Raw genomic sequence first — 57,671 nt, 5'->3', positions numbered from 1 at the left:
TTCTTATAACCTTCTACGACACGCTTAAATTGCCCTGCACCATAATTTTGCCCTACAAAAGCGCCCAGTGCCACAGCAAAACCACCTGCTGTCATCCAAGAAATAGCTTCAATCTGTGAACCAACCTTCTGAACCGCAATAGGCGTTGCACCATAATCCGCAATTAGGCGCGCTATAAACATCGATATGAAAGTAAACAGCCCACTCTGGATTGCTGGTGGCATGCCCATAGCCACAATCGTTTCAATACTCTTAATATTTGGTTTTTTTATAAATGTAAAATGATGAAATAAACTGTGCTTAAATTTGATATAATAAACAAATTGCAGAAAAACAACAAATTGAGCAAAAATAGTGGCAACCGCTGCGCCTACAACTCCAAAAGCTGGTATTGGACCAAAACCCAGAATTAAAATAGGATCTAATATAATATTAATAATCAAACCCGTTGCATTGACTTTAAAAGGTGATTTGCTATCTCCACGGCCATTAAATATACCTGTAAAGACTTGATTTGAAAAAGAGAACACCATGCCTAATGCAATAATCATCAGATAGGCTTTACTCATAAGTTCCACTTCAGCATCCCTTGTGTTAAAGAAATCAATTAAGCTTTCCTTAAACAAAATAAGGACAACTGTATACAAAATGCCGATTATAAAGATCACTTGAAAACCTGATCTTGCATAATTTTCAGCCGCATCTTCATTATTTGCACCAGATGCCTGAGCTACTTTTACTTCCGTTCCCGTTTTGGAAATCAGTATAAATGCAAACGAAAACCATACATAAAAACCTGCAATGCCAACTGCAGCCACAGCTTTCGATCCTAGAAAACCAATCCAAATCATATCCGTCATGTTATAGGCCATTTGCATAAAGCTAGTGCCCATGATTGGAATGGCCATTTTTAGCAAATTTGTAATAATTGATCCTTCAATTAAGTTGATCCGATCGTTGCCCTTGTTCATAAAAGTGCCCTCATCTCATCACTAAAATTCTATTCGAATTATTATAGCATGTTCTAATTATTTCGGGCAACTCAATATTTTTTTCACACTCTGACGCTAAAAACACCACATGATCCGTGATAATAAATGTTTCATGTAACCACAAAGAGCAGGCTGAACATTACTGCTCTTTGCTGAACGAAGACTAATGATATTAACAAAACAGGGCAACCTATTTCTAGGCTACCCTCTCATCAAACCACACATGCAATGTTATATTTCAAAATAAATATTGAGTTAAAGTATCAAAAGTCAACAGTTAAGCAATCCTCTAACCCTATTTAGAATTTTAGTGAAATCTTAAAAACGCTTGATAGGCTTTATAATATGCATTCAGTGCATTTGTCACGTCATTCTTCGCAGAAATCAAATTTTTTTCAGCTTTTGATACATCAATTTGTGTGACAAGACCTAGCTCAAATTTCACATTCGCTGTTTTTTGACTATTCTCAGCTAACGTTAAACTATTTTGTGCAATTTTATAATCCAAAAGCAAACTTTGCAAATTGTCAAAATCTGTATATACTTTGTACTGAATTGTTTTTTTCCTTTTATCGGTGTCCAACGTGTTCTCTTCAATATTTGAATCAAAGTTTTTATATGCGCTTACACTACTCGTGTAAACTCGCTCAACTTTTTTTTGTTGCTCATACTTTTCGATGTCTTCCCTATAGCTCGCTAGAGTGGCGTCATTCTCAACATTTTTCTTAATAATTGTATTTAAATCCAACGTTTCAAGCGCTAAATAATTGCCTGTTAGAATAGAATTTATATTGGTCGTATTGGGAATATACTTGACCACTAATTCATTTGTAATTAAATAATTAAAATCCATTAACGTTAAATTTTTATTGCGAATCGCATTTTCTAAATCTTTGTTTACAGTATCAATTTCAATCTCATAAGGTAACACATCATTTTCTGTAATCTTACCCAATTGGAGTTCCAAAGACTTTTGTTCAAATTCTTTTTGATCAATTACTTTCAAATTTTCATAGACAGTTATTTGATTTTCTTTTGTCACTAAATTTACATAATAATCAATCACACTTTGTTCTAACTCAAAAATTTTGTCTTCATAACTTCTTTTTAAACTATTCAACTTATTTTGAGCAATCACAGGATCCACATAAACCGCAGTTGCTCTATCATTTATTTTATTTTCATCATCATAAATAAAACCATCTAATCGACTTGACTCATTCTTAACCTCAATTATAATTTCTTTTTGTATTTCAATTTGCTTTGCAATGCTGTCAAGTTCACGATTATTTTTAATCATCATTTGAACCGCATCTTCATATGAAATTGAGATAGGCCCTTTGGACTCTTCATCTGCAAATATCGGTAACGATCCAACTTGAAAAACAAGCAAAATCGTCAATGCAATGTAAAGATACTTCTTCATTTATACGTCCTCCACTTTATAATTTCAAACCATTCGCTGTAAACATCTCAATTTTCTGACTCAATAAAAGCATTTCATTTTTTAAAGACATCGCTTTAATTTCAGATTGAAAAACTTTAATTTCATATGAAAGTCTATCTGTGTCTACAACTTGCCCTAGCGCCTCCATTTTTTTGAGTTTTGACAAATAGTTCTCGTCATACTTTATCTGCGTTTGGGCAACATTTAATTCTTCTTTTAACCGATAAAATTCACTCAAATATGTTCTCAAATTTGTGTAAACGCTTTCTTTTGAAGTTACTTGAAGGGCTTGACCTTCTTCATATCGTCTTTTAAAATCTAATAAATCTGATTTTAAAATAAAGACTTCATATTGCTCAACATATTTCTTTTCATTTTCAAGTGCTTCCATCTGGCGATTAGCTGCAATCACATCCTTATTGGCGCTAAGAGCTGTTTCATAGTATTGACCAAACTGAGTTTCATCAAAATCACTTAATGTAAAAACCGGGACCGGAAAACTGTAAATTTGGTCGAATTCCAAACCCGCCTGAGACATAATGTTCAACCTAAGGGTATGCGCTTGAAGCTCATTTTTGCGATATGTGTATTTTAAATTATCGAGTTCAACACGTGCCGTTTCTGCAGCCACCTCACTAATTGTCCCAAGTTCCTTCTTCTTCAAAATACCTTCATATGTCTTTTTTGTCTTTTGTACCATTTTGTCATATAATTTAACTTGTTCATTGAGAACACTTAAACTAGACAGCATTGTGTCCACTGAATAACTTAATGTCGTTTCCAATTTTTCCCTGCCCACCTCTAAAGAGAGTAACTGAGCTTTCAAATTTTCGGGTTGAACCAAATTGGGGTATGCAAATTCATAATAATGGCCTTTTCTTTGATCCTTCATTCCAGAGGGTCTGTCCACCAAATAAGGCATATAATCAAAACGGTCCACATTTTCTCCCAAATCTGAAATATTTTTTTTGAGATCACGAACATCTTTCACATTATTTATAAAGAGCTCTCTTAATTCCACAAGTCCAATCTCTATTGGAATTTTTTTTGACTCATCCGTCGCATCTGCTTGAACACTTGCCTCTTGTGTATCTTCAGCAAAGGTCGAAAGAGGTACCACTGTCATAAGCATTACCCCTAGAAGCATTATACTTACCATTTTTTTTACGATTTTTATGTTCATAATTATTTTTTCATACCTCCTTACAACTATCCTGTGTTCATTATAACCTTTTATAAATATAAATCACTAGCTTTTAGAATTAATTAATCTTTTTTTATCCATATTTTAAGAAACTTTTAACACATTAATCATTAATCTCAATATTTAGATAGTGAAAGCCCTCTCGTATCATTCAAGGGGGCTTTTCTCTAATGTACCTTTTAAACTCAAGTAATTCTGCTTTAATCTTGAAGAATCTCTACACGCGTTGAAATATTTTCAATCCTAATTTCATTCATATCTTGAAAAGGATAAACTTGTTGCACTGTTGTATACTGGCTTATTTTGCTTCTGTCTTTTGAATCAATGTAAATCCGAACTTGATTTCTTGAAGCTGTTATCTGATCTACTTCATAACCATCTACATCAAATGTCAGCATAGAAAGTGAATTAGCATTAATATTAGTTGTAAAATTAATCGAAATGATACCTGAGGATCTAGAATAAGTCACATAATCAACGCGATTGCCATTTTGCGTAATTTGCTCAATCCCCGCACCTATATATTCTGTTAGCGCAATGTAACCTTTGTTTGCGTTAAAAGTCTCTCCATATGCAGTTTTAGTATTCTGACCAGAAGCTCTTAAAAAAATACCTTTATAATCATTGACGTCTGGGTTTAATGTAGCTGTGATAATACTTTTACCCTCTTTTTCTGTAACAAAGTAATCTTCCATCGTATAATGAATGTTATTTCTTGCAATATCAAAATCCGACACATCTACATCTACAACTTTATCAGATAATAAAATTTCACATTGATCATCTCCTATATATCTAAAAGAGATCACTTCAATACTGCTTTTTTCTTGTAAGTCCACTAGATTCTCATTTGATTCTGTTTCATTTCCAATTTTATCTTTTACTTTTGCTACAATTAAATCTGATGTCTCTGCCTTATCATCGCTATCTGATACAATGTCCATCCCATCATAGGCTTTTGTTGCAACTATAAGTTGGACTGTCTTTTCATCAATTAAACTGATATCAATCGCCGATGTTTTGATTTTATCTAAATAAGTGCCATTGATCCGATAATTAGATTTATCTAGCACTGAGTATTCTCCCGAGGTATTCATCGGTTTATCAAAAGTTATAATAACATATTGTTCAGTACTTCCAATATAAAATACTTTAGCCGTCCAGTTTGCTGGGGTTGGTTTTTCCATATCTTTAATTGTAAAGCTATGTCCAGAATCCAAAAGAGGGTTTCCATAATAGTCATAGATATTACTGAAACTGAGCTTATAGGATCCGTTTAATTTATTAGCAAATTTCAAAGTAACTGTTGCCGCTTTAGAATCATATAAAACTTGAGAAATATCTGCTTTTTTCCCATTAGAATCAAGTAAAATATAATTTGATTTTACATAAATTTCACTACCCGTATTTCTTAACGTTTCACTAAAAGAAATTTCAATTGTCTTTTCATCTCTTACGTTAGGCTCGCCTTCAACCGTAGGTTTTGTAGTATCTGCGCCCATGTTTACAACAATTTTTTGAGAGGTGTTCTTATTTCCAAAGAAATCAGAAATCGTATCATTTAACACGAACACTTCATTATCACCTGCCGTAAATGGTTTATTAGAAAAATTCAGAGTCATTTCTCTACCGTTAATATTTTCATCTTTAAGATTATTGTCTATTGTGTATGCCGCACTATCATGATAATAAAAAGCAGTTTGTCCATTTAAAAGTTGAATATTCTCACTCCAAATTAAAACGACTTCCTTTGGGCTCACCACACGATAACTTACAAGTGTTGGTGATGTTGTGTCTGATTTATACTGAGCGACTAATTCAGTTGCAAATAAATTGAAACCTGCGAAATCTTTTAGACTTGTTTTTGCGACTACTTTTACATTGTCCACTATTTTAGTATTACACTTAATAATTGCCACCTTATTGTTCTCAGTCAACTTAACACTATTGATGTTGATCTTGCCATCATTTAGTAAAAAGTCCGAGATACTAAGTTCCGGAATCGTGTCCTCGTCAATCCTAGGCGCTATATCTTCATCACTTTGTATGGGTTCATTAAATGTAACTTTCACATAATAATCACCAATGATTTCTGCTGACCGCATTTGAGGTAACGTACTATCCAAAAATTTTACACCCATTATTTTTTTTTCTTTGAGGATCGTACCATCAGTCGCTTTAATATCAGCTAGAGTGATATCCATCACCTTATTCTGGCTAATCGGTAGATTGGGAATTATTCTAAGTCCCATACCATCCTCTAAAACCTCAATTTTATCGGCTTTTAAGAAAAAATTAGTTTCTTGTTTTAAAGTTACGCGTTCACTTTCAATATTGTGTTGCAAATCTAGTTTTTTATTAAATAGGACTTCAATTTCAGTTAAGCCAATGGACTTATAACTCAGAACTTCCAATGCATCCGTGTTCACCACCGAAGTACCAGCTTCTCCCTGAAATAAGGATTCTGGCAATTTACCAAGTTTTAATCCCAGTGGCACTGTTTCCTGATTAGCAGGAATCTTTAAGGCTCCCCACATACCGTCAAAAGCTTCTCCACGTCTGATTGCGGCATTATTTTGAGCCGTAAATTGAATTCCTATCGTATTCATATCCAATATTACAGTTTCCCATGAGTAAGCATACCCTAAAGCATTCATGAGCATTGCACTCCACTCTTGCTTAGAAACCGAACTGTTGGGCTTAAAAGTACCCTCTGGATAGCCGCTGATCCATTTGTTGATCTTAGCAAACGTCACATAAGATGCATACCAGTCTTTTGAATTTACATCCGTAAAATTCTGTATGTAAATAGACTTAGACGCCTCCGTTTTCTTTCCATACATTTCTGATAATAAAACACAAGCTTGTGCCCTAGTCAAATTTTGATTCACCATCAAATCGCCATTATCCCCCACAATAAAACCATATTTATGAAGCAACTCCGCTGAAGACTCATTTTCAGCATAACCTGTAATTCCAGACAGTGAAAGTGATATTAAAAGCACCGCCAGTGCAAATGATAATTTTCTTTTCATAAAACCAACCTCCTCAAAACATACATTTTATATTAACAAAATAAATAGTGCTTACTTTTCTCATTATATCAAAAAAAAAATTGTGCAAATGTTAAGGTTATATTTCAAATCCAAATCCACGGAACGATCCTCTTCTTAAAAGTAAAATCAATTTTCTTTTTAAAACACATCTCAAAACTAAAATTTGAAAAGATTTATGACCCCATTACTAAGTGAAAAAATAATGATCCCTGCCACAAAATTTCCAATCAAAATAGCCGGAAAAGCCCACTTAAACCGGATATCCAATAAAACAGCTGCCAATGATCCCGTCCAAACGCCTGTTCCTGGAAGCGGAATCGCAACAAATAAAAATAAACCCCATACGCCATATTTTTGTATCCTATGGCTCTTATTAAGTGTTTTTGTCTCAATGTGTACTGTTAGTCGGTTAAAAAATGCCGTCTTCTTCAATAGATTTAAAATGGGTCTAATACCAAACAATATAAAGGGAACAGGAATCATACTCCCAATTAAACTGATTAAAAGGGCGTGCCAAGGATTCATGCCCATTGACAACCCAAGTGGAATCGCCCCTTTAATTTCTATTATAGGCAACGCTGCTGTAAACATCACCTTAAATTCATTTGTCAATACTGCTTTTATAATCTCAAACATCCCTTAATCTCCTTGGCAATACAACGTGCCTTTTGCAGGTTATTTAAACAATCTTTTGGAAAACAGCCTCGAAACACTCATTTTATCCTCTTTAGTTAAAATAAATCCCCAAATCAAGGTCAAGTAGATCAACATAAATCCAAAGCCATAAGATAGAAAAGTGACAAAAAAATTATCAAAAGGATTATGACCTAACAAGTATTTTATAGGCAAATAAGAACCTATCCCCATTAAAATGACTTTGAATCCGCTCATTGCCACTAGACTAACACCAAACTGCTTTTTAAACCACCACATTCTTATAATATTGCCGACCAAATAAATTAATACACTTATATAGGCAATGCCAATGATACCATATCTACCAACAAGTAATATATCCAATAAACCATTAATTGTCAGCATCGCCATTCCTATGCGCCACTCAATTTTTTCAAGCCCTACCATCGCATTTAGAAAAGTTAAAGGACCAAAAAAAGCATTGATCAACTGCGCAAAGGCAAGTGCATATAAAACTTTATCTCCAACTAAAAACTCCGGACCAAATAACGCCAAAACTTCATGTCCAAGTAACAATAACCCTCCAAAAACAGCCGTATTAATGACTAAAATCCATCGATTGACTTCAAAATAAGTCTGTTTTAAATTTACAAAATCTTTTTCTGAATAATACCGTGCCAAAACAGGTGCCATCATAGATCCCCCTGTTATGAACATAAAGTTACCAATATAAGCGAGCTTGTCAACGATACTGTATATGCCTACATCGGCTTCTGTCAACTGATATCCAATCACATAAGCATCTATTCTACCCATTAAAAACTCAATCAAACCCACTAACACAAGTGGCATTGAAATCACGATTAATTGCCTATATAATCTTTTGTTCTCGAATTTCAAACCTATGAGAATTTTTCTACGGACAAGAATCCCCATAAGATAGATAACATTAATCGACCACGCAAAATAATTTGAATAGATCAGAGTCTGCAGTGTTGCTTGGTCAAAAAGAAGCACTCTTATAAAAAAAAAGAGCACTAATCCAACAGGCATCAATATGTTTTTACTGAAAAAGAAATGCTTAATCCCGCCAACTGTTCTAAAAATACCTTCGCTCATCTGCACAAAAGCTATTGGAAATATCAATGGCAAAAATAACTTTAAAGCATTCTCCAAATGAACATTATTTAACATCACCACAGAGACAAAATTTGAACTCAGAAAGAGGAATAAACCTACCAAAATGCTCATCCCCAGCAAGAAGTAGATTGCAAACGAAACTAACTCTTTTTCTTTTTGAACATCTTTAAGTCCAGGTATAATAGCTGTTAACCCATGATCCATTCCGAGTTTTACCGCTATAGCCAAAAACATAATTAATGTACTAATATAAACATACGTGCCATATCCCGACGCACCGATATATTTTGCTGCCAGAAAATTAAATATAAACATAAAAAACGCATCGATGATTTTTCCAACGAAAAGAATCCCGGATCGCGTTGTAATTGATTTGACTTGACTCATATAATCTCCAATACCCTCTAAAATTTTGTATTTTATGATTTGTAAAGTTCTTGATACGCACGCATCATTTCATCAATTGTAAAATGTGACTTATAGAATTTATAACCTTCATTTCCAAATTGATTTCGCAAAGCTTCACTGTCAATCAACGATATTATATTTTTTACAGCTTCTTCCACACGGCCGAGTTCGTATAGGTATCCCGTGACATTGGGGAGCACTAATTCACTATTCCCAGTGACATTTGAAGCTACAATAGGCGTTTTAGTACTCATCGTTTCAATTAAAGTATAAGGTAATCCCTCATAACGTGCAGAAGTTAAAAAAATGTCAAACCACAGATTAAATGTTTCGATCGATCGTTGATGACCCAAAAATAATACTCTGTCTGCAATATGCAAAGATTCTACCAAAGACTGCATCTCTTCAAGATATTCCCCTTCACCTACCCAAACAAAAGTCACATACGGTCTCTGACGGCATACTTGCTCAGCAATTTTTACAAATTCATGTGGATTTTTTTGAGTATAGAGCCTTGCCACAGTTCCAACAATCAAATGGCTTGTTGGAATTTTCCACTTTTGGTTCATTAACGCATGGTCCATTTTGATGTTAAACACAGAAATATCTTCAACACAATTATAAACCACTTGACACTTTGTCGCTTTAGAAATACCATTTATGACAGCAAATGCTTTTTCACATTCAGAAACATTAATCGTTCTAGTCGTGGCAATACGGGCAAGTATTTTCTCAGCATATAAATAAATAAGATGCTTGCCTCTTGTTATGGTTTGATTTTGAACAGCATAGGCATGTGGTGTATACAATATTTTTTTAATTCCAAGAAATTTAGAAACCAATCTACCTACAACACCTGCTTTAGAACTATGACAGTGTACAATATCAGGTTGAATATACTTTATCATTTTATAGACCTTAAAAAAAGCCAACATATCTAATTTAGGATGAATTTCTCTAATCAATTCGGGGACTTCATAAAAAGTGACCTGATCTTGAAAATCTTTTTTGACATCATAAAAACGATAGTCCAACCGACTTTGGCTGTGAATCACAGTTAATTCAATTTGTGAATAATCCAAATGTTTAATCACATCAACTATATGTCGCCCAACACCATCCATGATTGTTTCTGATATAATTACAATTTTAGTTTTCATAATTCAATCTTCCCAATCTCTTTACAACAATATAAGCGACCAAAATGCCCAACATAACGCCGATCATATCAATACCAACATCTCTCACATTCCCAGTTCTACCGACTATCAAAAGTTGATGTGCTTCATCAAAACTCGCATAGACCAATCCAAATGCCATCGTCTTTATATTTGTAAACCTAAGCGTATTATTTAAAGAAAATGCATAAACCAAACTCAGGCTCAATCCGAAGAATTCAAAAACATGTGCAGCCTTTCTCAAAAGAATCATACACATTTCGTTTTGATTGTAATAGTTCATTTCTTCAAAAGCACTCATTTCGTCAGTCTTAATATCGTTCCCCACAGTGTTTTTTTCGATGGCAATCATCACGTGTCCCGTTAAAACCCAAGACTTAGCCACATCAAGATGTGACATTGCAAATATTAAAAGCATCCAAAGCAAAACCATCAGCCATCTTATTTTTTTAGAACTTAAAAAAGTTTTCATTAAATCTCCTAAATCCTTTACTGTTATTCTCGTTCTCTATTCTTTTAAAAATGCTTGATTGACTTCATCAGGTGTTTTAAAAGTAGGAACCATTGCTTTAATTGCAGGAACTATCGGCAACATCTCCTCAAGTGTCTCTTTAAGTCTATCCAACCCCTTAAGGAGTTCATCTAATGTAATATCCATTGGTTTTGCCACAAATATTTTTTCATTCTCTGTTGAAACAAGTCCCTCTTCTGACATGAGCAGTTCTTCATAAAGTTTTTCTCCTGGTCTTAAACCCGAATACGTTACTTTGATATCTACATCAGGTTCAAAACCTGATAGACGAATTAGATCTCTTGCCAATGTATCAATCTTTACAGGATCGCCCATATCTAAAACAAATATCTCACCACCCATGGCAAATCCACCAGCTTGAATAACAAGCTGCGCAGCTTCTGGAATCGTCATGAAATACCTTATAATATCCGGATGTGTTACTGTGACTGGTCCGCCTTCCTTAATCTGCTTTTTGAAAATCGGAATAACACTCCCATTGCTCCCTAGAACATTGCCAAATCTCACGGCAACAAACTCGGTTTTATGCTTTTGGCTTGCAAACGCTTGGACAACCATCTCACATAATCGTTTACTCGCCCCCATAACATTGGTTGGATTTACAGCTTTATCCGTAGAGATCAATACAAATTTCTCTGACTCAAATTCAAAAGCAGACTTTGCAACATTGTAGGTTCCAAACACATTATTTTTAATTGCCTCTTCTGGGCTATCTTCCATTAAAGGAACATGCTTATGAGCTGCTGCATGAAAGACCACTTGAGGTCTAAATCTTTCGAACAATGATTTTATACGTTTTTCATCCCTTACTGAAGCAATAAAAACTTCAAGCGCTAAGTTGGGAAACGTTCTTTTGAGTTCAAGTTGTATATCATAAGCATTATTTTCGTATATATCCACTATAATGAGCCTATCAGGTTTATATTTAGCAATCTGTCGACAGAGCTCTGATCCGATTGATCCACCACCACCTGTGACCATGACCCTTTTTCCTTCAAGATATTTAGAAATTTGGCGATTGTTGAGCTGTACTTGTTCGCGCCCAAGTAAATCCTCAATCTCAACTGGCCTGATACTTGAATAAGCAATAGTGCCATCAATAATATCGTGTACTTTGGGTAAAATACTGATTTTAACCCCTGTATCTTTAACCAAATTCAAAATTTCTTTTTTGACGACTTCCGAGGCACTTGGCATAGCAAGAACGAGCATATTAATGTCCTCTTTTGCCAATGTTTTTAGAAGTTCCTGTTTATTGCCATAAACAAAGAGACCATGCATGCGCTGTCCTTTTTTGGAGACATCATCATCCATAAAGCCTACCACAGCATATTCGTTGTTTGCCCTTGCATTGAGCTCTTTGAGAACCATAACCCCCGCTTGACCTGCACCATATATAAGGACGCGTTTTTGATGCTGATGCCTGATAATTTCTTTAGGGCTCACATGAAAAAACAATCTATATGAAAATCGAGTCCCTCCGATAAAGATCACATCAAAAATGAATGATAGCAGCAAAATACTTCTAGGTATAAGCACTTTACTGAGTTCAGGGTGTCTGCTGATTAAAAAAAGGCCCCCCATGACAACACCCGTTCCAACAGCAGCAGCAATAATCACATCTATCATTTCTGTAATGCCTGCAAACCGCCAAATTTTACTATACATTTTCATTAGTATCAAGATAATCAACTTCGCAACTACCATCAAAATAATGCCATCGACAAGATGATACCTTAATTCTGTAGGAATCTGCTTAATACCGTCAAACTTTATCATGTAAGCCCATAAAAAGGACATAAAAAAACTTATTATATCCAAAAATACCAATACCCAAACCTTGTAAATTCTTTTATTCATTTATCTGCCTCTCAAAGGATTAATTCTATCAACCTATTATAACATACCGGAATAATTTCTGTTACTTGATTTCTAAATTCCTGTTGTTCCATTTCATTTGTTGTTCTGTGTATTCCATTGTTTCGTTGCGTACTACGCAACGAAACAATGGAACAATCTATGGAATACACAAGCGGCAAAAGCGGACAGAAAGAAAAGGAAAGGATCAATACGCAAAACGGTAGAGCTTTGGCCATCGCCTGCTCTACCGTTAATCATTATAGTTAATCCTTTTTATATCTAACATTTCACCCTTTGTTGTGTTACTGAATGGTAACTTCCACCCAATCTGAAGGCGTTTTCAATTCTTTTCCTGAAATATCTTTAAGGTACTCATCATCATGCTTAGGATTGTAACGCATATAAACCTTCATGCCCGATGAAGCCGTTGGCAATGTCCCATAGTAGTAATTTTCATAAAAACGAATCTTTGAGGTGCCTTTATAAGCATCCCCAGCACCGCGTTCTGGATTGCCATGGCCTTCTCCTTTAAGTGTTGTTTCAGCAACAACAGTTCCGCCACCATTGACAATTCTAATATCAAATAGACATCCAAACACACTGCCATCAATCAATCCCTCGTAAAAAACATTAAAGTAATGACTGTCATACGAAGCACTTGAAAGCGTTGGTGTATTAACAACTAAAGGCGTTATTGTACCCGAATTAATCGTCACGCGATCGCGCGCACATGTGGTCACCTCTGCCACAATATAAATTTCATAATTCGCCACAATTGATGGTGGATTTACAATTTCATACCCTAAATCCATGTGATTCATATTAAACTTTGTTTTTACCCTTTTAACAGTCAATTCATTGCTAGAATTAATTGCACTAAAATCACTTGCATAATAAGCTTTAATTTTATAATTATCAGCAGTCTGGTAATCTGTTTCTACACCTGGAATTATATTTATTCCAATATAATCAGAAGTAGAAGATACAAACACATCTTTAATCTTGGCTTCCGCACTTTGAACTTCTTCATGATTGAAACTTTCTAGTGCATTTGGCACTTGTGCTTTATCCGTAATACCAGTTCCTGTATAACTTAATGCCAACTCTGACACTTGAATATCAGAAGCCAACCCTGAAACACTGAGCACTACCGCATCATAATGTTTAATTGCATCTTCAAGGACGTCTACACCAGTGAGTGTTACAGAATTTCCCAAATAAGTGAGCTGAAAATCTGCCACCGCCGCTGTACTTGAACCATCCAGTTTACCAGAAGTGTAAACATATACTTTATTTTTCGCATTATTGATAAAAATATCTGCCACTGTTGGCGGATACTCATCCAGCTCATCTACAATTGGAGTTTCAATTTCTATGATCGTCGGCTCTTCTGATACCGTAATACCCTCTTCTAATACAATGGCAACAAGTGCCTTTTTATCATTTGGTTTAGACTCTGTTGTGACCGTATGAACCTCTGCATCGTTAATATCCAAATAACCATTATACGATGTCCATACAACGTCGTCTCCACTTCCAGTATGTCCGTGAATAACTGCCGTTTTATCTGGCTTTATATCCGCATTATAAGGATCTGCTATAAGATATGCTCTTACAGTGGACGTTGGTACGGCTTTCAATTTCATACTCACCGTAATATACCCCGCATTATTAATCGTCACTAGGGGATACCCCGTATCAAATCGATCATCTATAAATTGAGTCGTTCTAATTTCCCATACAGCTTTTAAAGTCATATTTTTATGGACAGGTTTTGAGAAATCATATTTGACATCATCTAAATACCATCCTTTGAAGGTATAACCCGTTTGGGTTGGTGTGGACGGCTCAGCGGCCAGCTGACCGTGAATAACCTCTTGCTTAGGGATACTGGTCGTATTCCCCTTGTCTATATCAAAGTATACCGTATACATTGTGGTAATTTCCTTAGATACAGTGGTGGAAATGCTCTTAGAAGTAATAATATTATCACTGACAAGTGGATCAGAAAGTGAAGGATCTTTTACCACGTATACCGCAATAATGCCACTCCCTGTGGTGTTCGATGCATTCAATTGATTTTCAGTCACCATTACTTTTCCTGTATTGGAAATTATAGAACCATTTTGAGCCACTGAAACCACTTCAGGGAAGTTAGAGACCCAAATGACATTTGCATTTACCATACTTGATGTTGTATATTGAACCGTTGCCGTTACCGTAATCATTTGTGCTGTGGTCATTTGAACGCTTGCTTCTGAAAGCGTTAAAACCGCCAAAGGTGCTTGGTCATTTTTATTATCCTCTTTGGAATCACTCGAATCCTTTGAATCATTCGAATTATTCGATGATGAGCCTCCTGTGGCTCCACCAACTGATCCTCCAGCTTGCGTATTATCCGTATTTGTGCCAGATTCCACTTTATTACCATTCACGGTAACTTCTTTTGCCTGATCACCTACAGTCATTTTTTCTACATTCGCATCAATACGACTGCTGTTTGCACTGACAGATGCTGCCTTTATTGTGCCTTTACCCGCAATATCAAATCCAACAGCACCCGCATTGACATTTAATTGTTGAATAGTCGATTTTTCAGGCAAGTTGATTCTAAAACCTTGTGTCAAAGCCTCTACAGTATTAAAATTTCCCACCAGTTCAACTTCTAATCCCTTTAATGTTTCTGCATCTAGGACCACCCGATTAAAGCCCTCTGCTGCCAATTCATCTTCTACCAAAATCGCACCAGAGGCCAAATAAGTGACATTGACACGTGTCGTACCTGATGCGACGATTCTAATTTTATTATTTGCCTTTTTGACAACTAAAGCACCTAATACACTGATGTTATTAAAGTGAATTGAATTCTCGCCACCACCTTTTACGATGATGTCTCCTTCAATCGTTACATTATTTAACGTAACATCGCCATCTCCCACGCTTTCCGCTATGTAGAGATCCCCTTTAATCAACATGTCTTCCAGCGTTACATCAGCTGATGTAATGGTGACGTTCCCATAAGTCACTTCTTTTTCACCTTTATAGGCGCCTTTAGCATTAAAAATTTCGCCGAATACTTTGCTGAGCATTGCCACCGATTCGCTACGTGTTATGCTTTGCGTTGCTCTAAAAGTGCCATCTGGGTAACCTGTAAGATAGTTCTGATCAACTAAAGCCCCAATCGCCTCTTTCGACCATGTACTGATTTCATCATAATCCTTAAAATGTGTTATTGAAGCTGATTTAGATGCCGCATTTTTCGATAAAATCTTTTTTACAATAACCGCAGCTTCTTCTCTTTTTATGGGCTTATTAGGATAGAAGGACCCATCCTCATACCCAGATACCAGCCCGTTGCTTGCTGCATTTTTAATGGTTTGGTAAAACCAATCTGAAGGTGTGACATCTTTAAATACCACTGCATTCTCTGTGGGTGTCAATCCAATGACGTTATTGAGCAATGTGCAAAACTCAGCACGTGTGATGGCTGCATTGGGTTTATAAACATTTCCTGCATAACCCGAAACGAGACCTTCCCCAACCCATTCTCTCATAATAATTTCTGACCAATGACCAGTCAAATCATCTTGAATTGCCACGTCGGCATAAACTGGTGTAAGCATTGTCGTTATCATGAGTGCCACGATCAACACCATTGACAATATTTTCTTCATATTTTCTTTTCTCCTTTTTTGGTATTTAGACCCAAATTTCATAATTCTATAACCCCCTTATTCCCAAGCGTTACGTCCACATGCATTGTGTCATCCTATGCTATGATATCAAACAAGCTTTAAAACAACAACGATTCTAGCCGTGTGTTTTTGTGCGATTTTGTGCGATTTTGTGCGCTTTTGTGCCACGTGTTTCCGCTTGTGTTTCCTTTTGGGTTTCCTTTTGGGTTTCCTCTTGTACCACGTACACCACGAAACACAAAACGAAATACACCACGAAATACAATGTAACAAACTTAATCGTCGGAACCGCCAAAAGGTGCATAACCTGAATCTCTTTCGACTATACTTCCTGGGTCAGCCCCAAACGGGATGTAATCACCAGTGGAGTAAGCGGTTTGACCATCTACAGTGCTTGTTGTATAAGAATCTCCTGTGGATCGAACTCTGTGCATATCTGTGTATTTATCGTAGATTGGTTCCCTATAAGAATCATTTGAACCTGATTCGCCTCGGTTATAAGTCCCGCTCCCTATATGAGCATGATCCACATGCGAAAACGAATCTGTATCCTCACCGTTAACGGGCATTCTGTTCGCATTTCCAGAGCGTGAATAAGGTGCATGTCTTCCTATTTGAGACGAAGTCTCTCTTTGATTTGCAATGCGTTCTTCTGGTTTTAGAGGTTTATACTCGCTATCAAAAAAACTGTAGATGATATAAATCAGATCCAATGGAATACACAAAACTTTGATCGCTAGAACATTTAAAAACCGGGTTCGAGCTCTTAAGAACAATATGACAAATGGGATAGCAATCATAATATAGAGGATTGCATTATGGTAAAATTTACTTTGAAAAAGCCAATTTACAATGTCATAACGGCTCATGCGTTCACTGAAGGCTTTATAGCCCATGAGTTCAGATATCCATACACTTTCCCAGACAAGTATCACCCAAGGACTTGCACTTAATTTATAGTCATAACAATATTCAACGAGCGTTTTTCTAAAATGAGCAGCGCACGTCAGAATGAAAAAAAATGCGTAAAATGCTATTTTCACACCAATAAATAATGCTGCCAATCCTATAATGATATAGATTAATGTAGACCACATAATAGAACCTCCTCGCCAAAACTCAGCTAAGAACTCGGCGTTTTTAATTTTCTTTTAGCTTTTTTTGTTTTTCTACTATCAAAGTCTAGAGTATCAAACGAGGTTTAAAACAACAACGATTCTAGCTGTGTGTTTTTGCGCGATTTTGTGCGCTTTTTATTTGTTTATTGTGTGATTTTTTTGTATACTATTACTGTTGCAATTTCTTTTTCCGTGCTCCAACACGGTGAAAATACTTACACAAATTCGAAGGATAGTCAGAGTGTCTAAAGTCAAAAATTGAGCAACCTTCTACCCTATGATGCCTTTTACCAGAAGTACACAATACAGCATAGGATCGAAGGTTTATTCGAAATTGACTTTTGACACTCTAACCAAGGATGGTTCTCTCATGAAATTTAAAAAAGCTCCTCATATTTTTGTGATCTTGATTTGCATTATCCTGTTTGCATGTTTGTTGACTTATTGGGTGCCCTCTGGGCAATACGAACGCTTAAAAGATATTGACACAGGTCAAACCCGTGTCATTCCAAACAGTTTTCATTATACTGAAATACCACCTGTTCCCCTTTGGAAAATACCTTCTCACATTTTCAACACGCTTGTCAGCACAAATGTCGCTCAAATGATTTTCTTTGTACTCATCATCGGGGGTGCTTTTGAGATCTTTTTGATCAGCGAATGTATAGAAGTCATCAGTTACCGGATGATTGCTTCACTTAAGACAAAACGGTTTCTTGTGATTCCGCTTTTTCTTACTTTTTTCTCAATTATTGGATTTTCAATGGGTTTGACCACGGCCTCGATTATTTTTGTCCCTATAGGGCTTACACTTTCAAAATTGCTTTCTTTTGATGATTTAACAGGGATATCCATGATCATGATGGGGACAAATCTCGGTTTCGCCGCAGGGATTTTCAATCCTTTTTCAGTGGGCATTGCGCAAACAATAGCGGAACTTCCACTGTTTTCAGGAAGTTCCCTTAGAATATTTCTCTGGCTTGTCTTATTGTTTACCACATCCTTCATGCTTATAAAACACGCTAAAAAAGTGAGCCCTGCTCTGCAGACAACTCACTCATTTGGCGCTGTAAATAATGCTTTACTCAATGCTCATGGTGTCAACAGTATTAAAGCTGTTGGCACGGGTGAAGATATTCAAAGCATTCGAAATATTCAAAGTGCTAGTCATGAGCTCAGTCTCCACCAAAAAAGGACACTCTTTGGATTTTGTCTTTTATGGGGGATGATCATGATCGGCGTAACGAAATGGCAATGGGGTATACCACAAATTGCCACTGCTTTTATGATCTTTGGGGTTGTCATTGGCCTCTTAATGGGCTATGACAGCACAAAGATCAGCGAATGCTATGTAACGGGTTTTAAGAAAATGACTAAAGGCATTATGATCATCGGTCTCGCTGCCACGACAAGAACCGTCCTCACAGAAGGACAGATCTTAGACACGCTTGCACATGCGCTCATTGAAAACATCCAGTTTCTGCCCCAATGGATTCAACTCTTAGGCGTATTCTATTCAAATTGTCTTTTAAATTTATTAATCACCTCAGGATCTGGACAAGCTGCACTGGTCATGCCCATCCTAACGCCCCTTTCCGATGTGCTGGGATTGACACGTCAAGCCGTAGTGCTCGCTTTTCAACTCGGGGATGGCCTCACCAATATTACCTCTCCCCTCTCCACAACACTAATGGGCGTTTTAGCCGTTTCCAACATTCAATACAATCGTTGGCTTAAGTTTTATATGCCTTTCCTTAGTGTCTATATCCTAATTGGTACCTTTTTCATTATTTTTGCTGGTTTAATCGGCTACTAACTATAGGCAACCACAGTTATTATTATATGTTAAATATTTCCAACAGCTTTGCCAGTAGATCTTCTTTTAATAAGTGTTGCCTCTAAAGAAACATGAAGCGCCTTTTCCATATCGCCTTCTTCTGTATCACTTTTTTCCATAATGCGAAGTGCCATACTCACTGCAGCTTCTCCGAGCGCCTTCTTAGGGACTTCAAATGTCGTCAGCTGATACGCTTCAAATTTGCTAAAAGGTAAATTATCATGCCCCATCACTGAAATATCCTCAGGCACTCTAAACCGATACTTTTTAAGCGTATCAATAACGCCAATTGCCATAAGATCACTGGCACACCAAATCGCCGTGGGTAAATTATTAGTTTTGATAAGCGTCTCCATCAAAATGCAACCCGCAGAATACGTATCTGAACTTTCCCCTTCTAAGTAGACTACTGGCTCAAGATTATTTTTGATCATCGCTTTTTCATAGCCCTCTTTTTTTTGCATAATCGTTTTGTTCATCGGGTGATATAAAAACAAAAAAATTTTTTGATGTCCCAAATGGTACAAATAATCAACTGCCAATGCCGCACTTTTTGAATAATTTAAATGCACACAATGTTCTTCCTCTGAATCTACTTTACCACCTATAAAAATAAGCGGCACAGTTTGATCACAAATTTGTTTGATGTCTTCAATATCACTTGAAATAGGTGAAATAATCAATACACCCACTCTATTCTCACACATAATTCTACAATATTGTCGCTCAAGATCTTTATTACGAGCAGAAACCCCCAATAAAACCGAATGATTTTTGTGTGCAGCCGCTTCAGAAATTGATTGAAAAGCCTCATTATAAGCAGTATCCGCTCCCAATGAGGGCACAATCATGCCAATGTTATGTGCTGTGTTTTTAGAAGACAAATGCCTTGCAGAAGCATTTGGCATATAACCAATCTCATTTGCAACAGAGATCACCTTTTTTTTTAAAGCACTTGATATATCTGGCGCATCTTTCAACGCTTTTGAAACAGCCACATGCGACACCCCGACTAACTTTGCAATGTCTTTTATTGTAGGCTTCTTATGATCAGACTGCTTTGTAGACATTTATAAATCACTTCCTCAGGATAGGGTGATATTATTATACCATAACGAACAAGAATATTGACAAGAAAAACGGAAATATGCTATAGTTTACTTAAACGTTAAAGCTGTTGCTATTCTACTGTTTTTTGCGAATAATTTTTCTTCTTCATGGAGGTTACATATGAAAAATCAACCTTTTCATCTTGTGCTCAGATTGATCTTTGACGAGTTTGATATTGAAAACGATTATATTGCAGCACGCCTTGATCGCTGCCCCAGTCGCATTAGACACTGGAAATCCGATTCCTATCCAAGCCGGAAACTGCTATCACCTCTAATATCTGAAATAAATAACTGTATCTCAAATAATGCCACTGATATCCAAAGGACTACTTTTAAAACCACATTGCTCACCACTTTAAAAGAAAACAAGCACGACCTCGCAAGCAACATTAAAAATCATGCCGCTTCAGAAGATGATATCTCCAAAATAGTAGAATATACCCTACGATCACTTTATCCACAGCGCTCTCCACAGTGATCTTCGTTACGTTGTGTACCACGTACGCAACGTAACACGCAACGAACGTAACACCAGCGACCGTCAAATTCATCTCACAGCTTCTCTAAAAGCATTTCAAACTCATCAAGATATGCTTTTGTTGTTTTCCACGAAAGCTCATATGTAAATTCAAACCTTTGAATTAAGCCATCTCGAACGACATCACTTGCACCTTCTTGCTGAAATTCAACTACTGCTTCTCTCAATCTATCCACTGCATTTTTAAAATTAGCTCTCTTGGTTTCTAACTTACTCATATATGACGACACCTTCTTTCTTAATGTTATCCAAAAATTCATCGTTCAAATCTGCGTTTACAAATACGACATCTATTTTCTTAAGCGTACGAATATCCTCTATAGCTTCACGTAACAACATTTGATCCATAAGTGATAAACTTTTTCCGAAAATTGCAATGTCATAGTCGCTGGTGTCTAAATGATCTCCCCTTGCAGCGTAAGAGCGTAAGAGCGTACCACGTACAGGAGGAAACAAACTTAAGTTTGTTTCCTCCTGTACGTGGTACACAGCGAAACGCGCAGCGAAACGGCTTCGCATCACGGTTCTACGCAAAGTTCTTCATACCCTGCCCTTTTTTTTATGACGATCATTTTGGACACTTCAATGAGTTCCGGCGCTTTCAAATTTTGAAACTGCTTCAAACGTCTCTCTGAAATCACTTCAGACGACAACGATCTTTGATAATTCGCCTTGTTAAAAAATGAAATATCCAATCCTTTATACCTTTGTTTTAATCGGTCTGCAATCAGCATGCCCTCTGGATCAAAATCACCACTATAATGAAGCAAATGCCCCAGATCCACAAGATAATCCAGGACCACATAAACCAGCTTGTTAATTTGTCCACTTGTACAAATCGCTGCCAAATCAGGCTGCAAGCGAATCGCCGAAAAGAATGTCGATGGATTCTCAAAGCAATAGACATCCTGCGTTTTACCGTTAATATAGGCTACCTTTTTAAGGTTAAGTTCCGTCACATAAAGGGGTTCACCCCGTTCTGAGAAACAACCCCACCCCAAAGGTGCATCGTTTAAATCAAAAGCTTCTAACCCAAAGGTCAAAACCATCCGTGGCTTTTCATCAGTCCTCAAATTAAAAGCTTCAAAAAGAGCATCTATTTCTGATAGTGTTTTAGGTTCTCTCATCCCTAATTGGGTCATCGCAAAATAGATAAAAAGTTTTCTAAGTGGCATGCCTCTATCCAGCGCATGGGGATTACCAGTTGCAAGACCTGCAGCCATTGGGATACCCAACCCCTCCTCGTGAAGCGCGCAATATTTCAACAATGCCTCTAAGTTAGACACCAATATTTTTAAATCATAATCATTTCGATCCGAATACAATTCATTGATATACTTATAAGCTCTATCCTCTGAACAACTATAGGCCTTTTCCAGCCACTCTAAAAGTGCACGATTCGAAACCGTGCTCAAAATTTCCAGCATAAAGTTCTGCTTAAGGGTATACAATTGGTTAAACTCTTCCTTTTTACTTTGAATATCGGTCTTAAAATAAGAGGATAAAAGAACCTCTAGCGTAACACCTTCAAACACCGTTCCCGCAAAGGCTTCTTGAAATTTAAGCAAAGAGATCCGAATACTTTTTGTCCCTTCAAAATCGCGCTTGAAAAGCCCTTTTAAAAACTGAAGTTCCCCTTGTGTAGGCATTTGAAGCACAAAGAAACCTTTAACAGCCCCATAGGAGCGGTATTTATTTTTCAATCCCTTTAAAATGCGCTGAGTATCATGGGCTTTTAAATACTGAACACACGCTTCATGAATATCCATAGCCTATGCCTCACTTGCAATGATCTCTCTGACAACACCATTCCATTTATAACGTATCGTCGTCACAAAAGTAGCATTTTCAGGTCGTATCAGCTCATAAATACTCAGAGCGGGCACTGTTTCATAGTCCCCGAAAAGCACCTGTGAATTTGCAATAAACCCCAAATTAAGTTCTTTTACCAAAAGTCTAAACATGTCCGTTATGTTGCGCTCATCAACCCCAGCAAAAGCCTCATCAAGAGATACGATTTTGGGACAGTCCCTATTGGCACCCGCGTATTTCGCATAGACCGCCGAAAAAAGAGGCACATACATCGCCATCGCTTTTTCACCACCACTAAAGGTAAAGAACGCATTGTTGGTAAGCTCCTTGCGTTTTTCACCTTTTTTGGTATAAAAAAGTTGAAACTGAAACCACTTGCGATAATCCAGAATATCCTTCATAATGGTCAGAAAACTTCTCGTATCCGTTGTATCCTCTAATTTTATTTTGCTTTCCAAAATTTTGGATTGAAAGTGACCGATTAATCGATCCTTCTGTTCCCGCGTCAGCAAGGCCTGATCTCCTCTTAAAAGTGCCACAAGCTCTTTTGTACTCAATTGCCCTTCGCTTTCCGCCTCTTTTGTTACCCATTTTAGATGAAAAGACAGACCACTTGAAGTATCCATACTGTTCATCAGTTCATCTATTTTTTTTACCCATTTTTCACTATGATAAATTTTAGCACTGATCTGTCGACTTACCGAATTGATCAAAATCTCTTCAAAAAGCGCTCGATCTTGTTCACTCAAAAGAGAACTCTGCTCAATAATTTGGCCTTCAATCCAATTGGATAACTCATTAAACTTCATCGTTTTCCCTTGAACTTTGCCTATAAAATCTGCGCGCTCAATATGGGTAATATCATCATCCGAGCAAGATTCATCACACAGTTCCCTAAATAGATAATTGAGCTTCAAATGGTACTCCGCCAGTTCTCCCGATTCCTTAATAAACCTTTCCTTCAGCAGATCCGTATACATGAGCACCGTTTTATGTTCTTCTAGAAATGCACCATAAGTTTCAAGAACCGCTTTCGCTGAATTGACATACACACTTATTGGCACATCCCCTGACTGCTGAATCGACGCTTCATCATATGCCATCACATACCCGAGTGCATACTCTTCAATAAAAGCAATTTGATAGCGTTTTCTCTTATGCTCTAACCGCGTGAGCATTTCTGACAGTTCATCCAATTTATCCAGTAATTGCTCCCCTTTGGCTTTCAGTGTGGATTGTTCTTGAACCAACCCTTTGTACAAAATTGGCAATTCTATCAGCCTCGTGCGACAAGTCTCAATCTCTCTTCGAATTTCCTCAAAGTCAGAAGCCTTGAGCTGGCTTTGAATATCCTGCAGTCTCGCTTTCGCGCGTATCCATTCTCTCTCGTTTTGTGTCTTTTCGTAACGCAAAACTTCTTGGGTTTCCAGACAACCATCTCTTTGTGTCCGCAATGTGCTCAAATGATCCCCTGCAAACCGCTTCTTTTGATCAAATTGTTTAAATTCATTATACTGTGACAAATAAGTTGACAGCGCTTCGTCTGCATGTTCAAAAATTGTTTCATTTAAAGTAAGATATATCCCCTTACTCACCTCAAAGACATTTTGACGAATCACCTTCAATTTCTCATAAAGCTTCTCTGACTCCGTACGGTGATAAGTTTCTTCTGTTTTAAGCACTGAAAGCATATGCTGAGCCTTATTAACTTCTGTGAATGCAACTTCCAAATCTTGATTAGAAGGCATATTTTGCCAATCCATTAACATAACTTTCAGTTGAGTTTGATGCGCTTCCATTAAACTTTCAAAATGCTTTAACTGCGTCTTCTCTTGATTTATCGTCTCACGAATCTCACCTAAAAGCGTCTGCTTATACTGCTTTCGTGCGGCAATGCCAATGTATCTAGAATTATATTGTCCTGAAACTTTACCTTTTACGATGCCCATGCCATAAACGCCGTTTTCAGAAATAAAAAAGTGCTGCGGCGTGTCGTTTAGTAAAATACTCATCAGAACATCTTCCACAAAATTCTTTGAGAAAGTGGAATCCTTTTCTTCCGCAATAAGACATTGCGTTAAATTATGACTTAAAAATTCAGGAGATGCAAAGATATATTTATCCGCATGCCCTGCATCCATATGATCCACAATCTCTTTATGTTCAGGTGAAATCAGAAGTGCATCTAAAATCCCCATATCTTCAAGCGCTTCTTCTACCATCCCCTTCATCTCTTCTGATAAATTCAATTCAAAATCAATTGCTTTATAGAGTGGCACAAATGGAATCCCCTGCTCCACGAGGCGGTTCCTGTTTCGTATAACCGACTCACTTCGATGGGGTTCAGGCTCCTTCTGAGCTTCGAGCGTTTTGTATTCATTTTCTAAAATTGATATTTTATCCACAATAAGTTCTTTTTCTCCAGATAGCTTGTGGAGTGCAATCTGTTCTTTCGCCTTCACCTGATCATAAGCTGATCTCAGAGGTTCTAGGACTTGATCAAACCGATGCGTTTCATTGTATCCGTATACGCGCTCAACGACTTGTTGTAGCACATGCCTTTCAACCTTTAGTGCGCCGTTTTGCTCTTCCCATTTAATAATTTGCTCAGCAAATTCCTCTTTAACAGCATTCAACTGGCGCTCTGTCTCTTGTACAAATCGCGACTGCTTATCCACTTTTAAACTTGAAGCCTCGACTATTTTCAAAGCTTCATCATATCTAAGCGTCATTTCCGTCTGTGTTTTCAAGGCCCTTAGTATTTCTTTTACGCGATTCTGGTATTGAGCTAATTGTAAGTTATGATACTTAAAATTATAAGTTTCCTCGGATTTTAAATACTCTTCTATGAAAAAAGCATGTTCATCAAATCCAGCAGCATCCGCTTCTTCAGCCATAGCATCCATACTTTTCTTCAGTTCACGTTCAGCCTCATCGCAAAGGTTTTGTTTCTCTTTAATGGCATATTTTAGCGTATTTTCATTTGAAATCTGTGCCTCAAGCTGTTCTTCTTTCATGCGATCTACATTGGCATAGCGCTCCACAGCGTCTTTTAAAGCTTCCCCTTCGTGAGCAAGCTGAGCCAAATCATGTTGTTGAAGGCTTATCTCTTTGAGCTTTAGTTGCGCTTCTTCATCTTCTAAATGATGTAATTCATGATGGATCTCTAAAATGCGTTCTTGCGCTTTTTTATTTTCAAGCTCAAAGGCTTGTTGCGCTTTAACCCCTTGCTTCTCCTCATCATAGTATTGCAGATAACGTTTCGCTTTCTCTGTCAGCATATACGTATTGTATTTGTCATAAGCACTCTGAATTTTGGCAAGACTTCGCCTAGACGCATTTAAAGCTTCAATCTTCAACTTGATATCATCCATGTTTTCGATGGCCTCCGACATGGGTCTTAAGTCCTCATCGCTCAATGTAACGAGTGAATTTTGCATGATTTCATACATGGTTGTGGGTTTAAATTCTTTACTTAACTTTGGAGAACGAATTTGAATGAGCAGCGTAATCAGCTCCTCAAAATCAGAAATGTCCGAATAGCCGAACAAATGCTCGTTTACCGCCATCTTGTAATCGCCTTGTTTAGTGTATACCACCCCCCCTTGGCCTATCCTATTTTCCAACTCGCGCTGTGAAAATGGTATCTTGTCCCCGATATCTCTGTAAAGCGAAAAATCCAAATGATTGCCTATGCGCCTATTATCAAGCAAAATAAAATACCACGTCTGCATGGGCATATTTTTTCGCGCCCTCATGCCCATGCCAATCGTCAAGTATCGATGGACTTCCTTTTTTTCAAATTCCAAGTATAAATAGCCTGTTCGTTCCTCTAAATCCAAGCCGTCACTCAATAAATAACTGTCCATTTTTCGCGCTTTAGATCCAAATGGATCAAGACGTTCGGGACTTTTGTTCCCATCAAATAAAAGCGGCACAAGACTTTGCATTGTAACAGATTTTCCAGAACCATTGGACCCACGAAGCAGCAACCTTCCCTCTTCAAAATGAAAAATCTCATCGTCATAATACCAAAAGTTGATTACCCCAGCCCTGCTAATCTTCCAATCTTCCATCTATGTCCTCCTTCTTTAGCCAATAATCTGCAGGATAACTTCCGACCATTTTTGCTGCAGCTGGTAAAATCCAAACTTCCTTATGCATCTTTTGAATTTCAATCATCCCAAACCCACTCATAAAAGCATCTATTTCTTCTCGCAACGCTTTTGGTGCAAGTTCACGATACTTTTTTGTCCAGCCAGCATGATACTTTGTCCTAACCTCTTGTATAAACATATCCCATTTAACTTGTGAAAGGTGTATTTTATCCGTCGACAAACGTTCGAAACGCTCTTCTCTCACCGCTTCCCTGATTTCAAAACAGACCTGTAATACAACATCAGACAAATTCCGTCGATTCGGCAAGGCATCGATTATCCCATTTGAATCTGGGAATATGAGCATCGCACCATTTTTATGCAGGTGAAAATCTACGCCCAGATAGCGCTCAAAATCATAAGTTAATGTGCTTCTCATATTTTTAATGTACAAGTAATCTTGATCTTCAGCACCCTGTTGGTAGACAATGGGTTCTAAGACAAGTCGTCGATACACCCTATAACGTCTCACGATACCTCTTTCCCCATCATCACTTTGCCAGTCCAAAGCTTCAAGCTCTTTAAGCGAAGTCATCGGCGTAATATCGAATGGAAATCGCCTCATAAAATACTTTGAAGCTCCAGTATTCTCATACAGCACTTCAACAGAACTTTCTGAACCAGCAAACCCACTGTCATCGCCATCACTCATGAGAATAATAGACTCTTCTTTGCAAAAATCCAGCACTTTTATCAGAGAGCGACGATCACGGTAAACAGTCCAATCAATTAGACCACTTTCAGTGGGTTGACTCTTAATATAGTCTGTCAATTGCGAAAGGACAAACTGCTCTTCGGGCTCTTTATCTTCAAGGAACATTAAGACATAACATAAAAATACATACGCCTTTGGCATGTCAAACGATTCAATCCCCATCCAACTCTGACTTTTACCAGAGAGCTTTTCCACCTTTACCATCAACGGGTTGATCATAATGGCATAGCCTAATTTATCTTTAAAAAATTCTTGAAATTCTTTCAAGTGATCTTTAATCTTAAAATACAAATCGGGATTATTCTTTTTTAGAACCCATCTTTGATTCAGCAATTCTCTTATTTCTTCCATCTAGTCCGCCTCAAATTTTAAAATATATGCGGGTAAGGTCATGATACCGTCTTCAGATTCTAGCGTACACAACTTTTTTTCTCCTGGATTTAAAACGCTAAATTTTTGCCCGTGTTCCGTCATGACAACCTCATTGATTTGAGAAATGCCCTTTTGAATCCATTTGAGCAAACTGCGCCTAACAGTCGATTGCACAAAACCAAGTTTTTCCATTTCTATTATCCCAGACGCCGTGTAGCTTAAGAGAATTTCTTTTTCTATCTCACGCGCCTTTAGAATCTCTTCACGTTTTTGCATCTTCTCTTGAGTACGATCTATAATAGCCGTCTTCTTTATTTTTTCGCGATAAGTCCTCACCCTTGGTGAAAGAACTTGAGTCATAGGCCCTTCATCGTAAATTGAAGATTGGATGTTCTCTGTTTGTCTTGTGTAATCTCCTACAAAATGTCTGTATCGTGCCACACCAAAAACTTGAGATGCAAAATGATGCGCAGTATCAATCTCTTCCATTTTCGAAAAAATAGTCGCAAGTGTCTTGTATTCTTCTTTTCTACCCGAGTATTGATTAGACTGTTCTAAAATAGTCGCTGCATAGCGCGTTACCCTGCGAATAATTTCATTGGTCATGGTCATAATGATTTGAAGCTCACTCTCTCTCTGTTGTTCTCCTAAAAAAAAAGCCTCCAAGCTCATGTATTTCCCTCTGATATTCGCATAGACATCATTTCTATGAAGCGCCTCCATATCTACCCTAGGGACTTCCATCTCATAATCTGTTACATGGTTATAAAGGCGCTCTTTATCTTCCTGAGCAATCGTCTTTAAAAAAATAGAAATTTCGTGTCCGTGCTGCTGTAATGCTTTAATAAAATGTCTTAAATAATCGACAAGTTTTTCTTTATATATAAGGAAGTGTTTCGTTTTAAGAAGTTCTTCTGCTTTAGCACCCGACCAATCTCGAATATAATCCTGATAACTTTGATTTAACCTCTGAAAATCACTGACTAAGCCGCTCCACCAGCCCCCTACAGTCATAGACTCTTCATTGAGCATTTGAGGCAACTGCTTGATCTGACTTTTTAACCGCTCCATCAGCGTCGGTTCTAATGAACCCCCTTCAATAAACAAGTTTTCAATTCGAACAGACATACGCTCTATTTCAATAGCATATTCAGTCATTTGATATCTAAACTGTTTATTTACAAATTGTTGATAAGTCATCACCTTAGATGTATCCTGAACAGCATTCAAGTTTCCCCACTGATGCAATGCCTCTAAATCCTGAGTACACATATCCATCGTATAAGTCTCAAAAGTCTCGATCTCTCTCAACGCTTTAAAGACATCCTCTTTATTCATCCAATGCCGATACCGTTGATCGTTAATGTAAAAAATTCTCATAATAGCGCGATAACGCCACGCATTTTCCACCGACAAATACCTTGTCTCCAAAATAGGTTTTAATGATTTCAACTGCATCCCGTACATCCTTCACATGTATATTTATGCCCTTGTGAGTTTCGTTGCGGAGTTTCGTCGCGTACCACGTACGCGACGAAACTCCACTCAACTCTATCATACTACAATCTTTTCTAAGCTTGCAATGAAATTATTGATTTTTCTCCCTTTGTGACCGTAGTATATTCTTGCTGTACACTTTTGCTCTGCTCTCGCTCTTGCCTCACAATTTTTCTGACGCCCTGTTGCGTAAAATTCAAAAAAACTGCGATCTCATCTATTTTATAGCCCTGTTCTATGGCCTTTATGATAAAATCATTTCGTTCTAAAATAACGGATTTAGATTGCGCCTTTTCTTTAGTCCATTTTCGGATCTCCTGTTGATCACACCAATTTTCAAAAAAAAGATCGATTGATTGCGTCGCCATAATTTTCTCATTCCCCATCCAATCACCGTTCACTTGATCTAATTTAGTCAACAACATGGTCTTATATATACGCCATGCATCTGCATCAGAATGTGCCAATCCACGTAAAAGCCTCTTGCTTGATATTAAAACAGGATTACCTTGCCTGAATTCAAAATGACTACTCCATCGATACTGATCTGGGCGTTTAACAATCCCTGCCCTTACAGGATTAAACAAAATATACTGGAGTACTTTGTAAAATTGCGCTTGCGTTTCTATTGGAAAACATTTATACCGTTCGCTGAATATAGTGCCTATTCTTTTGTATTTTTTATTAAAGTACTTACTGTATGTCATATTCAGCTTATGCATTACATTGCTGATAGGCGTCTCTTTCATTTCTATCAAAAAATGATAATGGTTATCCATCAAAACATATGCAAGCATATAATAGGGATCTGTTTCTTTAATAGCCTTTGCTAATTCAAGTAAAACAATCTTATCCGTTTGATCATCAAAAATATAGGCCTTATTATTGCCACGCTGTATGATATGATAAATACCACCTTCGTGATAATTTCTTTTTTCTCTAGGCACTTTATCTACACCTCCCAACGCATTAATATTCCTCTAAAAGTCTCTTATGTATAATTATACCATTTTATAGCTGAAACACAAAGCTTTTTTTCCCGCTCAATGGCTCTGTAGTGCTGTTTCTATTTGGATTGGATGTTATAGTGCGTTTCATAGTGTACGTGGTACACTATGAAACGCACTATTGAAACAGCACTACTCACTACGGAAAACCACAACGGCACGAAAATAGACAGTACACATCTTTAAATATTTTTGATATAATAACTTTGATTTTAAAAATGAGAAGGGATTACAAATGATTGATTTTAAAAAAGAACTCGATAAATTTAATTTTCTAAATAAAGCCCCTGATGTTTCAGAAGAAAGAACCGATGTTTCGATATGGCTTGAAAATTTCAATTCAACCCTAAAGCGCATTGGAAAAGAACAAAATGAAACAAATATGCAAATTGAAGAAATAATGATTTTTTTAGATCATGAAACAAAATCAAATAGCCTTATCAAAGAACTTCAAAGCACCCTTGCACAATCACAAAAAACATCTATTGTAGAGTGCCAAAAACTGATAGATGTCTTATTGACAATTTCAGATCAAATTGAGGACCTGTATCACTATTCACTCAAACATGAACATCCAGAACGTTCAAAGCACATAAAACTGCTTTGGGACAATATAGGCACAACCCTTATATCCTGTGGGATTACCCGAATTGATCAAGTCGGCGTCACAATCAACCTGCAGATCTGCATCCCCATACAAATAAGATATGATGACAGTCTACCAGAAGGTCTTGTGCTTGAAGTCCTCAAAAGTGGTTATCTCTACAATTCTGAAATATTGAGAAAAGCTCAAGTAACCGTTAATAAAAAAGAGAAGGCAGGTAACTTACATGAGTAGAATTATTGGCATTGATCTGGGAACATCTACTTCAGAAATTGCAATAATGGAAAATGGTCGCCCCAGAGTATTATTTAACAGCAATCAAGAACTTATAACACCCTCTGTTGTTCAACTAAAAGAGGATGGTACCTACTTAGTTGGCCTTGAGGCAAAAGAACAATTTCTATTACACCCTCATAATACCGTAATGGAAGTCAAAAGGCTCATGGGCTCATCCGAAACAATCCGGTTAGGAAGTCAAACCTACTCACCCACAGAGATTTCAAGTTTTATCCTAAAATATTTAGTCACTTGTGCTGAAGAACAACTCAACGAAAAAATAGACAGAGCAGTCATCACCGTCCCCGCCTATTTTTCTGATGAACAAAGACGCGCAACTGTTGAAGCTGGTAAACTCGCTGGACTAAAAGTAGAACGCATTATCAACGAACCCACTGCAGCAGCACTTGACTATGGCATAGACCATATGGATGAATGTCATAATATTATGATATATGATTTAGGCGGTGGAACACTAGATGTCACTGTTCTCGAATTTTTTGACGGCATTTTAGATGTAAAAGCCAGCAGTGGCAATAATCGACTAGGTGGTAAGGATTTTGACGAAGCCTTAATGGATGATCTCATATTGCGTTTAAATCAAGAGCATCAACAGGATATAATTCTGGATAAAAGAGCTGAAATGCGCCTGAAAGACACTGTAGAAAATTGCAAAATTGCTCTAAGTGCACAAGACCACTACAAAATCAGTCTCCCCTTTTTCACCGAAATCAATGGCAATCCAATTTCTTTAGAGCAAACCATCAGCAAAGAAAATTTTGAAGCCCTAATTTCACCTTTAATTCAATCCACTGAAAATCAAATTGATCTCGCACTAAAAGACGCAAAGCTTTCAGCCTCTGAAATAGACTTAATCTTACTCGTTGGTGGCTCCACACGAATACCACTCGTTCAAAAATTTGTTGCCACTAAAATGGGAAAAACACCAAAACAATTAGTGGATCCTGATTTGTCTGTCGTCAGGGGCGCTTGTATTCAAGCCGCCATTATAAACGAGGACTTATCTAGTGAAAATGACATCTTGATCACCGATGTATGTCCCTATACGCTGGGAACTTCAATTCTGAGCTACATCGGCGGACTCCCTTTTTCAGACATTTTTGACGTTCTCATCCCAAGAAATGTAACAATTCCAACATTTAAAGAAAAAATATACACCACTTCAAGTGACTTTCAAGAAGAAGTTGCCATTAAAATCTATCAAGGCGAAAATAAAAAGGCCTCTTTGAATAATTTTCTTGGTGAATTTCATCTGAAAAATATTCCACCCGCACCTGCCTTTGAAGAAAAAATTAACATCAGCTTTTCTTATGATGTAAACGGCATTCTTCATGTCGAAGCTACAATTGTCAGCACTGGTAAAAAAGCAAACATCTCTGTAGAAACAACAGGCGTTGAAATGGTCCAAGAAGTAGACCTAACCGAATGGGCAAGCCACCCTGAAGCTAAACGTTACCGCGCAATCATTGGAAAAACGTCTCGAATACTTGAAAATGACAAAGCAGGTCTTTATCAAATTGATTTGGAAAGTTTGCTCATAAAGCTTAAAGAAGCCATTGTCAAAAGGGCTGATCGTGATATTCTTGACAATCTAAAAGATGAACTCACAGAGATCCTATATGAATTAACAGAGACAGAAAATGACTGATTCAATGTGGAGCCATTACTATAACAAAGGCTTAATCGCCTGTAAGAACAACAATTTGACTTTGGCCGTTAAAACCCTTTCGACCGCCACCGATTTCAATCCAAATCACCCGCTGCCATGGAATCTGTTGGGCCTTTGTTATTACAGAATAGGTCAATTCAGAATGGCCCAATATACTTGGGAAAAAAGTATAACACTGCAGCCGTATGGCAATGATGCCAATGACTATCTTGAAATATTACGTCAAGATCTTGCCGAAATTTCAAAGCCTCTTAACGTGGTATTCGCCCTATGTGAATCCCATAATTATGCAAAAGCTTGTGCCATTTTTGAAAATGAAATTATGATATCCTTCGATGAAATCGTTGATATTTTAAACTTTCATGGTGTCCTCAAATTTCTAACAAATCATAAAAAACAAGCTCTTGAATCTTGGCGTAAAGCACTACTTTTAGATCAACAAAACGAAAAGGCAAGTTTGTACATTCGAGAAATGGCCTTAATGAGAAACCCCCAAAACGGTTTTTTCAAAAAAATTTTATTTTGGGATAGGAGGTAAATTGTGCAAGATCACTACAAAGTACTCCATATAGAACGTCAAGTTGAACCACTTGAAATTAAAAAAGCCTACTTCAAAATGGTTAGAAAATTCCCCCCAGATCGGTATCCTAATGAATTTATGGATATTAGATCTGCTTATGAAATACTGATTGATCCACATACACGTCAGCAATACGATATCTGTGACAATATGCCACTTCCTGCTAAACTCAATTTTGACAAAGGCAAGCAGCTACTAGAAAAAGGGTTTGTGGACAGCGCTATTCCATTTTTGGAGGCTGCTAAAGCCTTATACCCAAATTATACGGTAATTGATGCTCTCCTCGGTGAAGCTTACCTTAAAAACGAAAACAGTGGCAAAGCCATCAATATTTTCGAATCTCTAGTAGAAATAGAATCACAAAATGCGAGTTTTGCTGGAAAACTTGCTCATGCCTATTTAAGTCGAGGTTGGCATAAAAAAGCCACGGTTCAATATAAAAAAGCTTTATTGTTAGATGAAGACAATATCTCTCTATGGAATGGATATATTGAAAGCTTTTTGACTTCGGGTGCTTTAGAGGACGCCCAAAAAGCTGCCCTAGATGGGATTAAAGTCAGCCAAAAAAACGGTTGGAATAGTCTTGGATTATATTATCATATCATTCAAATTGACACGGTATCAATGAATTTTCCAGCGTTAAATGAACACCTCGATCAAATAAAAAAACTTGCGCATCAAAATGAAGAAGAAAAAGAAAACGTTGCATGGTTTTTGATGATGATTGGCAAATTTCTTCAAGGTCATGCTTATATAGAAGAATCCATTAATTTTGCAAAAGCAGCATACGAACTGTCTCCAAACAACTCCGAAATTCAAAAAAATAAAAAAGAACTAGATGAAAAAGCTTCTCTATTTATAGGGCTTGGACAATTAGAGCAGAATGATTCCGTAGAAGATCTCACAATCGAATTATTAGATTTTGAACTGGCTCGATGCCATGAAAAGGATTGCTTTGAATGTCTTTTCAAAGGGCTTTCGCTTGAACTTGAATTGATTATGGAACGTGACACCTGTAGCAAAGACCTTCGATTGCTCAAAACCGAATATCCACAATTGTTCAATCTCAAAAAACAATTTTTTAATGAACTCCTCATGTCAAAAAATACCGAAAAACTATTTTCACGACGCCATAAAGAAATGGAAGGCATATTGAAAAAAAGACCTGATCTGCTTGCAAATGAATTCGATGTTTTAGACGAATCTGATGTTTTTGATGAAAGCGATATGCTTAACAAAAATTTCTCTTCTCAGCCCTATATACGAGAAGAAGAGAAAATTGGTCGCAACGATCCATGTCCCTGTGGTAGCGGGAAAAAATATAAAAAATGTTGCATGAAATGATAAGTATCCATAACAAGAAAAAAAACGAAACAAGCGCCAACCTTCGCTTGTTTCGTTTTTTTCTTGTTATGATTTTTGTTAGTCCATGGTTTGTGGAGTGTCGTGAAGTTTTTCGTGGTGTTTCGTGGTGTTTCGTGGTGTACCACGTACACCCCGAAACGCCACAAAAACGCACACGGGATCCTCTCAGCAGGACTGCACGGAACTGTTCTGTTTAACTAAACCGTTTTGAATTTATTCAAATGGGTATTTAAATTAAAGAAAATATCAATTAATTCCTATTTATCAATCAAAGCATATTAAACAAGGGGGAACTGCTTATGAAATTAAAATTTTTTCAGAAATTGCTACTTATGTTTTTAACATTGATTATTCTATCAACAGGGGTTGTGGGTTTGGTCAGTTTAAGTTCTATCGAAAGCAACTTAAAGGCTTTAGCCGAGGAAGAAATTCAAAACGCTGCTGCAAGCTTTGCTAAAAAAAGTGAAGCTTTTTTGATCACTCAATTAAAAATAGGCCAATCTCTAGCAAATAATGCATATGCTGCAAATCCAGATACAAGTATTATTCAAGCATCCTTAACCGGTATTATGACTGCCGATGGTTCAGCTTATGATGGTATCTTTATTATGAATGCCAAGGGCATTTCTACTGCGAGTTTCCCCGAACAGATGATTGGTGTGGATTTTAGTGACCGCGATTATTTCATCGAGATGATGAAAACAGGGCAGCCCTATATTAGCGACGTCATCTTGTCAAGAGCCTCTGGAAATCCCATCATCATGATTGCAACGCCCATTAAAGAAGGGGATAAAATCGTTGGTGCCATAGGTCAAGCTGTCAAATTAGATGTTTTAAATGACATCCGAGGGGAATTTAACTTAGGGGAAACAGGCTATACCTCCATCACAACAAACAAAAATGGCAAAGCGATTGTTGTATCTCATCCAATTGAATCTTATGCTTTAGAACAAAAAGATGTATCGGATGTTGAAATCGTTAAAAAAAGTATGCAAGGTGTAAACCAAACACTTCATTTTATCAATACAGAAGGTGAAAAAATGTTTGGCTCCTCCTCAATTTTAGAAATGACTGGATGGATTTTTATAGCGACTATATCTGATAAAGAACTCAACGCACCTATTGTAAAAATTAGAACACAACTTCTCATTATTATGCTCATCATCTTCTTGTTAAGTGTTGTTCTTACATGGAGATTTTCGAATACCATTTCAAAACGTCTCGGCAAAATGGTTGAACAAATCAACGTACTCACAAAAGGCGATTTGAGCTATGAGCAAGAGGCCGATCAAGATTATGATGAATTAGGACAATTAAGTCGCTCCATTAACCTCATGAAAAATGAACTTAAAGATGTAATTATGAATATTGGAAACTCTGCTGCTCACATTAACGCTTCATCCCAAGAACTAAAGGGATCCTCTTTTCAAGCTGCTGCAACATCTCAAGAAGTTGCTAAAGCTATTGAAGAAATTGCAAAAGGGGCCAGTGATCAGGCCAAAAATACTGAAAACGTCGCACATAATATTGAAGCATTAGATCGCCTTTTAGAGGAAGATTCCAATAACCTAACCGAACTTAACCAAGCGACCGTAGGGATTGAAAAAGAAAAAGAAGAAGGCTTCAGTATCCTACAAGCTTTGATCATCAAATCAGAAGAAAACAGCACTGCGACAAATGATGTATACGAAATTATCATCAATAATAATGAAAGCACCTCAAAAATTGAAAATGCAAGTGTTATGATCCAAAGTATAGCAGACCAAACGAACTTATTGGCACTTAATGCGGCAATAGAAGCCGCAAGAGCAGGTGAAGCCGGTAGAGGATTTGCCGTTGTTGCAGACGAAATCAGAAAACTGGCCGAGCAATCTACTAACTTTACAAACGAAATTAAATTAGTCGTTAACGACTTAAAGGACAGTTCTGATAAGGCCGTAAAATTGATGGAGCATACTAAAAAAATAGTACAAGAACAGGTGTTGAGCGTTCAAAGAACAGAGAGCAAATTTTCTGGAATATCGGGTTCAATAAATGTGATCAAAGGCATTACCACTCGCTTAAACGTTTCTGCCGAAAGTATGCTCAAGAATAAAAACAAAATTATAGACCTTACGCAAAACTTATCCGCTATTTCTGAAGAAAATGCCGCTGGGACAGAAGAGGCTTCTGCCTCTATGGAAGAACAATCAGCAATGATTCAAGAAATCGCTCACTCAGGTGAACAAATGGCTACAATTGCCGATGAATTGCAGGTACTTGTTGAACGGTTTAAACTATAGCTTAAAATAAAAAAAACCTGTAAGGTCTTATCGCTTACAGGTTTTTTTATTGAGTCAGATGTGTTCAGTATCATATACTCGACCGACAAGGTATAATGTCAGCTGAGCCACTTGCCAAACACCATCCAACCCTCCTTATAGTCCAGCATCCTTTTGTGACGACCCTTGCACCGTTTCGGGATTGCTGATGAGCTTAATATAACTATTCAGCATAGATGAAACTTCCGCACGGGTGGCATGCCCTTTCGGATTGAATTTGTTGTCACTGTCGCCTATCATAATGCCCGCCTGCTGCATAGATTTCACAGCATCTTGATAGGCACTGCCAATGCTAGAGTCGTCTGCATATAGGGTAGCTTCACGGGTGATTGGCAGTGTATAACGGGTTGCTTTTGCATAGTTTGCAAAGATTACCGCAATTTCCTCACGGGTAATTGCCCTATCTGGTGCGAATTGATTGTTCCCGATGCCTTGGATAATGCCCTTTTTATATGCCCATTCAATATAGGGATGATCTGCACTATTCGCATTGACATCTGTAAAACTGTTTGTAGTGTATACTTTCACATCTACACCCTCTAATCTTCCAAGTGCTGCTACAAGCAGACCTCTCATCATAGCGGCATTAGGTGAAAAGGTCGTCTCTGAAGTCCCCAAGAGGAGTCCTCTGTCCACCACATAATCGACAGAGCCCTTTGCCCAATGATTACTGATATCTGTAAACTGCTTTGTTGGTGCAGTATAACCAATACCATACTTCGAAAAATGTGGCGTTGTGAAAATAACACAGCCGCTGTTTACATCATAGGCAGAGCCTTCAATGCGAGTGGCATTGCCCTTTTCATCTACATAAACCGCATATAGACCACTAACAGCTTCATTAATACCCAGTGTGTATGGGATAGATACCTTTACTATGCCTCCACCAAAATTGGCTACATTATTTCCACTGCCATAACCCACAGTGATGTCATATACAGGTCTTGTCCCGATTATTTTTTTCGCAGCGTCAGAAAGGTTTGTTTTAGGTGCAATGTCAACGCTAATATTCCCTGTGCTCTGCTGCTGGATTTCTGCCAAGGCTTTTTGATCAAAGCTTATCTGCACGAGTGAACCATTGATTTCAAGGCTGCTTACCCCTGCACTCACAAGGCTATCCAAAGAATCCCGTGTCAGAACTGCCGTCAGAGAATCAGTGTCCTTTGGCATCGTTACATTAAGCGCCACAGAAATACTGCTATCCGTTTTCCCTTGTGCCTTTGCATTCGCTTGTGCTTTTGCAATCGCATCGGTTACCTCTTGATCTGGGATAGAAGCACTTGCCACGCCATTTGTCCCCGCTTTTGCTGTGACAGGAAGCACCGCCGTTATCGGCTGGTTTACCGTCTTTTCCACTGTTGTTGTCGGCGTTATTGTTGAACCCGCTCCAGTGTCTCCACCAGACGATGCGCCAGTTGATGCCTCACCGCCACCAGATGTGTCTCCTCCACCAGATGTGTCTCCTCCGCCGGATGAATCCCCGCCAGTGCTGTTTGTACTGTAATTTGCCGTTACTGTAACTGCCTTGCCCAGCATCGTAAAGGTTGTTGTGCTTGCTGTACTGCTGGCAAAGGTCACGCCGTCACCACTACTCCAATAAGTGAAGGTATAGCCATCGCGGCTGTCTGCCGTAATGGTTACAGTCTGACCCTCACTGTAGCTGTCACTGCCTGTTCCTTTTGCCACAGTCACATTATAGATTTCATTGACCACCGTCAGCTTCCCTTTTGTATAGGTGACTGCATAGCTTTCGGCATGGTCAAGAATTCCCTCACTGATAAAAATGTCATACTCACCAGCTGTATTGGTATCCGCAGCTGTTGTGCTCATGGTCGGATCGGTATAGGCATCGCTGCCTACAAGCCCTTTTACTGTATAGGTTAGCGCTGGCATTGCCTCGCCCTTGAGGCTATTTAGTTGGTCATTTGCCTTAACCGTCAATGCCTTTTTTCCAACAGTCAGTGATACAGAAGTGATCACTTTATTGTAGGTTTCGTCTCCCGCCATGATAGCGGTAATGGTTACAGTACCCGCCTTATGAAGCGTTGCTGTGGTCCCTAAAATGCTGACGATGGTTGGGTCAGAGCTTGTAAAGCTAACAGCTCCATTTACGCTGCCACCGTTTGTAGAAAGTGTAAACGCCTCGTCACCATAGGTCTTTGTACCGATATGTCCAAAGCTGAGTGCGGACTGATTTTTCTTAACTGTGTCAACTTCGAATACATCACTGGTCACAGTATTATATTCGTTATCTCCACTGTATACCACTTTGATTCTGTATACCTTATCAGCAAGCTCCGACCACACGTAGGTAGTCTCGCTTCCTGTCATAGAGATTGCTGTGGCTCCTTCAATCTCTTCTTCACTACCACTTGTACAATCAATAAATTTCAATTTACCAGCAGGCCAATTTCCACTACCTACATAATTTACGGTTACTTTTAAATTGGCGATACGGCTTCCTGGATTGCCATAAACTTCTGAATTAAAAGATATCGTAGGTGTTGCTTGGGTTACGGCAAACGGTGTACCCTGTTTGTTTTTTGTAATCGTTTCATAGTTTTTTATAGTATCTGCACTTGGCGTAAAGATTACGTTATTGTAGTTTGCGCCTCCATTCACGACTGGAATGCCATCATCATCTTCCCATGTAAAGGTACCATACTCGGCGCTGCCACCATTTAATGGGCATTCAGACATCTTCTGTCCATAGGTGATACTACCTGCTGTTGGGAACGTAATGGTTGGTGCCGATGCTTTGGCAATCGTTATTTCGCAGGTTGCGGTTGCGCTGTTGTAGTTTCCATCTGAAGCCTTGAGGGCTGTCACAGTCACTGTTCCAGCACCGTCAATAGTAGCAGTGCTATCACTAATGGCAAGTACACCATTATGCTCTGGAACAGAATAGGTCACTTCGCCTACACCAGTACCACCGGTAGTAGTAAGGGTAAAGGTTCCATCCCCATACGTCTTGCCCGTTACCTCGTTGATGCTGAAATTCTTTTGTTCCGCTCGTTCAATCGCCTGTTCTATGATAGCACTTTCAACGCTTTCGTAGTTTTTGCCTGTGCCATCTGTGCTAGGTGTATACTCGGCGGTGAAGCGGTGATCTCCTGCGTCAAATAGCTTGGGTTGACCTGTCTGATATAAATCGAAACTGACTTGATTTACTTCTACAACGTCATTTCCATCTATTTTAAAAGTCACTGTGCCACTAGGAATTTCTCCGTTGACACCGCCGACCGCCGACCTAAAATACACGCCCTCGCCATAGATAAAGGGGGCGTCCTCTCTGGTGACAACTTCGAGGTCTATCGTCGATGCGGCCTTTTCCACCGTAAAGGTTGCACTTTCACTATTCACACTGTAGCCATCGCAAGAAATCACGCAGTAATAGCTGTGTGTCCCTGCATCAAGACCTGTTGGAATGTCGTAACTTGCGCCTGTTTCACCAGAAATAGATGTACCATCACCCATATACCACTCATAAGAAATCTCTCCTGTTGAAGTTGCCGTCCCAGTCTTTTCTGCTGTCACGTTCAAGGTATGAGGCGAAGCATAACCATAAGTTATAGATGCATCCTGAGGCTGTGCAGTAATTTGAACTGGTGCCTGCTGTACGGTAACGCCACTTAATACTTTCACCGCAGCGTTTTGCACCCAAGGCGTACCTTCACTCGTATAACGATATGCATAACCCTTGCCAAGAATATGCCCTGCGTTATAATAACGCTCATCATTTATCCCGTCATAACTGCCACCTACAAGTGTTGCATTGCCATTGGGACTAACCTCTAACGTACCTTTTATCTCACCGCCATTCACTTCTACAGACGCGCCTTGTGTCGACCAAATGTCAGCCCTTCTAGCCCCTTCAAGTGTCCCTCCATTGACCTCAGCATTACAGCCAACCGCCCACAGACCAAAGTCAGTGTTTGTCACCTTAACTGTGCCACTATTGAAAATCAACTTGCCACCATAAATCCTTAACGCCTCAGATTTATCTTTACTGATTTCCACATTTTCAATGATTAATGTACCTCCTGATTGAGCTATAGTCCCACCTGTTGTCTTTCCATTGGTAAGCGTAATCACTCCAGATGTAGTCACTTGGAGCATATAATAGCTTTGTGTTTTATTATAAGTCCAAGTTTTGTTGTTTAAATCAATTGTAAATGTGCCCTTATCTATGATCATCTTATCCTCTGTAGCCACATCTTTCATTAATGTGACTGTGCTATTTTCCATGTCTTTTGCAGCAGCAATGGCTTCTTCTATTGTGTCATAGTAGGTAAGTGTGCCATCGGAAGCCTTTATTTCTGCCTCCACATTCGCTGTGATTTCTGCCGTGAGCTGCGCCACAGTGTACACAGAAAAATGCTCTGCTGTCGCTTCCACTGTCTCAGTCATCTCATCCACAGTGGTGTCAAGTCCCTTTGCTTCGCTTAAGGTATCATCCATGTGAAAGATCTTCAGTTCCTGCGTGGGTGCTACGTCTTCTGTCACCATAGGCAGCTGTGCAAAGGAAACCTTTACCTCGCCTTTACTGGTATCGGGTTGAAGCGCGTTGCCGCCCGCGTCAGTGATGGTGATGTCAAAGGAAACCAGCTTCGTTACGGTTTTAGCATTATCCACCGATTGTACCTCTTCACTGACCGCATCTTGGATTTTCTCTTGCGCCTCTGCACTAATTACCTTTTCAGTATGAAGAACAGCTCCCTCTGGGAACACATCTTTTTCCGCTTTAACAGTGATTTCGATGCCATCTATGGTCTGGCTTTGGCTGAATGTCCACTTGCCGTTGTTCTGAACCTGCATCTGAGGTCGAATTTGAACCTGCATTTGAGCCCGAATCTGCACCTGAATTTGCGGCAGGCTGACGCTGTCCCCAAGGACATAGCCCGCTGGCAGAACGGGCTCATAGTAAAATACCGCGTCTGCACGCTGTGAATCAAAGGTATCTGAACTGCTGCGCTCTGAATTGATCTGCCATGTGATGCCTGTAAGCGTCCGCTCTTGTGAGCTGATTTCTTGAATTTTGACCTGCTCGATGTCTGTAGCCTCTAAAGTCACGCTAACTGCAGACCCTGTGGTGCTTTCCACCCCATAATCCATGAGTATGACGCTGAGCGTATTGGGCAGCGTAATCTCCGATTTCTCCACGCCCACCGCAAGCTGCTGACTGGCAATCTCACTGGACAGCTTTGCAAAAGCGGTAATCGTCTCCGCTTCCTGTGCATAGGCAAAAAGGCCATAGCCTGTGATCGGATTCATCATCAGTACTGCCAGCATTACCGCCAATAACTGCTTTGTTTTTTTTCTGACAAGAACGCTGTTTAGGCATCCTGCCATTTGTTTTGTTTTCATAAGCTCCTCCATCGCTCAATGCCCTTTCTTAATACGGCATTGCTTCGCTCTCTTCTTTTTCTAAAAATCTAAGACATCCTGTTACCGCTTCTCTGAGCTGTGCATCGGATACGGGTTTGCATAAAAAATTACTCACATGATATTGATAGCCAAGCAAACTGTAATCCTCGTCTGAAATCCAAAGAAGGGGCACATGAGGTGCTTTTTTTCGGATCTGTCGTACTGATTCCACTCCAGCCACACCGTTTAATGCAACAACTAAAAAAGAAAATGACTTCAGCTCTAGCAAGGGCAGTAGGCCCGTGGCACTGTTACATTCTGTAAGTTCTACTCTATGCGGAAAAATAGCCGCCATCAGACGGTTTTCCCAGACATCCTCTTCCAAAAATGCCGCACACAATGCAACATTCACGTAACCGCCTCCTTCCCTCTACAATAGCCTCTAAATAATCCAAACGTGTTTTTTGAATTAACACGCAATCTCTATAATTGCGCCTAATAATGAGTTTAAAAGCATTTTTATTTAAAATAGCATTTGGTCCAGCTTTTATCAATAGGCTATGATCAAGCGGTAGAAAATCTGCACAAGCGGTTATTTTTTATCTAAAATATATGGTATAATATTGACTGGATAGTTGTATGTAAAGGGGTAATTTTAAATGAATGTGGCAATTGTAGACGATATGGCTACTGAATGTGAAATTCTTCGCAGTCTTTTGAAACAATATGAAGCCAATCACCAACAGACAATAGAAATCAAAACATTTCACAGTGGCAGTGAACTCCTAGAGGGCTACATACTAGGCCGCTATGATGTTGTCTTTATGGATATCTTCCTGAACAGCGAAAACGGGGTAGACTGCGCATTGAAGCTGAGACAGCTTGATGAGGATCTCAACCTTATTTTCCTCACCACCAGCTCGGAATTCGGTGTAAAAAGCTATGATGTCCGAGCGGCAGATTACATCATCAAGCCAGCTACACTTGAAAAACTCTCAAGGGCACTGCAGTACTGCAAAATTACAGAATCGCAGAACATGCTCACCATCACAGTCACTACAAAGCATCAACAGTTGGAAATTGATCTAAGCCGCATTCTTTATGCCGATTATCAGAACCGTTCCGCTTGTATCCATTTAAAGGATTGCGTCATTCCAGTATGTGGGACTTTTTTGGAACTTTCTAAGCAACTGACGGCTTATCCGCAATTTATGTCGTGCTTTAAAGGCATTGTGGTCAACCTAAACGAGGTGCGAGAGCTTAGTAATGATCATCTCATCCTGAAAAAAGGGGAGCAGCTGCCCGTCAGCAGGCGCCTACAACGTCATGTACAGAGGCAGCGTCTGAGTCTTTCTGCTGGTTCGCTGCGAGGGAACGCCTATGAATAAGCACCTTGTACTGATTTTAACCGTCGTGCTACTTTGCATAGCACTTGCACCGCCTGTGCTGGCAACGGAGGCGGCACTCGTTAAACCTGCCGAAACCACAGAGCCTGTTACCGATGCCGAAAGCAATGCTCATGCAGAGCCTCTTATAGATAAAAGCACGCCCGTGCATACCGTAACATCTTCCGCCATAACATTGACCTACTTTGATGAGCCCACCCGAACGGATGCCGTGGCTTTTGCTGTCGGAACTACACAAGAGATGCTTTCCAATTGGTTTGCTTCTTCCGTCATGGGCTTTTCCAGCTATGACGCGGAAAACAATTATCACGACCTGATTTCTGGAAAATGGAATATAGATGCCGTAGATACCTCCACAGCTGGCGTTTACTATGCTTTTACATCCCCCGTTCTCGGCACAGAATATACGTTAGCAGATGGTGTTTCTTTACCTAAGCAACTTTGTGCGGTTTCCATTCAGGTTATAGGTGAGCCTGATATTAATTGCTGCGTCGCTGGGCGTGGCTTTCTGCATTTCCCGTGGGTGCTTTCTGCTACGCAGGCGGAACAGCTGGATGAATTTGTCGTATGGTTACGGCAGGATGATGGCGCATGGACCAGCTTAAGCGATGGTTTCTTGTTGATCTCCGACGGCCTCCAACTTTCCCAAAATGTTCTTACCCACGAAAGCCTTTACGAGCTTAAAGTAACCTATCCTGGAGGGCAAACAGGGGTTCTAAGTTTTCAATATAACGGCGAACTGAGCATCTTAGATTATGCCAGCGGCGATCGGGATGGCGGCGACGTAAACGGCCAGGGTTCGGGAACAGGCACCCAACCTGCGCCAACAGATTCACCCGTGCTACCAGATTCGCCTGTGTCACCAGATTCACCTGTGTCGCCAGATTCACCTGCACCACCTACACAACCCGCTCTACCTGTACCGCAAATGCCCTATAATGCCAAAAAAGATGACAATGAGCATATCTTGACCTCTACGTCTTCACTGGACAATTCTGTCTTCGAAACAGCTACACCGATTCAAATTACAGAACCCGTTAAACCCGCTCCTGAGGCTTCTGCCATAGAAATCGAATCGGCAGCACCAGTATTTTCAGATACCTTGTTTTCACAGGAAGCCGAAATCACGTCTTCTGCCTCTGTGCAGAAAAACGATACAGTCCCGCAGCTGAAAGAGAACTTCCAAGCGGTGATCACCCCAATACCAGACGGCAACCCTACAAGCTCTGAGAAAAAGCCTACATCCGCGGCATCTGCTACCACATCTGCTACAGTTATAGAATCCTATTCGCCAGACCAAACGGTCATCTCTGGCTTGCGCCTAAAGGATCTCTGCAGCGAAACAAAAAGTGTCGTGTTTGGTTCTGGTAATCTAACCGTCAGCATTCCAAGCGAGCTCCTTTTAGCACTCAATTTGTCAGATTCAGATACACTGACCGTCAAACTGACCCAGCCAGAAAGCAATCAGATTGCGCTTACAGTAAAGATTTCAGGCAAATCCATTACGCAACTTTCGGGAACGATATTGCGACTTCAATATAGGCCACAGTGGAAAAATACGGATATCATCATTAAGGGTGATGGTGATAAGAAAATTACAGAGGTTTCCTATGATGGCGATCTTCTACGCTTTCCAGTAGATACGGCAGGCACTTATACCATTACGGAACAATTGAAGCCCCAAGAGGCTAGAAACATTACGCCGCCCCTATTTCCCATAGCAAGTGGATTCATTTTAGCGACAGGAGGCATTGCATTTTTCAGGAGGATCCGCCATGGATAAAAAACCCTTTGTAATACGGCGATCTTTGGCACTACTCCTCATAGTTGCGCTTTCCTCCGCTCTTTTTCTCGCTTTATACCACTTTGACAACAAATACACAAAAGCTGCGCCCCAAGCCATTACCGGTGCACTGTATGTTTCAAAATCTGATTGGACAGACACCCCCATCCGCTACCTGAAAGATGGCTGGCGCTATTATTCAGATCGGCTGCTGACACCAGAAACCTTAAAACAGCAGGGGGACAATTACAAGTATCTATCCATCGGCGAACTGTACAATTTTGCCATGGGCAACCCCAAGCGTTCCCCCCACGGCAGTGCAAGCTATGCCTTAACCTTGTATTTGCCTGAGGAAGTACACACCTATGCGCTTGAGCTTCCCGAAATCTACGCCTCTTATCGGTTTTACGTGAATGATCGGCTGAAGTTGCAGATGGGAGAGCCCAATTCAGAAGCCTATCAGGACCAGACCCAATGCCGTGTGATCACCTTTGAAGCCTCTGGTAAGGTAACACTTCTATTAACTGTCAGCAACCACTCTTGGATATACAGTGGTATGGTCTATCCACCTGCCTTTGGCGAGCCACTGAATGTTTACACGATCCGGGGATTGCGTTTTGGGATTGCGCTGATCGTAGTCATAGCAACACTGATATTTGCTATTTTTACTTTTTATCTTGCTATTCGTACCCACCTCAGGCACAATATCTGGCTCTTTTTTCTGCTCTATTTAACGACCGCAGTATTTACCTCATCTTCTGTGGCACATGGTATTTTGGCGCTGCCAATTCAGCCTTGGTATGCCATTGAACTGGCCAGCGGCTACCTAGTGACACTGTTGGTTGTGCTTTTGCAAAATCGCATCTGCGATACCAAAGGCATTGCACCTATAATCAGCGGATCTCTAGCAGGGGCGATTTGTGTACTGGCACTCTTTTACGGATTATTTGCTACAAAGCTGACACTTCCGATGATGCATGCCTTTTCCAATATGGTTTTCGGCTTCAAACTGCTCACAGCGGTCTATCTGCTGTTTACTGCCGCTCTAGCGGTACGCCAAAATAACACGAAAGCAATGATTCTGCTCTGTGCGAATATCATCTATGCCTGTGCCTTTGTCTGGGATCGCCTCCTACCGAACTACGAACCCGTTTTGGGCGGCTGGTTTCAAGAATGGGGCAGCCTGAGTCTAGTGATCGCAATCGGCGTGGTGCTTGGCTATGAAATCACCATGGGATACCGGCACAGCCTAGTCTTTGCTGAGGAGCAAAGGCAGATGAAACGCCAGCTTACCATGCAAGTGGAGCATCTGCGACAAATGAACCAGAAGGTGGAGGAAAGCGCCAAGCTGCGTCATGACTTCCGTCATCATTTACGCACGCTCATGACACTCGCTGGAGAAGGGCGCTACGAGGCACTGGAAAACTATATCCGTGGTATTACAGAAATTAATGAGGGGACACGACTTGGGCGTTTGACCGACAACATCGAGCTGGATGCGCTGGTGCAGTATTACAGCAATCTTGCACGATCTTCTGGTATCCAGTTCCGTGCAAGGCTTTCTCTACCTGAAGTGCTGAATTTTCCAATTGTCGATCTTTGCGGTCTTCTTGGAAACCTGATGGAAAATGCGGTGGAAGCCTGTCAGCGTCAGCAAACTGGAGATAAGACAATCTTTATTGCAGGGCGGGCACAGGACTGTCAGCTTGAATTTGTTGTGGACAACAGTTTTAGTGGCGAACTCAAAATCAGAGGCGGAAGCTACTTATCCTCCAAGCGAAACGGCCTTGGACTTGGCATTTCCTCCGTCTTAGAAACCGTTGAGCGGTATGATGGCGTCATCAATATGTATGCCGATGAAAAGGGCTTTCATGCAGAGGTCTCTTTGCCGATAAGGTTGGCGCAACACAGCCATTTTACAGTATAGGCGCTCAAACAAAACAATTAAGATACCGTTTTGCATGAGCGCCTCATGTTAGACTTATAAACTATGAAAATCTGAAATTTCCCCTTTGGGTGTCAGACACCCAAAGATTTATTTCCCTTTGCCCTCGAACCGTATAAAATCGCTTTCTCAATTTGAGGAAATTGAGTGCATACTTGCTGTATTGCTAATATGACGCTCTCTTTTAATCCATACATCATCTCACTCCAAATCCAATAAATTTGAAAAAGTATCTTCTAAGCCTATAAAAGCTGTCAAATAATGTTTACTTATCAGTCCTATAATTTCGTCAACAGTTGATTCATCATACGTATGACTTGTCAAATTACGACTCTTAATCATATTCATCCAAATGTCACCATCTGAAAGAAGTTCATACTTAAAGGCTTGTCGCGTTGCATCTCTCGACCCATATATGCCTGTATTACCCCTAAATTCTAAAAAATCTTTCATCATATTCCATGACAATTCATGTGTGAATTCAAAGGCTTGAATAACCCCCTGCTTTTCAAGATATGACAAGGACCTTTGATTCATAAGTTCAATTGCTTCTTTCAACTGAGAAAAAGCCTTTTTATAGCTGCTATATCTCTGTTTCCATCTCACATCCATATCATTTACCTCTATTATGCTTTTGCCTTGATTATAGTCTAAATCTTACAAAGCGTCAAACGTGGGCAAAACCGTTGCTGGCAGGCTGCTTGCTCAACGTTTAAGTTATGATTTTTACGATCTTGATGAAGAAGTAAAAAAGAATCTCAATACCACATTGGAAAGTTTTGTAACAAATAGAACACTTCGCGAACGCGATACAATCCGTTGCGAAGTTATCAATGCTCTCAGCTCTCATAAAGGCAACAAAGTTATCGCTATCACGCCATTGTCCTATCTACAACCGATTTATTCTCTCTTGTCTTCCTCAGATATATTCCCCATCGTATTAACAGATTCAGTTGAAAGCATTTTTGATCGTCTTGTTTTCAGTGACGAAAATGATGTTATCTATACAGATGATGCCTATAAAAACAAAAACAGAAATCATTATCTATTAGAAATAAGCAAAGACCTCACTTGGTATGGTTCCGTTTACGCTGGCATTAAACATCATTTCCATATGTTGAGCCGACAGCCGGAAGCTGTAGTCGATGCGTTGATTATCGAATATCATCTTGACGGCAAGGAGGTTTAGCCTATGTACTTACGTAAAATCAAACGTCCACAAGGTATTTACCTTGCCATTCAAGAAAGCTATTATGATCGTTTCAGCAAGCAAAGCCGAACTCGTACAATCCAGAGTCTTGGATACCTAGAATCTTTAAATCTGAAGTTGCGTCCCGCTTGATATCAAATATCTAACACGGCAACAGATACAACATTTATTAAGATACTAAAATTTTGACATTTGCAATTTTAAGCCCTGATAACTTCCGACTTATATACAGTTCATTGTGTAATTTTAAAAACTATTCATCTAATATTTTCATAAAAAGTCTTTTTTTCTTATGTTCCATCAGCAATTCTGCATACTTTCTATTCCACTCATCCACCTGTTTGTTGCCTCTCATAATTTTCTGTATTTCCTTCAAAACAGACACAGCGTGTCTATAGCCCTTTTCATTCTGCTGATTCATGCTCATTTTTACTTCTTTCCAATATAATTCGGCTATATCATCAGGATATAACTTAGACAATTTCTTGCTGAAGCGATGATCTTCATCTAAATGATGCCAACCAACAAATCCTGACTGCTTTTTCAGTATTTCCAGTACCTCCGCTTTATTGTTGTTTGCAAGACAAATCTTCAGATATTCTGAAAGACTTTTATCCTTCACACTTCTTAATATTAGGGTTTCATATTCATTCCAATCATTCGGTTGCAATTCTGCCTTGCATTTCTTATACCATTTTTCAACTTCTCTTTTGTCGCAACATTGCACCAGCTCAATAAGCATGTTCTTTTGATTCTCATAATGATTGTTCTTCTTAAAATAGTCATACAGTAACTCTGTCACCGTATCTAAATCTCGTTTTTTCTTTTTTACAATATCATAAAGCTTCCAAAGTGTTGGTTCATCACCTTTGTACATGCGAAATAAATAGATACATAGCTCATCCACTCGTCCCTGACATTTCTCCAAACCTTCCCACGCATTTTTTAGAGCCTGCTCCTTTTGTCCTTTTTTTTCATAGTACTTTGACAGTGTCAAATAATCCGAACCGTATATCAAGTTTGCTTTTTGAGTTTCAAGAAATTTGTCTTCTTTCCCAAGGCTTCTGAAAATAGACGCTGCAAATCCTTTGTAGTAGTTTCCGCCAATCCTCGCCAAATGATCAGCGAAGTACTCTTTTTCAATTTCATCCTTGCAGATTTCCATAGCTGAATCTACCAGCATATCAGTAAATCCGCTATTGTCAAAAGCAATTTGCTCTAACATTCCATCTATAACTTCCTTGCGACATTCCCAAGATGCGATATTTTCCCTAACTAAGTTTAAAATGGCATCCATTTCATCACATGCAGTTTCCTCATCCTCTTCACTGCAGCCGCCATAAGTATTCGAATTATCAATGATCCGATATGCTTTGCTCCAGTGCTTTTGGATTTGCTTTTGATTAATCATATTTTTGTTTTCTGACAAAGCATGGTTCTGACAATAATCGAGCAGTTCTTGTTCCGCTGCACTGTTGAAACGAATCATTATCTCTATCATTTCAATCAGACTTTTCTTAGGCATTTTTCCAATAAGCTCATTTAGCATTCTTTTATCCATCAACTTATCCTCTATTTTCAATTCATAATGTAATATAAGTAACCATACTTTATTTTTGATATTTTTCCTTCTTCAAAAAGCTTTTTTCCAATCATATCTGCACCTCTTTATCCGCATTTGAATTTCAATGCGGGTATTTAGATGCATTGTATCACTGTTCAGAATATTTATCAACGCGTTTATACGCGCCTATACACTAGTGTCTGGCTGTACACGAGAAAACAAAGTACATATACAGAAAACAGAATTTTTCCCTATTTATCCATAACACTTTTACCAAAATTCAACGCTTGTGACATCCCCTTCATGTCCAAATCTTCAATACACACCGCATCAACAGCATCGGCGATCTGCTTTGACTGTTTGTGTAAAAAGTCTTTTCGTTGGTTCGTCACTTTCTCATGAATTTTCGCTACTTTTATGCTTTGCTTGTTGCGATTTTTACTGCCCTTTTGGCATAGAGATAGTTTTTTTGCTCGCGTTTGAGTTGATCAAGCGACTGTCTATAATATCTAGGATACCCTGCTGATTTGCAAATTCATTTGGGCATTAGCAAATGCTAGACTGTCGAATTCTCTTAGCCATTCAAAGTCCGCTATCAAAGCGTATACTCAAAATATATTTTGACCATGGATCAAACCATCTTCAACGACTACTCCGGGATCAGGGTGAAAAATATTATAGACTTCTTGCTTGAGTAATTAATAGCCCCTGAAAACGGGAATTTGTACCAATAGTAGATCCCCTTGTTTATACATTATTCCCCCTTCATTTTCCAAGTTCTTCTTCAGGACGCACTTTGACGCTTACTTTCTTTTTCTTATTCACATTGCTTATGGATTGAGTTCCAATTTTTCATGAATTCAGCTTCAACAATCATCGCTTGAAAGGGCGGATCAAGGAAAGAAATAATCAATTTAACACATTGTCAATAACAAATACTGCCTTTTTTACTGGCAGCATTTTTATTCGTCTAGTCATCAAATGTAATCTCAGAGGATAAAAGTGAAGGCACTTAAAAACTCATTTCCCAATTTCCCCCTTGGGTATCTGGCACCCAATTAAATTTCCCTTGGTGGTGTCCAACACCCAAAATGAAATGTTCAGTTTGAGCTATTACACTTTGAAAATCATCCTAAGAATATGCGTAATATCATTAAATTGAATACCTTCTGCATAGGGAAACTTCTGTACATATGATTCCCAAATTGTATTAAGTTCTTCGCTTTCCTCTATATCCTTTAAATACTTCTCGCTATTCTCTACATAGACCAAGGTATTTCTCTCTTCAGCCTTCTTTTGAATTGCATTTCTTAGACTTTCTAAATCAATATCATTTCTTCGAAGAGTTAGAAGAATATAAACATCATAATAATCCCTAGCTCTAGTATTTGCTACATTCCGGGCCAAAATCGATTCAATCTTTTCTGCAAGAATTGTATTTAGATTATAGGCTTTTATTGAAATATCGCGTTCTTCAAACATAAGCTTAAACGAGTACTCTACTTCTCTCGGTATGATTACATCTCCAGTAGTGATGTCAATCTTCATATTGACTCTGATCGTAAAGAACTGAGCTTCTACAGAGACTCTGAAATCATTATAGTCACTGACATCATGGATATTTTTTATAGCTTTTAGTCTAAAAATCACATTATCATCAAGCACTATCGATAGAATCTCATTTAATATTTCTTCTATGGCCTCTCTATTAACAGGAATCCCTTTTATCGTTGTATCCATGTCCATAGTGCTTCTCATATCTATGCCAACCATAGCTGCAATTAAGAATCCACCTTTGAGTATAAAATTATCTTTGTACTTTGAAATCGAAATCCTTTCAAGAAGCCTTTCCATCATAAAATTTTGAAGCACAGTATTCGCTATTAAATTATTCTCTTTAGCCACGTTGTTAATCCAGTCTTTCAATTGTCTAGGACTACTAATTTTCATGTCAACACCTCCATGTATTTTCGAACCAAATCTTTGATATTAAAAACTTCGGCATACTTCAGTAGTTTAGAATAATCTGCTCCGGGAGTTTTCATATATCTTTTGACTGCTTCATTCACTAAATCAGTGTCCAGCTGATCTTTCTTTTTTAAGCAGTCACAAATGGTTCTTTCTTTATCATATACATAGACTTGATGCCCAAATGATGTCTCCGTGGTAATTCTGCCAATTGTATGAAGTTTCTCCGCAATATAAAAAAACTTGAATTTTTCTTTCTCCTTCAGGAGTCTTGTATTATATCCTGATGGAATTGTCAGCATTAACTGAAAAGGTGTCCTATCTGCTAAATCATGAAAATACAATGCTGTCTCGTGAGAAAAGATACCTCTTTTACATCTGTATTGTGTTAAGAAATACTCATCTTCCATTTGATCAGGATCCATATACAAACCTTGTTCTAGCTTTTCAATTTCACCAGTCTGATACATACGTTGCAGAGTCTTATAAGCCACACCAGCTTCCTTAGCTTCACCAGATGTCAAAATACCTTTGTTGTCTTCCAATAGTTTGGTCACTAAGTCCTTTTGAGTCATCAAATCATCTCCTCATACGTCATACTCGTTCGTAAATATAATATCATATACGAACGAATATGACAAAACTTTTTTTGTTAATTTTTAGAGGGTGATTTTTTGACTTTTGAGCTAAATTACAGTTCGCCTTAGCACCATTAACAATGTAGTTTTGTCATACCGGTTCGTATAATCCAATTATTATACTCACCAGTATGACCTCTAAAGCCATGCAGGAATCAAATCATCAATAAACAACTCTCGCTTAGGTTTAGCAATTAGGGGCAAGATCATCACCAAGAAAAAAGGGGATTCAACTTATGTCCTTTTTCAATACGGCCAACAATATAATGCTGAAAAGAAATATGCCATACCACTAAAAAAATAAGCGACTATCTAACAAATAGTGGTAGGAAAACAACGAGTGATACGATTGATAGTTATCTGAAAATGCTTGAAAATGCATTTATCATCTACAAGGCAAACCGCTATGACTTAAAAGGGAAGATGTTTCTAAAAACACTTGAAAAGTCTTACATTGTGGATATAGGTATCCGCAATAGACTGACCGGCCTACGAAACACAGATTATGGTCATGTTTTAGAAAACATCGTTTATCTGGAATTATTAAGACGCGGCTATGAGGTTACTCTTGGAAAAATCGGTTCGTTAGAAGTTGACTTCATCGCCTCAAAGACTAACACTCAATTTCCCCTGGTGGTGTCCGACACCCTAATGTACGTTGGTAAAGAATAAAGCCCACCACATTGTGATGAGCTCTCCATTTATCTGTTAGAGTAATACTTTTGATTTCTGCTTGTTGGCTTGTCAGGAAGGGTCATTTTGAGAAGACCTCCTTTAATTAAGGGATTAAGTATTTTCTGTCTAAAATGACCTCTATTATTAAGCCCCATAAACTGTTGCATTTCTTCCCTTGTTCGTGGGGTCCTGCAAAACTCTAATAACCCTTTAATATCCTCATTATCTTGGTTGTTGTCTTGGACGGTATCTTGGTTGGTATCTTGGTTAGTATCTTGGACGATCAATGGAATAATTGTCTTAAATACATCTCCCTCGATAAATTCAGGATCGGCACCAGAGTATATCTTATTATATTTGTAAATATTTCTTACCCCTGATCCGAGTTCATCAACCCATCCGATTTCTTTAAAGAACTTTGCAATCTTCGGATTCTTGGGATAAGGTGAGAAGTCTTCAGGGTCAATCATCCCATTTCCGTGAGGCTTATTGCCATTTTCGATATAGACTCTGTCTTTTCCTATGACCAACTTCGCAGGAAATGGATTTGAAAATTCCCTGTGTATCAACAAATTTGAAATGGCTTCTCTGAAAATCTTATCTCTCAAGCTCACACGTTGATCACCTTCGAGATAGAATTTGTCATTGAGATGCTTGGCAATAAACTGCATTAATCTTTCATAGCTTCTTAGAAGATTCACCCTAATATCATCCCGGTCATCATACCGGTCGAGGTTTTCCCTTCTTAAAATTGCGTCTGTTCTATAGTGTGGAAGTGCTGTTTGTATCATCAGTTCACTACCAAAAATCAAGATACCTGCAAGGGTAATACCTTGCTCCCCTGTGCTCTGATCCTTCAGATACATGCCTGCACTTTTCAATAGCTCAATGTTATCCATCGAAACCCAAGGATGACCGGGTCTTAAGTTTTTAACCGTTTTTCTAACTCTTGTGAATAATTCGTCTTCCAGCTCATCCATGTCAGCATAAGGGAAAATTCTATTTTCTGTATACGTGGCTTGCTTTCTCATGTACAATCCAGACACTAGTGTTGATTTATACTTAAAACTGACCCAGGTTTAACGCTTAAAATTGACCCACTAACAGGGTGAAAATTGAGTTCTATATATTTTGATTATACACTGAACCTTGAAAATTTAACACTGTGAATTGACCCACCTCTGAAAAACAATTATAATCCTTTATGCATGTCTAACATGCAGCAGGAGGAAAAAAGAGGTGAAAAATTTGGAAGATTGGGCAGCTGTACAGCGCGTGTACAAGCAAACAAAGTCCAAACGAGCTACGGCCAGACTACTTGGCATATCAAAAAATACAGTTAAAAAGTTACTGGCATTATCAGAACCACCTGAATATCAGCGAACTGAGTATGAAAGTAAGATCAACTCTTTCAAAGAACAGATTATTGAGTGGAGATGTGAACCTTGCCAATTCAACGGAACAAGAATTTTTAGAGAACTCAAAAAGAGAGGCTATATGGGAAGTATCGGTCCTATATATCGCTTTCTGAAAAAAGTTGATGAAGATGTTGGAGGACACATCAGTAAAAAAGCAACGGTCAGACATGAAAGTCCGGTGGGCGATCAAGCACAGTTCGACTGGACTGAATATGATGTGATTGTTGGCAACAGATATCGAAAGGTATATTGTTTTGCCATAATCTTAGCAGCATCAAGAAAAAAAGCAGTTTGCTTCTCCCTTAAGGTTGATGCAGAATCCATTTATGAGGCCATTCAAGAATTGTTTGATCATCTAGGTGGCGTAACTTTGGAATTACTGATTGATAATCCAAAGGCTCTTGTTATTGAAAATAAACCTAAATCTGAAGATGAAGTTAAGTACAACACTCATGCCCTCATGATGGCAAAACATCTTGGCACGGAGCTAAATGCATGCCCCTGTTATTGGCCAAGAAAAAAAGGTAAAGTAGAAAGACCATTTTCCTTTATTCAAGAACAGTTTATTAAAGGAAATTCCTTTGCAACCATGGAAGAACTCAACCATCGTGGTAAAAAATTCGTGGATGATTGGTGTGATGAAAAGCATGCAACAACAAAGCGGATTCCAAACCAGCACTACCTGTTAGAAGAAAAGCAAGTGCTACAACCACTCCCCGCGTCTCATTACCGAATGAAACAATTGAATAAAAGGATTATAAGTCCAGATAGTTTCATCAGCATAGACACTAATAAATATAGTGTTCCGGTGAAATATGTTGGAAAAACACTGAAGTATAGACTTATCTATGGCTTTCGGATTGAACTCTATGATTCAAAAGAAAACTATATCCTAAGTTTAGAACAGTCTGAAAAACGATATGACACTATTTCTAATAGCGAGCATTACGAAGCAATAGCTCAAAAAGTGAGCACCTCCATCCCACAGATTCGAAGAGATTTCACCGGAAGGTTCACTAATGGAGGCCGATATTTGGAAGCAGCGGGACGAAAGTTTGATCAGCCAACACACTATGCGAGAAAAATAATGGAATTACAGGAGTTGTATGATGACCATGTATTAGATGCTTTTATAGGTGTAGCTGTTGATGAAAACAAGATGGATATTAAATCTTTTCGTAGCCTCTTGAGAGATTACAACAGCGGTAATCGAGAGCTTCCTTTGGACCAAGCAGATAGTCTTAAAGAAGTTGACTATTGTGATGATAATCCTGCACTTACAAGGGATTGTAGTTACTATGACTTCGCTATAGAGGAGGAACCAGCATGCAACAGTTAGTCATCGAAAATAAAACAGATTATATCGAAGCAATGATGAAAAAATTTAAACTGGTTGACGTACGAGAGCAATACTCCGAACTAATTGATGAAGCTGAGACTGCATCTATGGGATATCTAGATTTTCTAGTAAGACTACTCTCTGTTGAAGAAGAAGGTAAGAAAAGTCGTCGCTACGAAAGATTATTGGATAAAGCTTGCTTTGAATCGACGTCAAAACTTGAAGAGATTGACTATGACTTTAATCCAACCATTGACAGGGATAAGATTGAAGAATTAGGTTCACTACGTTTCATGGAAGCCAATGAAAACATCATTGTCATTGGTCCACCTGGTGTTGGAAAAAGCATGATAGCAACTGGAATCGGTAGAAATGCTTGCAAGAATGGACATCGTGTCTTGTTTGTTAATGCAAAGGCATTAGTTGATCGTCTTCATGATGAAATGCTTAAAGGCACGTTACCAGAAACATTAGAAAATATAAATAAGATCGACCTTTTGATTGTCGATGAATTATCTTATATAAGTATGGACAAAGAAAGAGAGAGCTTGTTTTTCCAGATCATTCGCCAACGATACGAAAAACGCTCCCTCATTATTACGACCAATCTACCAATGGGTAGATGGAACGAATTGTTTACTGGGCAATTGGCTGCAACTGCCATTCTTGATCGATTGCTTCACCATTTGTTGATTTATACTTAAAACTGACCCAGGTTTAACGCTTAAAATTGACCCACTAACAGGGTGAAAATTGAGTTCTATATATTTTGATTATACACTGAACCTTGAAAATTTAACACTGTGAATTGACCCACCTCTGAAAAACAATTATAATCCTTTATGCATGTCTAACATGCAGCAGGAGGAAAAAAGAGGTGAAAAATTTGGAAGATTGGGCAGCTGTACAGCGCGTGTACAAGCAAACAAAGTCCAAACGAGCTACGGCCATACTACTTGGCATATCAAAAAATACAGTTAAAAAGTTACTGGCATTATCAGAACCACCTGAATATCAGCGAACTGAGTATGAAAGTAAGATCAACTCTTTCAAAGAACAGATTATTGAGTGGAGATGTGAACCTTGCCAATTCAACGGAACAAGAATTTTTAGAGAACTCAAAAAGAGAGGCTATATGGGAAGTATCGGTCCTATATATCGCTTTCTGAAAAAAGTTGATGAAGATGTTGGAGGACACATCAGTAAAAA

41 protein-coding genes and 1 pseudogene (1 of these 42 running past the window's edge) are annotated in these 57,671 nt (G+C 38.7%); 15 read left to right on the top strand and 27 right to left on the bottom strand.

Going from position 1 to position 57,671, the window contains the following annotated elements; all coding sequences use genetic code 11:
* The 11 genes from F3D3_RS11575 to F3D3_RS11520 form a co-directional block, all read right to left on the bottom strand.
* A protein-coding gene (locus F3D3_RS11575) for an MATE family efflux transporter (RefSeq protein ID WP_069874094.1) crosses the window boundary here: on the bottom strand, positions 1–971 show its 5' portion. Its footprint begins 400 nt before the window's first position; only the first 971 of its 1,371 coding nucleotides appear in the window; its start codon is at positions 969–971; its stop codon lies off the left edge, out of view.
* 328 nt (positions 972–1,299) lie between these two features.
* Positions 1,300–2,418 carry a TolC family protein gene (locus F3D3_RS11570; RefSeq protein WP_069874092.1) on the bottom strand — a complete coding sequence of 373 codons (1,119 nt, stop codon included), beginning with the start codon at positions 2,416–2,418 and terminating at the stop codon, positions 1,300–1,302.
* Positions 2,419–2,434: 16 nt separating this feature from the next.
* On the bottom strand, positions 2,435–3,622 hold the full coding sequence (locus tag F3D3_RS11565; RefSeq protein WP_069874091.1) for a TolC family protein: 1,188 nt from the start codon (positions 3,620–3,622) through the stop codon (positions 2,435–2,437).
* Positions 3,623–3,843: 221 nt separating this feature from the next.
* Positions 3,844–6,678, bottom strand: a complete 2,835-nt coding sequence (locus tag F3D3_RS11560) for an S-layer homology domain-containing protein (RefSeq protein WP_069874089.1) — start codon at positions 6,676–6,678, stop codon at positions 3,844–3,846.
* 177 nt (positions 6,679–6,855) lie between these two features.
* Positions 6,856–7,335, bottom strand: a complete 480-nt coding sequence (locus F3D3_RS11555; protein WP_069874088.1) for a small multi-drug export protein — start codon at positions 7,333–7,335, stop codon at positions 6,856–6,858.
* 39 nt (positions 7,336–7,374) lie between these two features.
* Positions 7,375–8,862, bottom strand: coding sequence for an oligosaccharide flippase family protein (locus tag F3D3_RS11550; RefSeq protein ID WP_069874086.1), 1,488 nt, complete (start codon positions 8,860–8,862; stop codon positions 7,375–7,377).
* 32 nt (positions 8,863–8,894) lie between these two features.
* Positions 8,895–10,043: a glycosyltransferase family 4 protein gene (locus F3D3_RS11545; protein WP_069874084.1), complete on the bottom strand. Its 1,149-nt coding sequence runs from the start codon at positions 10,041–10,043 to the stop codon at positions 8,895–8,897.
* Positions 10,033–10,533: a VanZ family protein gene (locus tag F3D3_RS11540; RefSeq protein ID WP_069874083.1), complete on the bottom strand. Its 501-nt coding sequence runs from the start codon at positions 10,531–10,533 to the stop codon at positions 10,033–10,035. Before F3D3_RS11540 ends, F3D3_RS11545 begins: the two co-directional genes overlap by 11 nt.
* A 36-nt stretch (positions 10,534–10,569) precedes the next feature.
* Positions 10,570–12,453, bottom strand: a complete 1,884-nt coding sequence (locus F3D3_RS11535; RefSeq protein ID WP_084388984.1) for a nucleoside-diphosphate sugar epimerase/dehydratase — start codon at positions 12,451–12,453, stop codon at positions 10,570–10,572.
* Between the two features lie 302 nt (positions 12,454–12,755).
* Entirely contained in the window at positions 12,756–16,127 is a 3,372-nt protein-coding gene (locus F3D3_RS11530) for an S-layer homology domain-containing protein (RefSeq protein ID WP_175438358.1), read from the bottom strand.
* A gap of 296 nt (positions 16,128–16,423) precedes the next feature.
* On the bottom strand, positions 16,424–17,245 hold the full coding sequence (locus F3D3_RS11520) for a hypothetical protein (RefSeq protein ID WP_069874078.1): 822 nt from the start codon (positions 17,243–17,245) through the stop codon (positions 16,424–16,426).
* A 391-nt stretch (positions 17,246–17,636) separates the two neighbouring features.
* Here F3D3_RS11520 and F3D3_RS11515 point away from each other — a divergent pair, with 391 nt between their 5' ends.
* On the top strand, positions 17,637–19,082 hold the full coding sequence (locus F3D3_RS11515) for a YfcC family protein (protein ID WP_069874076.1): 1,446 nt from the start codon (positions 17,637–17,639) through the stop codon (positions 19,080–19,082).
* A 29-nt stretch (positions 19,083–19,111) separates the two neighbouring features.
* Here the strand turns inward: F3D3_RS11515 and F3D3_RS11510 are convergent, their stop codons facing one another.
* Positions 19,112–20,173, bottom strand: coding sequence for a LacI family DNA-binding transcriptional regulator (locus F3D3_RS11510; protein WP_069874075.1), 1,062 nt, complete (start codon positions 20,171–20,173; stop codon positions 19,112–19,114).
* A 160-nt stretch (positions 20,174–20,333) separates the two neighbouring features.
* Here F3D3_RS11510 and F3D3_RS11505 point away from each other — a divergent pair, with 160 nt between their 5' ends.
* Entirely contained in the window at positions 20,334–20,693 is a 360-nt protein-coding gene (locus F3D3_RS11505; RefSeq protein ID WP_069874073.1) for a hypothetical protein, read from the top strand.
* Positions 20,694–20,767: 74 nt separating this feature from the next.
* Here the strand turns inward: F3D3_RS11505 and F3D3_RS11500 are convergent, their stop codons facing one another.
* The 7 genes from F3D3_RS11500 to F3D3_RS11470 all read right to left on the bottom strand — a co-directional run bounded on the left by F3D3_RS11500 (position 20,768) and on the right by F3D3_RS11470 (position 30,253).
* The gene (locus F3D3_RS11500; protein WP_069874071.1) at positions 20,768–20,971 is read right to left on the bottom strand and encodes a nucleotidyltransferase substrate binding protein; all 204 of its coding nucleotides are present in this window, start codon (positions 20,969–20,971) and stop codon (positions 20,768–20,770) included.
* Positions 20,964–21,209 carry a nucleotidyltransferase domain-containing protein gene (locus tag F3D3_RS24120; RefSeq protein WP_069874070.1) on the bottom strand — a complete coding sequence of 82 codons (246 nt, stop codon included), beginning with the start codon at positions 21,207–21,209 and terminating at the stop codon, positions 20,964–20,966. Before F3D3_RS24120 ends, F3D3_RS11500 begins: the two co-directional genes overlap by 8 nt.
* A 62-nt stretch (positions 21,210–21,271) precedes the next feature.
* Positions 21,272–22,522 carry a TIGR02679 domain-containing protein gene (locus F3D3_RS11490; RefSeq protein WP_069874068.1) on the bottom strand — a complete coding sequence of 417 codons (1,251 nt, stop codon included), beginning with the start codon at positions 22,520–22,522 and terminating at the stop codon, positions 21,272–21,274.
* A gap of 3 nt (positions 22,523–22,525) precedes the next feature.
* Positions 22,526–26,641 (bottom strand): TIGR02680 family protein, encoded by a 4,116-nt coding sequence (locus F3D3_RS11485; protein ID WP_069874066.1) that lies wholly within the window; start codon positions 26,639–26,641, stop codon positions 22,526–22,528.
* Positions 26,622–27,788 (bottom strand): TIGR02678 family protein, encoded by a 1,167-nt coding sequence (locus F3D3_RS11480; RefSeq protein ID WP_069874065.1) that lies wholly within the window; start codon positions 27,786–27,788, stop codon positions 26,622–26,624. The genes F3D3_RS11485 and F3D3_RS11480 overlap by 20 nt, the downstream gene beginning before the upstream one ends.
* Entirely contained in the window at positions 27,789–29,267 is a 1,479-nt protein-coding gene (locus F3D3_RS11475) for a TIGR02677 family protein (RefSeq protein ID WP_069874063.1), read from the bottom strand.
* Between the two features lie 113 nt (positions 29,268–29,380).
* Entirely contained in the window at positions 29,381–30,253 is an 873-nt protein-coding gene (locus tag F3D3_RS11470; protein ID WP_069874062.1) for a transposase, read from the bottom strand.
* A gap of 295 nt (positions 30,254–30,548) precedes the next feature.
* Between F3D3_RS11470 and grpE the strand changes: the two genes are divergently transcribed.
* The 5 genes from grpE (at position 30,549) to F3D3_RS11445 (ending at position 37,110) form a co-directional block, all read left to right on the top strand.
* Positions 30,549–31,151: a nucleotide exchange factor GrpE gene (grpE, locus tag F3D3_RS11465; RefSeq protein ID WP_069874060.1), complete on the top strand. Its 603-nt coding sequence runs from the start codon at positions 30,549–30,551 to the stop codon at positions 31,149–31,151.
* The gene (locus F3D3_RS11460; RefSeq protein WP_069874059.1) at positions 31,144–32,862 is read left to right on the top strand and encodes an Hsp70 family protein; all 1,719 of its coding nucleotides are present in this window, start codon (positions 31,144–31,146) and stop codon (positions 32,860–32,862) included. Before grpE ends, F3D3_RS11460 begins: the two co-directional genes overlap by 8 nt.
* Positions 32,855–33,421 (top strand): tetratricopeptide repeat protein, encoded by a 567-nt coding sequence (locus tag F3D3_RS11455; RefSeq protein WP_069874057.1) that lies wholly within the window; start codon positions 32,855–32,857, stop codon positions 33,419–33,421. Before F3D3_RS11460 ends, F3D3_RS11455 begins: the two co-directional genes overlap by 8 nt.
* A 3-nt stretch (positions 33,422–33,424) precedes the next feature.
* Positions 33,425–34,807, top strand: a complete 1,383-nt coding sequence (locus F3D3_RS25175) for a DnaJ domain-containing protein (RefSeq protein ID WP_069874056.1) — start codon at positions 33,425–33,427, stop codon at positions 34,805–34,807.
* Positions 34,808–35,127: 320 nt separating this feature from the next.
* On the top strand, positions 35,128–37,110 hold the full coding sequence (locus F3D3_RS11445) for a methyl-accepting chemotaxis protein (protein WP_069874054.1): 1,983 nt from the start codon (positions 35,128–35,130) through the stop codon (positions 37,108–37,110).
* Between the two features lie 135 nt (positions 37,111–37,245).
* Here the strand turns inward: F3D3_RS11445 and F3D3_RS11440 are convergent, their stop codons facing one another.
* A complete protein-coding gene (locus F3D3_RS11440; protein ID WP_069874052.1) occupies positions 37,246–42,516 on the bottom strand; it encodes an S-layer homology domain-containing protein in 5,271 nt (1,756 codons plus the stop codon).
* A 28-nt stretch (positions 42,517–42,544) separates the two neighbouring features.
* Positions 42,545–42,928 (bottom strand): response regulator, encoded by a 384-nt coding sequence (locus F3D3_RS11435; protein WP_069874051.1) that lies wholly within the window; start codon positions 42,926–42,928, stop codon positions 42,545–42,547.
* Between the two features lie 247 nt (positions 42,929–43,175).
* Between F3D3_RS11435 and F3D3_RS11430 the strand changes: the two genes are divergently transcribed.
* Genes F3D3_RS11430 through F3D3_RS11420 form a run of 3 tightly spaced genes read left to right on the top strand, consistent with a single transcriptional unit; the run spans position 43,176 to position 47,632 of the window.
* Positions 43,176–43,904, top strand: coding sequence for a LytTR family DNA-binding domain-containing protein (locus tag F3D3_RS11430; RefSeq protein WP_069874049.1), 729 nt, complete (start codon positions 43,176–43,178; stop codon positions 43,902–43,904).
* Positions 43,897–45,705 carry a hypothetical protein gene (locus tag F3D3_RS11425; RefSeq protein WP_069874047.1) on the top strand — a complete coding sequence of 603 codons (1,809 nt, stop codon included), beginning with the start codon at positions 43,897–43,899 and terminating at the stop codon, positions 45,703–45,705. The genes F3D3_RS11430 and F3D3_RS11425 overlap by 8 nt, the downstream gene beginning before the upstream one ends.
* Positions 45,698–47,632 carry a GHKL domain-containing protein gene (locus F3D3_RS11420; RefSeq protein WP_069874046.1) on the top strand — a complete coding sequence of 645 codons (1,935 nt, stop codon included), beginning with the start codon at positions 45,698–45,700 and terminating at the stop codon, positions 47,630–47,632. Before F3D3_RS11425 ends, F3D3_RS11420 begins: the two co-directional genes overlap by 8 nt.
* Before the next feature lie 219 nt (positions 47,633–47,851).
* Here F3D3_RS11420 and F3D3_RS11415 read toward each other — a convergent pair whose 3' ends face one another.
* The gene (locus F3D3_RS11415) at positions 47,852–48,262 is read right to left on the bottom strand and encodes a nucleotidyltransferase substrate binding protein (protein WP_069874044.1); all 411 of its coding nucleotides are present in this window, start codon (positions 48,260–48,262) and stop codon (positions 47,852–47,854) included.
* A 61-nt stretch (positions 48,263–48,323) separates the two neighbouring features.
* Between F3D3_RS11415 and F3D3_RS11410 the strand changes: the two genes are divergently transcribed.
* Entirely contained in the window at positions 48,324–48,839 is a 516-nt protein-coding gene (locus F3D3_RS11410; protein ID WP_069874042.1) for a shikimate kinase, read from the top strand.
* Positions 48,840–49,113: 274 nt separating this feature from the next.
* Here F3D3_RS11410 and F3D3_RS11405 read toward each other — a convergent pair whose 3' ends face one another.
* The 4 genes from F3D3_RS11405 to F3D3_RS11395 form a co-directional block, all read right to left on the bottom strand.
* Positions 49,114–50,421, bottom strand: coding sequence for a hypothetical protein (locus F3D3_RS11405; protein ID WP_069874040.1), 1,308 nt, complete (start codon positions 50,419–50,421; stop codon positions 49,114–49,116).
* Positions 50,422–50,675: 254 nt separating this feature from the next.
* Positions 50,676–50,843: a transposase gene (locus F3D3_RS24640; protein WP_242877130.1), complete on the bottom strand. Its 168-nt coding sequence runs from the start codon at positions 50,841–50,843 to the stop codon at positions 50,676–50,678.
* A 694-nt stretch (positions 50,844–51,537) separates the two neighbouring features.
* A complete protein-coding gene (locus tag F3D3_RS11400) occupies positions 51,538–52,374 on the bottom strand; it encodes a nucleotidyl transferase AbiEii/AbiGii toxin family protein (RefSeq protein WP_069874039.1) in 837 nt (278 codons plus the stop codon).
* Positions 52,371–52,967: a type IV toxin-antitoxin system AbiEi family antitoxin domain-containing protein gene (locus F3D3_RS11395; RefSeq protein WP_069874037.1), complete on the bottom strand. Its 597-nt coding sequence runs from the start codon at positions 52,965–52,967 to the stop codon at positions 52,371–52,373. Before F3D3_RS11395 ends, F3D3_RS11400 begins: the two co-directional genes overlap by 4 nt.
* Before the next feature lie 342 nt (positions 52,968–53,309).
* Here F3D3_RS11395 and F3D3_RS11390 point away from each other — a divergent pair, with 342 nt between their 5' ends.
* Positions 53,310–53,702 (top strand): DUF4143 domain-containing protein, encoded by a 393-nt coding sequence (locus F3D3_RS11390; protein WP_306455955.1) that lies wholly within the window; start codon positions 53,310–53,312, stop codon positions 53,700–53,702.
* Between the two features lie 29 nt (positions 53,703–53,731).
* Here the strand turns inward: F3D3_RS11390 and F3D3_RS11385 are convergent, their stop codons facing one another.
* Positions 53,732–54,736: a Fic family protein gene (locus tag F3D3_RS11385; RefSeq protein WP_084388978.1), complete on the bottom strand. Its 1,005-nt coding sequence runs from the start codon at positions 54,734–54,736 to the stop codon at positions 53,732–53,734.
* A 208-nt stretch (positions 54,737–54,944) separates the two neighbouring features.
* On the opposite strand from F3D3_RS11385, the gene istA reads away from it, so the two are divergent.
* The 3 genes and pseudogenes from istA to F3D3_RS11370 form a co-directional block, all read left to right on the top strand.
* Positions 54,945–56,462: an IS21 family transposase gene (gene istA, locus F3D3_RS11380; protein WP_069874033.1), complete on the top strand. Its 1,518-nt coding sequence runs from the start codon at positions 54,945–54,947 to the stop codon at positions 56,460–56,462.
* Positions 56,450–57,166 carry an IS21-like element helper ATPase IstB gene (istB, locus tag F3D3_RS11375; RefSeq protein ID WP_069874032.1) on the top strand — a complete coding sequence of 239 codons (717 nt, stop codon included), beginning with the start codon at positions 56,450–56,452 and terminating at the stop codon, positions 57,164–57,166. The genes istA and istB overlap by 13 nt, the downstream gene beginning before the upstream one ends.
* A gap of 173 nt (positions 57,167–57,339) precedes the next feature.
* Positions 57,340–57,671: pseudogene (locus tag F3D3_RS11370) on the top strand (IS21 family transposase); the annotation flags it as partial.

It is taken from the genome of Fusibacter sp. 3D3 (assembly GCF_001748365.1).
Lineage (GTDB): Bacteria > Bacillota > Clostridia > Peptostreptococcales > Acidaminobacteraceae > Fusibacter_A.
This window is presented reverse-complemented; position numbering and strand designations above follow the sequence as displayed.

Excerpts from the sequence above, each read along its gene's own strand:
- F3D3_RS11510 (WP_069874075.1), bottom strand. The coding sequence starts at position 20,173 with ATGTCTACAAAGCAGTCTGATCATAAGAAGCCTACAATAAAAGACATT.
- F3D3_RS11400 (WP_069874039.1), bottom strand. The coding sequence starts at position 52,374 with ATGAAAATTAGTAGTCCTAGACAATTGAAAGACTGGATTAACAACGTG.
- F3D3_RS11515 (WP_069874076.1), top strand. The coding sequence starts at position 17,637 with ATGAAATTTAAAAAAGCTCCTCATATTTTTGTGATCTTGATTTGCATT.
- F3D3_RS11505 (WP_069874073.1), top strand. The coding sequence starts at position 20,334 with ATGAAAAATCAACCTTTTCATCTTGTGCTCAGATTGATCTTTGACGAG.
- F3D3_RS11385 (WP_084388978.1), bottom strand. The coding sequence starts at position 54,736 with ATGAGAAAGCAAGCCACGTATACAGAAAATAGAATTTTCCCTTATGCT.
- F3D3_RS11530 (WP_175438358.1), bottom strand. The coding sequence starts at position 16,127 with ATGAAGAAAATATTGTCAATGGTGTTGATCGTGGCACTCATGATAACG.
- F3D3_RS11415 (WP_069874044.1), bottom strand. The coding sequence starts at position 48,262 with ATGGATGTGAGATGGAAACAGAGATATAGCAGCTATAAAAAGGCTTTT.
- F3D3_RS11570 (WP_069874092.1), bottom strand. The coding sequence starts at position 2,418 with ATGAAGAAGTATCTTTACATTGCATTGACGATTTTGCTTGTTTTTCAA.
- F3D3_RS11520 (WP_069874078.1), bottom strand. The coding sequence starts at position 17,245 with ATGTGGTCTACATTAATCTATATCATTATAGGATTGGCAGCATTATTT.
- F3D3_RS11485 (WP_069874066.1), bottom strand. The coding sequence starts at position 26,641 with ATGGAAGATTGGAAGATTAGCAGGGCTGGGGTAATCAACTTTTGGTAT.
- F3D3_RS11490 (WP_069874068.1), bottom strand. The coding sequence starts at position 22,522 with ATGGATATTCATGAAGCGTGTGTTCAGTATTTAAAAGCCCATGATACT.
- F3D3_RS11440 (WP_069874052.1), bottom strand. The coding sequence starts at position 42,516 with ATGAAAACAAAACAAATGGCAGGATGCCTAAACAGCGTTCTTGTCAGA.
- F3D3_RS11430 (WP_069874049.1), top strand. The coding sequence starts at position 43,176 with ATGAATGTGGCAATTGTAGACGATATGGCTACTGAATGTGAAATTCTT.
- F3D3_RS11555 (WP_069874088.1), bottom strand. The coding sequence starts at position 7,335 with ATGTTTGAGATTATAAAAGCAGTATTGACAAATGAATTTAAGGTGATG.
- F3D3_RS11460 (WP_069874059.1), top strand. The coding sequence starts at position 31,144 with ATGAGTAGAATTATTGGCATTGATCTGGGAACATCTACTTCAGAAATT.
- F3D3_RS11405 (WP_069874040.1), bottom strand. The coding sequence starts at position 50,421 with ATGGATAAAAGAATGCTAAATGAGCTTATTGGAAAAATGCCTAAGAAA.
- F3D3_RS11565 (WP_069874091.1), bottom strand. The coding sequence starts at position 3,622 with ATGAACATAAAAATCGTAAAAAAAATGGTAAGTATAATGCTTCTAGGG.
- F3D3_RS11540 (WP_069874083.1), bottom strand. The coding sequence starts at position 10,533 with ATGAAAACTTTTTTAAGTTCTAAAAAAATAAGATGGCTGATGGTTTTG.
- F3D3_RS11500 (WP_069874071.1), bottom strand. The coding sequence starts at position 20,971 with ATGAGTAAGTTAGAAACCAAGAGAGCTAATTTTAAAAATGCAGTGGAT.
- F3D3_RS11455 (WP_069874057.1), top strand. The coding sequence starts at position 32,855 with ATGACTGATTCAATGTGGAGCCATTACTATAACAAAGGCTTAATCGCC.
- F3D3_RS11425 (WP_069874047.1), top strand. The coding sequence starts at position 43,897 with ATGAATAAGCACCTTGTACTGATTTTAACCGTCGTGCTACTTTGCATA.
- F3D3_RS11395 (WP_069874037.1), bottom strand. The coding sequence starts at position 52,967 with ATGACTCAAAAGGACTTAGTGACCAAACTATTGGAAGACAACAAAGGT.
- istB (WP_069874032.1), top strand. The coding sequence starts at position 56,450 with ATGCAACAGTTAGTCATCGAAAATAAAACAGATTATATCGAAGCAATG.
- F3D3_RS11420 (WP_069874046.1), top strand. The coding sequence starts at position 45,698 with ATGGATAAAAAACCCTTTGTAATACGGCGATCTTTGGCACTACTCCTC.
- F3D3_RS11545 (WP_069874084.1), bottom strand. The coding sequence starts at position 10,043 with ATGAAAACTAAAATTGTAATTATATCAGAAACAATCATGGATGGTGTT.
- F3D3_RS11535 (WP_084388984.1), bottom strand. The coding sequence starts at position 12,453 with ATGAATAAAAGAATTTACAAGGTTTGGGTATTGGTATTTTTGGATATA.
- F3D3_RS11475 (WP_069874063.1), bottom strand. The coding sequence starts at position 29,267 with ATGCAGTTGAAATCATTAAAACCTATTTTGGAGACAAGGTATTTGTCG.
- F3D3_RS11445 (WP_069874054.1), top strand. The coding sequence starts at position 35,128 with ATGAAATTAAAATTTTTTCAGAAATTGCTACTTATGTTTTTAACATTG.
- F3D3_RS11560 (WP_069874089.1), bottom strand. The coding sequence starts at position 6,678 with ATGAAAAGAAAATTATCATTTGCACTGGCGGTGCTTTTAATATCACTT.
- F3D3_RS11550 (WP_069874086.1), bottom strand. The coding sequence starts at position 8,862 with ATGAGTCAAGTCAAATCAATTACAACGCGATCCGGGATTCTTTTCGTT.
- grpE (WP_069874060.1), top strand. The coding sequence starts at position 30,549 with ATGATTGATTTTAAAAAAGAACTCGATAAATTTAATTTTCTAAATAAA.
- F3D3_RS11480 (WP_069874065.1), bottom strand. The coding sequence starts at position 27,788 with ATGGAAGAAATAAGAGAATTGCTGAATCAAAGATGGGTTCTAAAAAAG.